General features: G+C 37.5%; 52 protein-coding genes and 2 pseudogenes (1 of these 54 running past the window's edge). 16 read left to right on the forward strand and 38 right to left on the reverse strand.

Annotated elements, in window-relative coordinates:
* The 16 genes and pseudogenes from AC6BKE_RS20885 to AC6BKE_RS20960 all read right to left on the reverse strand — a co-directional run.
* Window positions 1–775: the 5' portion of a DMT family transporter gene (locus tag AC6BKE_RS20885; RefSeq protein WP_036126914.1), read on the reverse strand. It extends 92 nt beyond the left edge of the window; only the first 775 of its 867 coding nucleotides appear in the window; the start codon lies at window positions 773–775; its stop codon lies beyond the left edge, outside the window.
* Window positions 776–989: 214 nt separating this feature from the next.
* The gene (locus tag AC6BKE_RS20890; protein WP_499857920.1) at window positions 990–1,925 is read right to left on the reverse strand and encodes an alpha/beta fold hydrolase; all 936 of its coding nucleotides are present in this window, start codon (window positions 1,923–1,925) and stop codon (window positions 990–992) included.
* Between the two features lie 166 nt (window positions 1,926–2,091).
* Entirely contained in the window at window positions 2,092–3,453 is a 1,362-nt protein-coding gene (locus AC6BKE_RS20895; RefSeq protein WP_340834488.1) for a sensor histidine kinase, read from the reverse strand.
* Window positions 3,450–4,124, reverse strand: a complete 675-nt coding sequence (locus AC6BKE_RS20900) for a response regulator transcription factor (RefSeq protein ID WP_340809828.1) — start codon at window positions 4,122–4,124, stop codon at window positions 3,450–3,452. Before AC6BKE_RS20900 ends, AC6BKE_RS20895 begins: the two co-directional genes overlap by 4 nt.
* Window positions 4,125–4,281: 157 nt before the next feature.
* Entirely contained in the window at window positions 4,282–5,070 is a 789-nt protein-coding gene (locus AC6BKE_RS20905) for a lipid II flippase Amj family protein (RefSeq protein ID WP_499858333.1), read from the reverse strand.
* A 630-nt stretch (window positions 5,071–5,700) separates the two neighbouring features.
* Window positions 5,701–6,681 (reverse strand): annotated as a pseudogene (locus tag AC6BKE_RS20910) (phosphatidylinositol-specific phospholipase C domain-containing protein); the annotation flags it as partial.
* 296 nt (window positions 6,682–6,977) lie between these two features.
* On the reverse strand, window positions 6,978–8,102 hold the full coding sequence (locus tag AC6BKE_RS20915; protein ID WP_499857922.1) for a ClyA family alpha-helical pore-forming toxin: 1,125 nt from the start codon (window positions 8,100–8,102) through the stop codon (window positions 6,978–6,980).
* 39 nt (window positions 8,103–8,141) lie between these two features.
* Complete coding sequence (gene hblD / locus AC6BKE_RS20920) at window positions 8,142–9,371, reverse strand: hemolysin BL lytic component L1 (protein WP_271910143.1); 1,230 nt, start codon at window positions 9,369–9,371, stop codon at window positions 8,142–8,144.
* A gap of 46 nt (window positions 9,372–9,417) precedes the next feature.
* Complete coding sequence (gene hblC, locus AC6BKE_RS20925) at window positions 9,418–10,731, reverse strand: hemolysin BL lytic component L2 (RefSeq protein WP_271910144.1); 1,314 nt, start codon at window positions 10,729–10,731, stop codon at window positions 9,418–9,420.
* A 703-nt stretch (window positions 10,732–11,434) separates the two neighbouring features.
* Window positions 11,435–12,700 carry an MFS transporter gene (locus AC6BKE_RS20930; RefSeq protein ID WP_499857924.1) on the reverse strand — a complete coding sequence of 422 codons (1,266 nt, stop codon included), beginning with the start codon at window positions 12,698–12,700 and terminating at the stop codon, window positions 11,435–11,437.
* Window positions 12,701–12,914: 214 nt separating this feature from the next.
* Window positions 12,915–14,102 (reverse strand): MFS transporter, encoded by a 1,188-nt coding sequence (locus AC6BKE_RS20935; protein WP_036126945.1) that lies wholly within the window; start codon window positions 14,100–14,102, stop codon window positions 12,915–12,917.
* 221 nt (window positions 14,103–14,323) lie between these two features.
* Window positions 14,324–15,193 carry a metal ABC transporter permease gene (locus AC6BKE_RS20940; RefSeq protein ID WP_089932599.1) on the reverse strand — a complete coding sequence of 290 codons (870 nt, stop codon included), beginning with the start codon at window positions 15,191–15,193 and terminating at the stop codon, window positions 14,324–14,326.
* Window positions 15,190–16,062, reverse strand: a complete 873-nt coding sequence (locus tag AC6BKE_RS20945) for a metal ABC transporter permease (RefSeq protein WP_036126949.1) — start codon at window positions 16,060–16,062, stop codon at window positions 15,190–15,192. The genes AC6BKE_RS20940 and AC6BKE_RS20945 overlap by 4 nt, the downstream gene beginning before the upstream one ends.
* A gap of 11 nt (window positions 16,063–16,073) precedes the next feature.
* Window positions 16,074–16,802: a metal ABC transporter ATP-binding protein gene (locus AC6BKE_RS20950; RefSeq protein ID WP_036126951.1), complete on the reverse strand. Its 729-nt coding sequence runs from the start codon at window positions 16,800–16,802 to the stop codon at window positions 16,074–16,076.
* Window positions 16,803–16,811: 9 nt separating this feature from the next.
* Window positions 16,812–17,726, reverse strand: a complete 915-nt coding sequence (locus tag AC6BKE_RS20955) for a metal ABC transporter solute-binding protein, Zn/Mn family (protein ID WP_036126954.1) — start codon at window positions 17,724–17,726, stop codon at window positions 16,812–16,814.
* 520 nt (window positions 17,727–18,246) lie between these two features.
* Window positions 18,247–18,855, reverse strand: coding sequence for a TetR/AcrR family transcriptional regulator (locus AC6BKE_RS20960; RefSeq protein ID WP_036126955.1), 609 nt, complete (start codon window positions 18,853–18,855; stop codon window positions 18,247–18,249).
* 162 nt (window positions 18,856–19,017) lie between these two features.
* Between AC6BKE_RS20960 and AC6BKE_RS20965 the strand changes: the two genes are divergently transcribed.
* Window positions 19,018–19,755, forward strand: a complete 738-nt coding sequence (locus AC6BKE_RS20965; RefSeq protein WP_036126957.1) for an SDR family NAD(P)-dependent oxidoreductase — start codon at window positions 19,018–19,020, stop codon at window positions 19,753–19,755.
* Between the two features lie 126 nt (window positions 19,756–19,881).
* Window positions 19,882–20,910, forward strand: coding sequence for an S-layer homology domain-containing protein (locus AC6BKE_RS20970; RefSeq protein ID WP_036126958.1), 1,029 nt, complete (start codon window positions 19,882–19,884; stop codon window positions 20,908–20,910).
* A gap of 22 nt (window positions 20,911–20,932) precedes the next feature.
* Here AC6BKE_RS20970 and AC6BKE_RS20975 read toward each other — a convergent pair whose 3' ends face one another.
* The 4 genes from AC6BKE_RS20975 to AC6BKE_RS20990 form a co-directional block, all read right to left on the reverse strand.
* The gene (locus AC6BKE_RS20975; protein ID WP_036126960.1) at window positions 20,933–21,832 is read right to left on the reverse strand and encodes a LysR family transcriptional regulator; all 900 of its coding nucleotides are present in this window, start codon (window positions 21,830–21,832) and stop codon (window positions 20,933–20,935) included.
* Window positions 21,833–22,315: 483 nt separating this feature from the next.
* The gene (locus AC6BKE_RS20980; protein WP_036126962.1) at window positions 22,316–22,855 is read right to left on the reverse strand and encodes a flavodoxin family protein; all 540 of its coding nucleotides are present in this window, start codon (window positions 22,853–22,855) and stop codon (window positions 22,316–22,318) included.
* A gap of 263 nt (window positions 22,856–23,118) precedes the next feature.
* Window positions 23,119–23,745 carry a nitroreductase family protein gene (locus AC6BKE_RS20985; protein WP_340809157.1) on the reverse strand — a complete coding sequence of 209 codons (627 nt, stop codon included), beginning with the start codon at window positions 23,743–23,745 and terminating at the stop codon, window positions 23,119–23,121.
* Window positions 23,746–23,771: 26 nt separating this feature from the next.
* Entirely contained in the window at window positions 23,772–24,176 is a 405-nt protein-coding gene (locus AC6BKE_RS20990; RefSeq protein WP_036126965.1) for an Ohr family peroxiredoxin, read from the reverse strand.
* Between the two features lie 150 nt (window positions 24,177–24,326).
* On the opposite strand from AC6BKE_RS20990, the gene AC6BKE_RS20995 reads away from it, so the two are divergent.
* The gene (locus tag AC6BKE_RS20995) at window positions 24,327–24,764 is read left to right on the forward strand and encodes a MarR family winged helix-turn-helix transcriptional regulator (RefSeq protein WP_445668810.1); all 438 of its coding nucleotides are present in this window, start codon (window positions 24,327–24,329) and stop codon (window positions 24,762–24,764) included.
* Between the two features lie 570 nt (window positions 24,765–25,334).
* A complete protein-coding gene (locus AC6BKE_RS21000) occupies window positions 25,335–25,778 on the forward strand; it encodes a hypothetical protein (protein WP_499857929.1) in 444 nt (147 codons plus the stop codon).
* 164 nt (window positions 25,779–25,942) lie between these two features.
* Here AC6BKE_RS21000 and ade read toward each other — a convergent pair whose 3' ends face one another.
* Window positions 25,943–27,688, reverse strand: coding sequence for an adenine deaminase (gene ade, locus AC6BKE_RS21005; RefSeq protein WP_058844558.1), 1,746 nt, complete (start codon window positions 27,686–27,688; stop codon window positions 25,943–25,945).
* 94 nt (window positions 27,689–27,782) lie between these two features.
* Window positions 27,783–28,205: a pyridoxamine 5'-phosphate oxidase family protein gene (locus AC6BKE_RS21010; RefSeq protein ID WP_499857931.1), complete on the reverse strand. Its 423-nt coding sequence runs from the start codon at window positions 28,203–28,205 to the stop codon at window positions 27,783–27,785.
* Between the two features lie 165 nt (window positions 28,206–28,370).
* Between AC6BKE_RS21010 and AC6BKE_RS21015 the strand changes: the two genes are divergently transcribed.
* The 3 genes from AC6BKE_RS21015 (at window position 28,371) to AC6BKE_RS21025 (ending at window position 30,023) form a co-directional block, all read left to right on the forward strand.
* Window positions 28,371–28,997 (forward strand): YczE/YyaS/YitT family protein, encoded by a 627-nt coding sequence (locus AC6BKE_RS21015; protein WP_036123571.1) that lies wholly within the window; start codon window positions 28,371–28,373, stop codon window positions 28,995–28,997.
* Between the two features lie 110 nt (window positions 28,998–29,107).
* Entirely contained in the window at window positions 29,108–29,431 is a 324-nt protein-coding gene (locus AC6BKE_RS21020) for a PadR family transcriptional regulator (protein WP_058844556.1), read from the forward strand.
* Entirely contained in the window at window positions 29,418–30,023 is a 606-nt protein-coding gene (locus AC6BKE_RS21025) for a DUF2812 domain-containing protein (RefSeq protein WP_271910150.1), read from the forward strand. Before AC6BKE_RS21020 ends, AC6BKE_RS21025 begins: the two co-directional genes overlap by 14 nt.
* A 48-nt stretch (window positions 30,024–30,071) precedes the next feature.
* On the opposite strand, the gene AC6BKE_RS21030 is transcribed toward AC6BKE_RS21025, so the two are convergent.
* Both AC6BKE_RS21030 and AC6BKE_RS21035 read right to left on the reverse strand, forming a co-directional pair.
* Window positions 30,072–30,707, reverse strand: a complete 636-nt coding sequence (locus AC6BKE_RS21030; RefSeq protein ID WP_101966757.1) for a 50S ribosomal protein L25/general stress protein Ctc — start codon at window positions 30,705–30,707, stop codon at window positions 30,072–30,074.
* Between the two features lie 147 nt (window positions 30,708–30,854).
* Window positions 30,855–31,559 carry a YjjG family noncanonical pyrimidine nucleotidase gene (locus AC6BKE_RS21035; protein ID WP_271910151.1) on the reverse strand — a complete coding sequence of 235 codons (705 nt, stop codon included), beginning with the start codon at window positions 31,557–31,559 and terminating at the stop codon, window positions 30,855–30,857.
* A gap of 274 nt (window positions 31,560–31,833) precedes the next feature.
* Between AC6BKE_RS21035 and yfkAB the strand changes: the two genes are divergently transcribed.
* The gene (yfkAB, locus tag AC6BKE_RS21040; protein ID WP_036123554.1) at window positions 31,834–32,946 is read left to right on the forward strand and encodes a radical SAM/CxCxxxxC motif protein YfkAB; all 1,113 of its coding nucleotides are present in this window, start codon (window positions 31,834–31,836) and stop codon (window positions 32,944–32,946) included.
* A 436-nt stretch (window positions 32,947–33,382) separates the two neighbouring features.
* Here the strand turns inward: yfkAB and AC6BKE_RS21045 are convergent, their stop codons facing one another.
* Both AC6BKE_RS21045 and AC6BKE_RS21050 read right to left on the reverse strand, forming a co-directional pair.
* Window positions 33,383–34,375: an LLM class flavin-dependent oxidoreductase gene (locus tag AC6BKE_RS21045; protein ID WP_036123551.1), complete on the reverse strand. Its 993-nt coding sequence runs from the start codon at window positions 34,373–34,375 to the stop codon at window positions 33,383–33,385.
* A gap of 75 nt (window positions 34,376–34,450) precedes the next feature.
* Window positions 34,451–34,876 (reverse strand): hypothetical protein, encoded by a 426-nt coding sequence (locus AC6BKE_RS21050; RefSeq protein ID WP_141903696.1) that lies wholly within the window; start codon window positions 34,874–34,876, stop codon window positions 34,451–34,453.
* Between the two features lie 215 nt (window positions 34,877–35,091).
* Here AC6BKE_RS21050 and AC6BKE_RS21055 point away from each other — a divergent pair, with 215 nt between their 5' ends.
* The 5 genes from AC6BKE_RS21055 (at window position 35,092) to AC6BKE_RS21075 (ending at window position 40,153) form a co-directional block, all read left to right on the forward strand.
* Window positions 35,092–35,859, forward strand: coding sequence for a sulfite exporter TauE/SafE family protein (locus tag AC6BKE_RS21055; protein WP_499857934.1), 768 nt, complete (start codon window positions 35,092–35,094; stop codon window positions 35,857–35,859).
* Between the two features lie 153 nt (window positions 35,860–36,012).
* Complete coding sequence (gene sigV, locus AC6BKE_RS21060; protein WP_036123541.1) at window positions 36,013–36,531, forward strand: RNA polymerase sigma factor SigV; 519 nt, start codon at window positions 36,013–36,015, stop codon at window positions 36,529–36,531.
* Entirely contained in the window at window positions 36,524–37,414 is an 891-nt protein-coding gene (gene rsiV / locus AC6BKE_RS21065) for an anti-sigma-V factor RsiV (protein WP_036123538.1), read from the forward strand. The genes sigV and rsiV overlap by 8 nt, the downstream gene beginning before the upstream one ends.
* 148 nt (window positions 37,415–37,562) lie before the next feature.
* Window positions 37,563–38,687 carry an endospore germination permease gene (locus tag AC6BKE_RS21070; RefSeq protein WP_036123536.1) on the forward strand — a complete coding sequence of 375 codons (1,125 nt, stop codon included), beginning with the start codon at window positions 37,563–37,565 and terminating at the stop codon, window positions 38,685–38,687.
* Window positions 38,687–40,153 carry a spore germination protein gene (locus AC6BKE_RS21075; RefSeq protein ID WP_499857936.1) on the forward strand — a complete coding sequence of 489 codons (1,467 nt, stop codon included), beginning with the start codon at window positions 38,687–38,689 and terminating at the stop codon, window positions 40,151–40,153. The genes AC6BKE_RS21070 and AC6BKE_RS21075 overlap by 1 nt, the downstream gene beginning before the upstream one ends.
* 55 nt (window positions 40,154–40,208) lie before the next feature.
* Here AC6BKE_RS21075 and AC6BKE_RS21080 read toward each other — a convergent pair whose 3' ends face one another.
* From AC6BKE_RS21080 to AC6BKE_RS21090, 3 genes are all read right to left on the reverse strand, one after another.
* Window positions 40,209–40,628, reverse strand: a complete 420-nt coding sequence (locus AC6BKE_RS21080; protein ID WP_036123529.1) for an SRPBCC family protein — start codon at window positions 40,626–40,628, stop codon at window positions 40,209–40,211.
* 238 nt (window positions 40,629–40,866) lie between these two features.
* The gene (locus AC6BKE_RS21085) at window positions 40,867–41,091 is read right to left on the reverse strand and encodes a PepSY domain-containing protein (RefSeq protein ID WP_036123527.1); all 225 of its coding nucleotides are present in this window, start codon (window positions 41,089–41,091) and stop codon (window positions 40,867–40,869) included.
* 121 nt (window positions 41,092–41,212) lie between these two features.
* Window positions 41,213–42,973 carry an ABC transporter ATP-binding protein gene (locus tag AC6BKE_RS21090; RefSeq protein ID WP_271910157.1) on the reverse strand — a complete coding sequence of 587 codons (1,761 nt, stop codon included), beginning with the start codon at window positions 42,971–42,973 and terminating at the stop codon, window positions 41,213–41,215.
* A 416-nt stretch (window positions 42,974–43,389) separates the two neighbouring features.
* Between AC6BKE_RS21090 and AC6BKE_RS21095 the strand changes: the two genes are divergently transcribed.
* Window positions 43,390–44,151: a TerC family protein gene (locus tag AC6BKE_RS21095; RefSeq protein WP_036123522.1), complete on the forward strand. Its 762-nt coding sequence runs from the start codon at window positions 43,390–43,392 to the stop codon at window positions 44,149–44,151.
* 201 nt (window positions 44,152–44,352) lie between these two features.
* Complete coding sequence (locus tag AC6BKE_RS21100) at window positions 44,353–44,862, forward strand: ferritin (protein WP_036123519.1); 510 nt, start codon at window positions 44,353–44,355, stop codon at window positions 44,860–44,862.
* 180 nt (window positions 44,863–45,042) lie between these two features.
* Here AC6BKE_RS21100 and AC6BKE_RS21105 read toward each other — a convergent pair whose 3' ends face one another.
* The 8 genes from AC6BKE_RS21105 to AC6BKE_RS21140 form a co-directional block, all read right to left on the reverse strand.
* Entirely contained in the window at window positions 45,043–46,224 is a 1,182-nt protein-coding gene (locus AC6BKE_RS21105; RefSeq protein WP_058844550.1) for an iron-containing alcohol dehydrogenase, read from the reverse strand.
* Between the two features lie 17 nt (window positions 46,225–46,241).
* Entirely contained in the window at window positions 46,242–47,087 is an 846-nt protein-coding gene (gene ahlS, locus AC6BKE_RS21110) for an AhlS family quorum-quenching N-acyl homoserine lactonase (protein ID WP_371327981.1), read from the reverse strand.
* Window positions 47,088–47,108: 21 nt separating this feature from the next.
* The gene (locus tag AC6BKE_RS21115) at window positions 47,109–48,530 is read right to left on the reverse strand and encodes an aldehyde dehydrogenase family protein (RefSeq protein ID WP_499857940.1); all 1,422 of its coding nucleotides are present in this window, start codon (window positions 48,528–48,530) and stop codon (window positions 47,109–47,111) included.
* 94 nt (window positions 48,531–48,624) lie between these two features.
* Window positions 48,625–49,632 (reverse strand): LacI family DNA-binding transcriptional regulator, encoded by a 1,008-nt coding sequence (locus AC6BKE_RS21120; RefSeq protein ID WP_231745076.1) that lies wholly within the window; start codon window positions 49,630–49,632, stop codon window positions 48,625–48,627.
* Window positions 49,633–49,703: 71 nt separating this feature from the next.
* Window positions 49,704–50,924 carry an RtcB family protein gene (locus AC6BKE_RS21125; protein WP_036128319.1) on the reverse strand — a complete coding sequence of 407 codons (1,221 nt, stop codon included), beginning with the start codon at window positions 50,922–50,924 and terminating at the stop codon, window positions 49,704–49,706.
* 490 nt (window positions 50,925–51,414) lie between these two features.
* Complete coding sequence (locus AC6BKE_RS21130; RefSeq protein WP_101966763.1) at window positions 51,415–53,265, reverse strand: dynamin family protein; 1,851 nt, start codon at window positions 53,263–53,265, stop codon at window positions 51,415–51,417.
* 287 nt (window positions 53,266–53,552) lie between these two features.
* Window positions 53,553–54,437, reverse strand: a complete 885-nt coding sequence (rbsK, locus tag AC6BKE_RS21135) for a ribokinase (RefSeq protein ID WP_271910164.1) — start codon at window positions 54,435–54,437, stop codon at window positions 53,553–53,555.
* Between the two features lie 244 nt (window positions 54,438–54,681).
* The gene (locus AC6BKE_RS21140; protein WP_271910166.1) at window positions 54,682–55,122 is read right to left on the reverse strand and encodes an Lrp/AsnC family transcriptional regulator; all 441 of its coding nucleotides are present in this window, start codon (window positions 55,120–55,122) and stop codon (window positions 54,682–54,684) included.
* Window positions 55,123–55,348: 226 nt separating this feature from the next.
* On the opposite strand from AC6BKE_RS21140, the gene AC6BKE_RS21145 reads away from it, so the two are divergent.
* A complete protein-coding gene (locus AC6BKE_RS21145; protein ID WP_101966764.1) occupies window positions 55,349–56,557 on the forward strand; it encodes an MFS transporter in 1,209 nt (402 codons plus the stop codon).
* A gap of 253 nt (window positions 56,558–56,810) precedes the next feature.
* On the opposite strand, the pseudogene tnpA reads toward AC6BKE_RS21145, so the two are convergent.
* Window positions 56,811–57,235 (reverse strand): annotated as a pseudogene (tnpA, locus tag AC6BKE_RS21150) (IS200/IS605 family transposase).
* Between the last annotated feature and the right edge of the window lie 436 nt (window positions 57,236–57,671).

Genomic DNA, 57,671 nt, shown 5'->3' on the forward strand with positions numbered 1-57,671 from the left:
CGTCTAATACTACCCAGCCTGTTAGCACCCCAAAAAAAGGTGCTAAAAATAAATAGGCACTTGTTTTTCCTGGATCACTATTTTGAAGAAGATAGTACCAGCCTGCAAATTGAATGATGGAAGAAAAAATACTAAGCCATAACAAAATCAATAATGACTGTGGATTGACAATAAAGTATGGTTGCTCTAACACGACACTTCCTAGCAAAAGGAGTAAGCCCCCAAACAGCATTTGATAGGCTGATAAAACCCATGTATCAAAGAACATTCCCCATTTTTTCACTAAAAGTGTTGCAATCGCCCAAAATACAGCGGATAAAAGTCCAAATAGAAGACCTATTTTCAATTCAACTTGTGCCCCCATTGTAATGATCACTCCGATTAAGCCAAGCACAACCCCGATCCACTGATAGAAACGATAGCGTACTTTGGTAAAAATGGTGGCAAATATGACAACGAGTAAAGGGTTTGTAAATGTTAAAATAGATGATTCACTTGCTGTAATGGTGCGTAGACTTAAAAAAATACACCCCATTACACCAGCCGTTTGAAATGCTCCGATGATGCATAGCTTGAGCCATTCTCTCTTTGAGGTCGGATGAGGTCTTTTGAAAATCATGACAACAATGACCATTAGAATCCCTGCCAGCATAAATCGAAGGGCAGCCAATAATAATGGTGATGAATACGGTAATCCTAATTTTACGATAGCAAACGATGAACCCATTAAAAAGGTTGTTACTACTAGTAAAGCAATAAATTGATAGTTTTTCATACAAGATACTCCTAACCTGTTTCATTAATCACTACTATCTGATTATAAACAGGAAGCTATTCAACGCTTATCGAAGTATGGATTACATCCATGTAAAAGAATGGGACAATTAGATTGCTACTTAAAGCGACTTCATTGGGGGAGGTATTTTATTTTCATGAATTTCAATAAAAAATCTTACCTCTAACAACAAAGAGGTAAGATGCTATAACTATCAGTTATCCATAAATTCTTTTAGGTTTTCAACAATTTCTTGTGATCTTGTATGGTGTAAGTAATGGTCACCGTCCAATGTGATTACTTTTCCATGAACTGAATTTTTGACTTGCTCTTCATGCAATGGTATCCAATTTTTTTCAATGCCTTCACTTTTCGCCTGAACAAATAACAAAAGAGGTAAATCTTTAGGGAAAGTTACGTTTTTGGCAGCTATAAAATTCATTTCTATATTTGTTAATTCATTGGAAGTGCTCGTATTATAAAAGTTTTTGTTTGTAATCATCCGTATTTGTTCTTTTGTGTCATCATCATACGGTAGGCCAGCATATGGATCATCTGAAAATTTTATAAGAACTCTAGCGATCCCGGTTTTTTTGAGAAGTTGTAACGACTTAATTGGGAATTTTGTATCCATACCGTCTTGAGTAGGCACACTGCTATCAATCCCGACAAATGCAGTCACCTCATTCGGATATTGATTGACATAATCAAGTCCATAAATACCTGCTATAGAGTGTCCCATGAGCATATAGCGGTCAATTTTCAACGCCTGTAAAGCTTCATGAATCTCACTCACTATGTTGTCGGTGCTTCGTTCTTTATCGGTATCATCACTTAAACCATAGCCAAAAGGCTCTATTGAAACGACTCTGTAATGAGGAGTTAGTTCTTCGATAAGTGGCTTAAAATCAAGTGTTGGTGCTGCTGTTCCGAAGCCTGGTAGTAGGACGATTGTTTCTGCCCCCTTCCCTTGGATGGTAACATTCATTTTTCCTTCATTCACAGTAATGAGCTGACCATAGTGTTCTATTTTCCCTTGCTCTATTTTGTTGCAAATAATGTTTACAATAAACACAATAGCAAGTAGCAGTACTATCGTTAAACGGATAACAGCTATTGTTTTAAGTAAGATTCGAAAAAATTTTTTCATTTTTATGCACGAGGTTCATCTTTGCTCGTGCTTTCCTCCCTTACAACCGTTATTCCAGCTAGCTTACTTAGCTGTTATTGATCAGTGTAAAGGACGAAGATGTCTACTATATGACGGTAATATGAACGCAATATGAACAACAAAAAAATTTCGCTATCTCACGCATTTACTGTGTCATAAGAGGCAATTGGATAATGATGGTCGTCCCTTGTCCAAGCTTACTCTCTACTTGAATGTCTCCTTGATGCAATGATACGATTTGCTTAACGATTGCGAGACCCATTCCACTCCCATCATATTTACGACTATGTGAACGATCCGCCTTAAAAAACCGCTCAAAAATACGCTTCTGATCCTCTAAAGAAATCCCAATGCCCGAATCACTTACTCGTACTATCACATGATGAGCGTCCTGCTTCATACTGACCTCAATCATACTACCTTCATTGGAAAATTTAATACTATTAGTAAGAAGATTGGTCCATACCTGATTTAATTGGTCATAATCAGCCATTATATGAACAGCCTGTAAATGAAGATTAAACTGGATGTTGCGAGCAGACCATTGCGGCTGAATGGCAATAATTACTCGCCTAATTTGCTCATCCAGACTAAACGTCGCACATTGCATTGGCTGTGTCTTCGACTCGAGCAAACTTAGCTTTAACAGGCTATCACTCATCTTAGACATTCGCTTTGCTTCCGACATGATAATATCAAGATAGCGACTTTTCTCCTCGTCTGTAATATCTACTTGCTTCAATGCTGCTGCATAGCCTGATATGGAAGTAAGTGGTGACTGAACCTCGTGTGAGACGTTCGATACAAACTCTCTCCGCATTTGCTCCAATTGCTGTAACCCCTCCGCCATGTCCTCAAAACTTTTGGCCAAGGTACCTAGCTCCCCTGATTGTTTAATATTTAACTCGACATTGAAATCTCCACCTGCAATATGCTTTGTTGCTGTTGTCAATTTTTTTATTGGCTTGACGAGAAACCTAGCAGCCACTATAAACACGACACTGCCAATAACAAGAGCATAAGTAGCAAAATTCAATATCAATTTTATAGCAAAGGAAGTAGAAGGGAGGGAGATGGGTTCGATAAACATCGCCTTAGTCCCCATTGCAGTTTGTAGTGGCATTCCTACAAAAATAGACGAAACACCACCCGGATTAACTTGAATGACTTCCCCATCCAGTACACTTTGAACTTGTGTCATTGTTACATTGGCCAGTGGAACACCCTTTTGCTCTCCGTAGGATTTGAACTGCCCCTTTTCTTCATAAATGCGGATATAGTAGGATTCAAGCTGATGCATTTCACGAATAAATTGTTCTGCTTCATTAAATGGCAATGTCTCAAATATATGGACAATGTCCTGACCAAAATTCACTAGGGGGATTTGTAAGTTTTCATTCAATTTATCTTCAAATACCCATGTTGCCATAAAAAAGGATATAGTTGTGCCACCAATTACGGCAACTAGAAATGTTAAAACGACACGCGTATATAATGATTGAATCATTCGTTAACCTCAAGTCGGTAGCCAAGACCTCGTACTGTCTCAATCTGAAATTCAGTTGTTGCAGTGAAGCGCTCGCGCAGACGCTTAATATGTACATCGATCGTTCGATTATCGCCAGCATAATCCATTCCCCAAATTTGATCGATCAGCTGCTCTCGTGTGTAGACCTGCCCAGGTGTTTCCGCAAGCTTATATAATAATTCAAACTCCTTTAGCGGCAGCGAAATAGACTCTGTTCCATTTTTAATTTTATAGGTCTGACGATCCAGCATGATTTGACCAAGTTGAATGATCTGTGAGTAGCCAATCCTGTAGCGCTTTAGAAGAGCCCTTACTCGTACCGTCAACTCTAGTGGGTCAAAAGGCTTTGTCAAATAATCATCTGTTCCGAGCTCAAAGCCCTTCACTTTTTCCCATGTTTCCCCCCTTGCTGTTAGCATCAGTAAGGGAAGCTCAGCATTTACTTTGCGCAGCTCCTTACATAATGTCCAGCCATCCATCGTCGGCATCATAATATCCAGCACAACAAGATCGACAGGCATTGAGTGATAGATGGCTAGAGCTTCTTTGCCATCCTCGGCCTCCATTGTTGTGAACCCGTCTTTGCGCAGAAAAAGGCAAACAAGTTCACGAATATTCGCATCATCATCCGCAACAAGTATAGTCGGCATACGTTCGTTCCCCTTTTCCAATGTATTATTCACATACATTATACTATATATCTGCTTCACTTCCCTTTTACCACACACTGTTATCAATAGCTGACGTCCCAAAAATAAAAAACCCCCTTCCTCTATACGAAAAAACGATAAAGGAAGAGGATTCTATTCAAGCAATCAGCTGTGCAAACCACGCTACATAATGGGCGCCAGGAATCAATAATAGCTGTGCCACAATCGTTCCTAAAAATCTAGAGAACATCATCATAACGGAAGCTTTTTTTAATTCAAGATAACTTCCTCTCTTATTGATAACATCATCGGCCAGTATGGATATTTTAGGATCAATAAATAGAATCAAAAGTATCGTCGCTATGCCATTGATTAATCCAGATGCCATAACCGCAGTAGTCTTTAGTTCTGGTACTAACAAAGTGGCATACAAAGCAGATAAAACGCCAATGGTATAAATCGCTGTTATGACAATATTGATAACAAATAATTTCATTGGTATATCCCGTAAGCTAATACCTTTTAAATAAGTAAAATGAGGTTTATGAATGTGCTTCATACCTCGTCTTACATATTCAAACGTAAAGCCCTTTTTCAATAAAGCGGGGATTGAGCCTCTTTCCTCTGCCAAATGGACGATAGCCCTTGAAAAAATAGCTATGAAGGTTGGGATTAGTAAGATCCCTAGTAATGTTCCAAGTGATGACGCTCCAATAATCAGTCGAAATTGGTTTTCTACATGTATCAAAGCCTGATCGGCTGGTGCTGTATCAACAAGACTTCCTGTAAATGGTTGCTGCATCATATTCGCCAGCCTCGACACCATGACCATCACATTAAAAAGAGATAAAGCCGATGCTAGTAATTTAACACGTGCCCCTGATAAACGTACGGCATAAGCAAGTGTTTCAATAGCATGAATGATTAAAATGAATAAAGCAATCATGATTAATTTATCTGTGATTAACTCCACTTCTATACCTACTCTTCGCTTTCCTACAATTTAACATTGTGACGCTTCTCCCACAAAATAGTTCCGATTGAAAAGATCTTACCCTAAAAAGATATGGGTAAGATCTAAAAAGCGCTTCTATACAATTGTGCTACGCTGCACTTCTAAACCAAATCACAGCTGGAACATTTATCTTTGTTCAAAGATGACGCCACTTAATTTTCTAGGTGGAGAAATCACCTTATAAGGGATAATGAACTTGTCCTTTTTGTCATGCACAGCGTGACATCAACGCTAGTAAGAGTGCAGGTCTAAGATTATACGCTTATAAATACTGTTCGTATGATAATCTTAACGAATTAGTTTCCACGTATAGGCTGACATTTTGTCATTGAAGTTATAAGACGTTAAATTGAATAATTGTGCTGAACCAGTTGTGTTTGCTATCGTTACACTATTCCCTGTAAAATTACTATGCTCATAGATAGTTATTTCTGTATAAGGTTTTAATAAAATGGATGACACTTGATCATTCCATTGAGAATGTGGAAGATAAGTCAAATCTATTCCCTCTCCATCTATATGCTCAAATAAGTGTGGCTCATCAGTTGGTAGATTGCGAAAATTAGAACGTATTATCTCTTCATGTAATTTCGGATTCCATCTATCACCTATATAGTCCATAATGATCCACCCAGCTTTTGTTTCAAGATTCTTTAGATGCTCTAATCTCACTTTAGCCGCAGTAATGCTGTTCAAGTAGGAAGCATAGTAATACGGACTACTCCAAGCCGTACCACCCGAAGACAAACTTGTGAAATTGATATGAATGTGATTTGGGTTATCTTTATTTAATGCTGTCTCTTTTAGCATACTATCAATTGCTGCTTTCTTTTCCTCATAGTTCACATTATATTTATCTTGTACCGTTATTTTCACATTACCATTTGTCATAGAAGTAAATGTTGCGTTATCTTTCCACGCAAAATTTTTATATCCACCAGTCATCGTACTACCAGAATATCTTCTTAAGAGTACGATTTTTCCACGAGAATCCCCTAAAGTTATATTCCCTTCTGTCTTCAAGAAAATAGAATCTCCAAAATACTTATTTTCAAAGGTTCTAGCAAATGACTCTTTTGCTCCTGGCATGGATTCATACTCTTCTTTTAGAGACATTATAATGGTTTCACTTGGATGACTTTTTAAAAATTCTTTGGCTTCATTAATAAATTGCTGGAGTGTTACATAAAGATAAACAGGTCCATGATGTAGAACAATTGTATTATCATCCGTTACACGTCCTCTGATGTCAAAAAATCTGACACCTTGATCCATTTGAAAGCGAAAGTCATTTTCTTGCGTTTTTGCCCATACGGATTTTATAGGATCCTCCAGTCTGAATGTACCACTATCATGGGTTCCTGGAATAGAAATTTCTGCTAATGCGCAAGAGTTAGGTATTTCTCTCATCCACTCTGATAAATTTAGATTATTTTGTTCGGAAGCTGCCAGAGAAGTTAAGTGGACACCACCTAAAGAAAAAAGCATTGTAAAGAAAAAACATATACTTGCGATTACTTTCTTACTTTTTAATATCACCATAAATACTATCTCCTTCTCTTTCACTCACTAAAAACTACCATTTATCCAATTTTAGTTGAGGTGAGTATGTCAGATCTAACAAAAGCATTCTATTATACTCCAATATCCAATGTTTTTAAAAAATGGATAAACAAGCTATAAAGAGTAGCTTCAAAAAACGTTTTTCCCAATCTACTTCTTTTAAAATACAAGTCTTATTAGATGAAATTAACAGGTGCATTGCATCGTTTTTTATATCATAAAAAACGATGCAATAGAAATTCATACCAATTATCCATAGCAAAAAGTAAAGTAATCTACTTTGAAGATTCTAGATTTAATTCTTTTATTCCCTCTTTTAATGTGACTGCATCTATTTTTAATGTTTTCCAGCTGTCTTTAGCTGCATTCAAGTTAGGAAGTAAAAATTTAAATTTATTTTGTTCGGCCTTGTCAGCTGCATTCTCAATATGTCTGAGTACTCCTGTATATTGAGAATCTAAGTCATTCCATTGTGCAGACATAAAAGTGAGAGCATTAATCGCATCATCAAGTGCATTATACATCTCACTAATACTATTATGCGCAACTCCAACTACGCGATTTAATGTTAATTTATAATCAACTGTCTGTTGTAATTGTTTTAATAACGGTTCTAATTGACTTAAATTCTCTTTTGCAATCCCCAACATAATACCGCCGGCAATTAGTGTAGGAATAGTAGGCACCGCTATTGTTATTATTCCATCAGATTCTAATTTTTTATAATAGTTTACTGATTCTAAAACTTCATTTAAGCGTTTTTGATCATCCTCAACTGCTGCCCCTTGGTTTTTTAAAATTGACTGTAAGAGCTCTTTGTTACTTCCAAATGCTCTGACATCTTTTCCAATATTGTCTCTTAATTCCGTTAACGCTTCTATTAATTGTTGTGCACATTTTTGATTTTCTTGAATTTCTTCTCGTAAATCTGTAATTCCTTCTATTAATGTTTCTCCATCATTTGCATTTATTGCATATACAATAACGTCATAATAATTTTCAAATTTAGTATCGTATTCAATAATCCCCGTCAATGTATCAATCAGCTGTTTTTTTACTTTCGTATCCCATGTAAGGGCGTGTGCTCTTGCATCCTTTTGGTCTTGTACAATTTTACCTGGTAAATCCTCGTATCCATTAATATTTATTCCTTCAAAGTTCACATCTGGATTTTTGATCAACATATACGAATAAGCATTCATAGATTTTGCGAAAAGCCCAGCCTTTTGCAAGGTTTCTCTCATTTTGACTTCATTTGCTGAAAGAGACGTATCATCATAGTTCGTTTGCTCCATTTTGCTTGTAGTTGCATAAGCGGTTACTGGTGATACTATAGAAGTGGATGTCAGGGTTAAAGCGGCTGATACAGCAAGTAGATTGTAAAGAAACTTATTATTCATTTTATATTCCTCCCTATATACTTTTTAAGTTTTTGTGCATTAGTCTTGTGTAAAAGCAATGTCTTTTGCAATAAATTCCGCATCTTTATGAATATCATTCCAACTTTGTTTAGCTGCTTTTAAATCATCAGGTATTAAAGAGAGCTTATGATCTTGCATTTGATCGATATTATCATATAAGTCTTTATAATTTGCCCCCATTGTATTCCATTGCTTTTGGATGTTTGTTAGAGACATGATTGCTTGATCCACTGTTTGATACAAATATGTCAACGTGTCTTTTGTGTTATTAAGTGCAATAACGGCTTGGTTAGCAAGATCAGCTTTCGTGCTTAATTCCCCTATTTTATGGGAAATTTCGTTATAGGCATTCATATGATTAGATGCCATAATACCGGATGCTGTCCCTAAACCAATACCAGCTGCACCGAGTGCTGTAAGGCCACCAACAACAACCGGCGTTGCTGTTCCACCAGTCACAACAATTACTACCCCTCCTGCAATCGTCCCAATAACTAAAATAGCTGCTCCCAATCCTCCTCCAATTGACCATGCCAATACATTGTTAAAATGGTCTTTCTGAGTGGAAGATAGCTGCTGAATTTCAGCATGAAGTTGTGGAATCAATGCTTCTTTTCCAGCTAATAAGGCTGTTAATCCACCCTTCCCATCTGGACCACCGACATTATTTTTAAAATCAATTGAATTTGTATAGAGTTTCGTTTTGAAATTTTCTAATATGTTAATTACTTCTGTCACTTCTTTTGAATTTGTATGAATTGAACTGATTAGATCACCAATGCCTTCTTTTAGCCCCTCCCTATCTTTTTTTTGGACAATGTCTATTAATGTGTCGTAATAATTATTAAATTGTTCATCGTAATTCACGATATTACGTGCTGTCTTTTGAATTTTTGGCTTCGCTGTATCTAACCAATAATTTGCATTGATTCGAGACAGATCCTGATTAAGGTGAATATTTTTGATTAATTCTCCCCCTTCTGACCCTAGATCAATATTGGAGAGATTTACATTCGGTTGCTTAATCATTGTTTTTGCGTACAAATCCATTACAAGAATATGAGATCCCGTTTCCGCTAACGCCTTCTTCAGTCCCTCAGGTCCTAATTCATAATTATCCTGTTTTTGAACGACCTCTTTTTGAGCGCTCCATTCTTGTGCAAACGCATGAATAGATGTACTATTATTAGCAGTTAAAAGCGTTGTCAATGCAGCCAAGGTTAACACCTTATACGAAAATTTCTTCATATTTTTTCCTCCCTACTTTTCGATAGGTTTTTACAAATTTTAAGCATCAAAATTTATTAACCTGTTCCTCAAGTTGATTGATTATATTTTTTAATCTTCTTAATGTATCTTGTTGAGACAGTTGATTTGCCGCATCAGTTGATAATTTTGTTATATTATTTTTTATTAGCTTCAAATCTGCTTTATAGCGTTTCAATAGGTCAATTTCTACATCTACTTGACTAGCAAATGTATGCAAATCATGCTGCATAAGAAGAAGCATGGATTGTTGTAAATCTGCTATTGTTAGTTTCTTTGTTAAATCATATAGTTTTTGATTTTGGATCTCTAAATCATCTAAATATGCTCTTTGTTCAGCCATTAGTTTGTTAACTTCAGCGAAGGTATTATATGTTTTTTTGATTTTTTCTGGGTCAATTGTTTTCATAAGGTCATACTCTTTTGATTTTGTAGCAGCGGCTGCAGCAATTTCAGCTTGTTTATCTTTCTCAATTTTTTCACGAGCCTCTTTTTTAGCTGCTTCAATCTCTAGAATAGATTTCCCCTGTTCTTTTGCTTCTTGCTCTGCTTTTTTCTCTGCTTCTAGAATAGCGTTGTTAATTTCCTTACCTTTGTTATAGGCTGCCACCGCTATTTGAGCTGCTGGTTCAATGATATCTTTCGAAAGACTATAAATCTCTTGGAAAATATTGAGTCCCTGTTCATTTAAAGCTCCTGGTATCAATGCGATTTGCTGTAAATCATTGTGAATTGATTTTTTTGTATTTAGTAATTCAGCCTTTAGCTTGTCTATTTTCCCTGTTCCCTCTGCGCTTAGTACCTCCTGCGCTTTTATCACATCAGTATCGAGATTTTTTAGTTTTTTATCAAGCTGTAATTTAAGATCTGTTAGCTCATTCATTTGGTATTGAACACTTTCTTCGTTTGTCAGAACCATTTCTTGAAGAACTTCCAATCTATCCAAAAAGCCTTCCTTATTTTCCTTAGTGTCTACAAATTCTTTTAATGTAGGATAATAGGCCTGAAATTTTGTTACAAAGCCTTTACTTTTTGAATTGAGTAAAATTAACTTTGGATAAAGTTCCACTGCCCACTCTTTCATATCTTGTTTTATTAGAAATTGCTCTGTATTTAAAGCTGGTACTTCCTCTAACTGTACATTAGGGTTCATCAAAGCTTTGTCTATATACATTTGAATCAATTTTGATTGTGCACCTAATTTTCTTAATGATGAGGACAGAGCCACGTTCTCTTCTTGCATTTCTACTTGCACTATAGGCGTTGCAAAAGAATGGATAGGACTCACTCCAGTAGCAACAATCGATGTTATTATCAACCCTGTAATTATTTTCTTTTTCATTGTTTGTACCTCCCTACATAGATTGCCACAATATTTTTATTACAATTTGTTCTACATTTGTACACCTCTAATCTACTATTGATATTAGGAAAGTTCTTAATAAGAATAGACATCCCTAATAACATAAATTTTAGAGAAAGACACATATTTTGGCAAAAAACAACATAATTAGGCTATTTAATGATGAAAATAGATTTTTATGTCGTTTATTTTTTTGAAAAACCACTAAAACAAACTAAATAAGTCTATATTTGTTACATTTTTCTAATAATGAGTGGATTTAGGGATCAATATTGACATATTTTTTACTAAAAAACTATATTTTGTATGAATAGATAAACTTAGAAATTCTAATTTTCCCGCTTATTTTATAGAGTTCACGCTATTCACATTTCAACTTCTTCCATTTTCACACTGGATAAAAACTTTTGTCCCCATAGAAAAACACCTTCACGTTGATTTGATAAGTTTATCAACGAAAGGTGTTTTTATTTGTCTTGTTAGATTTTTACTTTGAAAAATGAGAGGTACAGCTTTCGTCTGCTTTTTCACCATTAGCAGCCATTTTTTCTTATTAAAATACTATTTATCGAGAAAGAAAATAACTATAGGAAAAGGTTCACTTTTCTTTGAAGCAACTCTTTAAACTTTGAAACTATCCCCAAACAAGATTGTTTCGTAACCAATGTAGTATATACTATGCTCAAGCTCTTTTAGACCAAATCACTACGGGAATGAGCAGTAAAGACAATAGCCCTCCTGCTAAGGACAATGCCGCATAACTAGCATTCGCTACGACCATTCCTGATAGTGCACCACCAGATGCCCCCGCTAGTGCAACTAAAACATCCATTTTCCCTTGTGTTTTTGCACGTGTAGACGGCTCGGTCGCATCAACAATTTGTGCGGTACCACTAATTAAACCGAAGTTCCAGCCTAACCCCAGTAAAGAAAGTGCTACTATTAATAAAACCATCGAATCGCTTGGAGCGAATGCCGCTAATAAACCCGCTAGTAGCAAGGTAACACCGGCGGCGATACTCATGGCTGTTCGTCCAACTTTATCAACAAGAATACCTGTTACAAGCGATGGCAGATACATAGCCCCTACATGAAATCCAATAACAATGCCTACTTCCGATAATCCATGTCCATGATGTTTCATATGTACTGGTGTCATCGTCATGATTGCGACCATGACAATCTGTGTCAGAATCATCACCGTTGCCCCTACTGCTAGCCCTCTTTTATTGCCAGCTGTATGCAAGGATGGTGCTTTATTATCTTTGTTCATTTTTTGCTGATGTGCCTCAATGGCCTTAGCTATTTCTAAAGGATCAGGACGCAACATAATAAATAACACAAGCCCTGCGACAATAAAGGCAACCGCAGATAATAGAAAAGGACCTGCAAGAGCTGGAACACCAATGGATAGCGCCACTCTCCCCATCATTTCTACTAAATTCGGACCTAAAACAGCACCGAACGTTGTCATCAGCATAGTCGTACTAATCGCCGTGGCACGTTGCTTATCATTGGCTAAATCCGTCCCAGCATAGCGAGCCTGTAAATTCGCCGCAGTGCCAGCACCATAGATTAATAGAGAAGCGAACAAAACGATCACACTATTCATTATAGCGGCCAAAACGACACCTACAGCCCCTATTCCACCGACTATAAAACCTGTTGCTAAGCCTGTGCGACGACCATATCGCTGCGACAGTTTCCCTACAATGAAAGCTGCTCCTGCAGAGCCTAACGTAAATAATGCAGACGGTACACCTGCATAAGCATCTGTTCCTAGCATTTGTTGGGCTAACAGAGCACCTACTGTAATACCTGCTGCAAGCCCAGCCCCACCAAAAATTTGAGATAGACTGACAACGACCAACACACGCCTATATAAGGTTTTTAGTTTCTCTGGGGACGCTATATAGGATTCTATTGAATCTTGATCTTTTACAACCATTTTTCAACCTTCCTTCTCTAAATATAATGTATTCTCTATGTAAATATCCCTTTTAAAGTGCCATCATCTTCAAGGTATTCTATGCATACCAATCAAGATTAATTGAATCTATAAAATAAAGAAGGAACCGTCCTCATTTCATAGACAGTTCCTTTCATCTGCCACCACCCTTATATCGCTATAGGTATTGGTGTAGAGCATGGGTTACATTGAATTAATACGCATGCATAACCACTTTCTTCTTTTTAGAATAGAGTAAGAAAGTAGTTGTTAAACCTAAGCTAATAATCCCGAAAATAAGCCCCATGCCACTTAAACCGATTAAATCTAGCATCATCCCTGTAGATAAGAGCACGACTTGGAAGACGACCGAATCAATCATATTACGGAATGAGAAAAAACGTCCGTGGAACTGTTTCGGTACTTGTTTCTGGAAAATAACCATCGTTGTCGGGAAAAAACAGCCGACTGAAAAGCCAAAGACCCCAAATGCCACTAAAGCAAAAAAAGGAATTTCCGCCAGTAATAATAATAGCTCCATTGAGCCGATAATAAAGGCTAATGAAAAGAGCAGTGTACCCATGTGTACACGTTCAGCAATTATTTTTAAGCCTGCAGCACCTAACATAAAGCCAATGCCTTCGACTGTATATAGCAATCCTGAGATGGTTGTTGATTGATGGATTTCAGAAATTTTCATAATGACTAAATTGAAAGAGCCTAAAAATAATGTGGGAATTAACATTAAGACGAGTGTCATCAGGACGACCGGATGCTCCTTCACCATAGGCCATACTTCTTTAAAGTTTCCTTTATCTTTGTGTGTCAGTGTTGCATTTGTCGTTTCATCTAATTGCAGTAAGCTTGTAATAACAAACATGATCACATAGACAATAAATGAAATAATATATAGCCATTTTAAGTCAAAGAAGCTTAACATAAACCCTGCTGCGGCTGTGCCAACAATTCTTGAAATGGTTCTGGCATTCATTTGCCAAGCATTAAGCGTAATTAAATCTTGTTCCTTCGCAATCATTGGAATAATCGATTGCAAGGCAGGCATATAAAACGCGGCGGCTATTTGCAACGTAATTAAAAAAAGAATCATCCAAATAACCGAATTGGTATAAAGTGCGATAAACATAAATAAAACACTAATGATTCGTCCGATACTTGCCATTTGGACAACCGTTTTTTTCTTCGATTGGTCAATGATGCGTCCTGCCATTGGACCGACGACCAAGCCTGCTAAAATACCACAGGAAATAATTAATGATTTGTGAAAGTCTGAAGGTACTACCTCTTGCATAAAGGCTAGATTTCCAATAATGCCTGCCCATAGGCCAAGTCCGACGACAAATTCACCTAATAAAATAATCCATACGTTTCGATTTCTCCACATGCTGTTCTCCTTGTTGTTTCTTCAATAAAATTTATCGTAACAAACTATTAAATATTCGTACATAAAAATATAGAAAAATTTGTTAGAATCTAAGCCTTCTCTTTCTAGCATTTCTTAATGAGTATACTATTTTTCCTAACTGAAATACTCATCCAAAAGTTTGAACTTCCATCTATAAAGAAAAAACACCGTTTGATGAGCGCATCAAACGGTGTTTTTCGTTAAGACATTTCTAGCTTATGGACAAGTGCTTTTTTTCTACGTTCGATTATTTTTTGGCTGATGAACGTCACAATAAATATTAACCCTACCGTTGTCGCCATCATACCAGCTATAGAAGTATCCCAAAACTTCGCTAAATAATAGCCGATAACAGAAGCAGCAGCACCAAAGAGCATACTATAGACAAACATTTGCTTAATCGTCTTACTAATTAAATAGGAAGTGGCGGCTGGTCCAATCAACATGGCCACTACTAAAATGGCCCCTACACTATCAAATGCCGCAACAGTTGTGAACGAAATGGATGTCATAAAGCCATAATGAAGAAATACAACAGGAATCCCAATAGTAGCCGCATACACAGGATCAAAAGTGGCAAGCTTCATTTCTTTAAAGAATAATAGCAAGAAGGCAATATTAATTACTAGGACGAGTAACAACATCCACACGGCCTTAGGCATCGCTAGCCCAAGCAGTGTCCATTTATCCCAAGGTACAAAAGCAATTTCCCCCATTAGAACATGTTCAACGTCTAAATGGACATTGCCGGCATATAAGGTGATCAGAAGGACACCTGCCGCAAACAAGGAGGTAAAGACCACCCCTATTGCGGCATCTTCTTGAATGCCAGAAGAATGCAATAATTGCACAAGGTAGGCTGTTAAAATTCCTGCAAACGCAGCGCCTACAAGCATCCAAAAGCCATTTAATGTCTGGGTAACAAGATAGGCCATCACAATACCAAAGAGCACCGTATGACTGATGGCATCTGCGATCATGGACATTCTACGCAAGATGAGGAAGACACCTGCAATCCCACATGTCACACCAACTAATAATCCTGTGAATACAACCCAAAATTCGATCATCCTACATCACCCTGCTTTCGAAATTGCATTTTTCTACGATATTTACTAATTTGACCTGCAGGACTAATAAAATACGATATAAAGAATATTCCTGCTGCTACTAAGACGATAATCGGACCAGTCGATAACCCTGTTCGAATCGCACTAATAAAAGTTCCTGTTATGCCAGCAATTCCGCCAATCGCGGCACTCAAAATAAGCATCGTGCTTAATTTTTGTGTCCATAGCTTGGCACTTGCAGCAGGAATAATTAATAAAGCAGACATTAATATGACGCCGACAGCTTGTATACCTGTGACAATTGTCATCACAATTAAAACTGTTAAGGTTGCCTTTAAAGCCTCAATCGGTAAGCCAATCCCTTTTGCATATACAGGATCAAAGATGAGTAGCTTCCATTCCTTATAGAGTAAGAGGCTAACCATTATAATAATGGTTGCACTAATAAACAGCCACATTAAATCCGCTTTGGTCATCGTCGCTGCCTTGCCAAAAATAAAATTATTCAGACCGCTTTGATTACCAAGTGGACTACGGTTGACAACTGTTAAAAATACTACACCAACACCAAAAAATACAGTGAGGACTAAACCAATGGCAGCGTCAGCCTTCATTTTTGAAAACGATACAATCCATTGTATACAATACACAGATAATGCAGATGTGATGCCCGCTCCTAGCATTAAAACCGGCAATTCCTTTTGACCTGTTAGCAGGAATGCGAGCGCAATACCTGGTAATGCTGCATGTGCCGCAGCGTCACCAACTAAGCTTTGTTTTTGCAAGAAGGAGAAGGTGCCTGTTATACCAGCTGCAATGCCCAATAGCATTGTTCCACTAAGTACCCACAATAAATTACCACTTAACATTGTGTCCCTCCTTACGCATGCTGCATCATGAATAGTTTACCACCATACGTTTTTTGTAATTGTTCTGGTGTAAAAACATCTTCTGTTGCACCTGATGCTAAAATCGTTTTGTTTAATAGAATCGTATAATCAAAGTATTCTTTGACGGTTTGAAGATCATGATGGACGACAAAAATACTTTTTCCCTGTGCCTTTAAATCTTTTAAAATATCAATAATGGTTTTTTCAGTCGCAGCATCTACACCTGCAAATGGTTCATCTAAAAAATAAATATCTGCATTTTGAGCAAGTGCTCTAGCTAGGAATACACGCTGCTGCTGACCTCCTGACAATTGTCCGATGGAGCGCTCTGCAAAATCCAGCATCCCAACGCTTGCTAACGCTTGTCGCGCAACAATTTTATCTTGCTTGGATGGTCTTTTAAATAAACCCGTATGGCCATAACGCCCCATGAGCACTACATCCAGCGCATTTGTAGGAAAATCCCAATCCACAGCATTACGCTGAGGGACATAGCCAACAACTAAACTTTTCGGCTCAAACACCTTCCCTAAAATTTCAACCTTTCCTACTTTATTAGGAAGTTGATTTAAAATGGCCTTTAAAAAGGTTGATTTCCCTGCACCATTCGGACCAATAATGGCCGCTAGATGACCTTTAGGTACCGTCACACAGGCATTCTCTAATACTGTTTTTTTATCATATGCTACTGATAGATTTTCTACTGTTAATGCATCCATACCATTCACCTACTTTAATGCATCGACGATTGTGTCGATGTTATGTTGATACATACCAATATATGTACCTTCCGTTGTTCCTTCAGCACCCATGGCATCTGAGAATAATTCCCCACCGATGACAATGTCGTGACCTTTTTCTTTAGCCCCTTCAATAACAGCCTTCATCGCTTTATCGGATACACTCGATTCTATAAAGAGAGCTTTAATCTTATTTTCTACTAAAAAATCAACCATTTCCTGAACATCCTTAACACCATACTCTGAATCTGTACTAAGCCCTTGTAAACCACGTACTTCAAACCCTTGGCTTCTACCAAAATAATTGAACGCATCATGAGCAGTTACTAAGATTCGTTGCTGTTGTGGTATTTCGTTCACACGGTTTTGAGCATAGCTTTGTAAATCATCCAGCTTCTTTAGATAAGATGCTTCATTCGTTTGAAAATCATCTTTAAATTCAGGGTATTCTTCCTGAAGTTGTGTACTGATTGCTTTGACAACACCTTTCCATAGCTCAATATCAAACCATATATGCGGATCATGTAGCATCGAATCATCGTCACTTGCAAGGAGCTGCTTTTCATCTAATGTCTCGCCCACTGCTAAAACCGTTTTGTCCTTCGCCATTTGTTCAAAAATATCGAGCATTTGGCCTTCTAAATGTAAGCCATTGTAAAAAATGACTTCTGCTTTATCCAATTTCGATAAATCACTTTGTGTCGCCTTGTATAAATGGGGATCTACCCCTGGGCCCATCAATGCTGATACTTGTAAATGATCGCCACTAATTTCTTTGATTGCATCCGCTATTTGTCCAGTTGTTGCGACAACAATGCCTTCTTTCTTTCCCTCTGTTTCAGTTGAACAACCGAATAATAGAAGGGAGAGTGATAGTACCATTACACCTAACCATTGTTTCATTTTTTTACCTCATCTTTCTCTTTTTTAGTGATTGCTTGAAAAATAGCTAATATGTACGAAGTAGCGAGTTAGCGGACAAGCCATACCTTTCCTGTCATGCCCGCCTTTTAGCAACTGCTGTCGTTCACATCACCCATTTTTCTCATACAATCGCTTAATTTATATTCATTTTCCTAATAAGCTGGCGCCAGCTCATCCAGAAAAGTATTAACACTATGCCTGCCCCTACAGAATCTGTGAGTTTCCATAGTATTGCCAGAAGGATTAAAATGACCATTGGAAAAATTGTCAGTTTGATATCACCTAAATCTTTCATACACACACTCTTCTTTCTCTGTAGATATTTTGTTTCCCTTAGGAAAAATATATGCTTAAAGCAAAAATAATTCAACCCTTTTATGAAAATTTCTTTTAAAAAATTTTTTTCATTAAGAAAATATAATTTCGCCCAAACAAAAAAATCTCTAATTATTTCATTAGAGATTTTTTATAAAAATGCAAAATATATTATACAAACCTTTCACTCTTCTTTTTCCAGTGGCTTCCCTATAAATTCAAATGCATAAATATGAGTTTTAGTTAGTTCGATAATATCCTTAATTAAAGCCTCTTCCGATTTTTCATAACCACTTGCAATCCATTGCATCATCAATCCATAAAAACCGTATGAAGTATAATGCTTGAACATGTCCATATTGACTGGCTGCTGATTGATCGTTTCAAATTTAAATTGCTCTTGATATATTTTTGTAATGGTTAGGGGCATACGTGTATGCAATCCAGGAATTGTATCTTCAACATTCAGCAGCTCGAAAAATAGTCGATGCTTGTAAATATAATGAATAATATTAAAGGACGGTGCTTTCAATTTCGTCGTATACACCTTTTCCCCATATAAATAAGGTTCACCTACTGCGACTTCCAGACCATTCAACATCTGTTCGAGCAAATTTTCCGCTAACTCAAATTTATCTTGAAAATGCACATAAAAAGTACTACGGTTATAGCCAGCTCGTTCCACAATATCCTTCACTGTCAAGGCTTGAAACCCATGCTTTTTAATTAATTCGACAAACGCCTCATAAAAATGACGACGGGTTCTTTCCTGTCTTTGTGTCCATTTTGGCAATTTTACTTCCTCCCTTTTAGACATTTCGGGCAAATATGTCTACTAGTTAGACACTTGCTACGACATTAATGATTGTTTCCAATTTCAAGCGTTTTACAATAAAAGTACACCGTCATTTACGCAGTGTGCAAGAAAAAATTATAATTTAAGGGAGTGTCATATATGGGGAAATTACAAGATAAAGTCGCAATCATTACAGGTGGTGCTTCTGGTATTGGTGCCGCAACCGCTCAATTATTTGTAGCAGAAGGCGCAAAAGTAGTACTTGTGGACTTAAACGAGGAAAAAGGCCAAGCCTTTGCTGCCGAATTACAGGCAGCTGGTGCAAAGGCTATATTTATCAAAGCAAATGTAACAGACGAAAATGAAGTAGCAGCTATTTATCAAACAACAATTGAGACATTTGGCAAAATCGATGTCCTTTTTAATAATGCTGGAATTGGTCGTGTCACACCAACTGAGGAGCTTCCTTATGCGGAATGGCGTCAAACTGTCAATGTAGATTTAGATGGTGTATTTTTAATGGCGCAGGCTGCCATTAAAGAAATGCTGAAAGTGAATAGCGGTACAATCGTTAATACGGCTTCGATGTATGGTTGGGTTGGCTCACCAGGATCAGCCGCCTATAATGCAGCAAAAGGGGGCGTTATTAATTTAACGCGTTCATTAGCATTGGAGTTTGCTACTCGTGGTATTCGTGTCAATGCCCTATGCCCGGGTTTTATTGATACACCGATTATTCCAGAAGAAAGCAAGGAGCCACTACGTCAAGTAACACCTATGCAACGCTTAGGACAACCAGAGGAAATGGCAAAAGCTGTTTTATTCATGGCTTGTGATGATTCAACCTTTATGACAGGTAACACATTAACTATAGATGGTGGCTACACAGCCCAATAATTACATCGTAAATAATCGCTTCCCCACAAGGGACAGCGATTATTTTTTGTGCTAGAAAAATTTGCAGTTTTTATCCATTTCCTGCAAACTATTACTAAAGCGAGCAAGAAAGGATGAAAACGACGAATGAAAAAATTAGTATGTACCTTATTATTTTCCATTCTGATTGTTGCCAGTGCAGGCAATGTACAAGCTTCTGGCTTTCGAGATGTATCAGAGGATCATTATGCCTATGAAGCGATTGTATGGGCAGAAGAGTATGATATTGTCAACGGCTTTACAGATGGTACATTTAAACCAAATGCCACGATTACTGAACAGCAGTTGGCCAAATTGCTAGCTAATTTTTATGAGCTTGAATCACCCATCGATGAGTTAAAGAAACAGACCCCTACGGCAAACTGGTCGGATGAATTTTATAACCAACTCGCTAGCTATGGTGTACCTTTAAATGGTTATTTTGATAACCGAATTCGAGCGGCTACTGTGAAGCGCGGTGTCGTGGCACAAGCAATTGCTCATTTAGCTAGCGGGAAGAAAGGGTTAGATCAATCTATTCAATTTTTACTTGATACCTATATTTCTTCAGGGCAAAATCCACAGTATGAAGATCGAAATTTACAGAAGTTTTATGGCGTAATGAACAATATGACACGTGCACAAGTTGTCACGATGCTCTATCGCATGGATGAACGAAATTTTTATGAAATTTCAGCGGACGCACAGTCCATTCATGATAATGCCAACAATGTATCTTTAAGTACAAGAGCGAAAAATGCTCAAAACCAGCTCGATAAATCATTACAGCAAAATACCCCTAGTAAGAGTGCCTGGGAAGGCGTTTATACGTATTATTATAAATGGGGAAAAGGAACAAATGATTTTAATCGCCGCGATGCCATCATTTCCAATGCCACAAACAACAGCTTTTCTCTTGCTTTAACGGCGAATGATGGCACCGCTTCAGGTAGTGTCAATGGTACCGCCACAATCACAAGCAGTACAAAAGCCATCATGAATAAATCCTCTAATGGCAATCGTTGTGTCGTCGAGGTAGAGCGTTTATCTAATAACGCCCTGAAAGTGTCCGAGATTGATTGCCGTGCAGAGCGTAATGAAAGCACTAATTTCTCTGGTACATTAAAGAAGCAATAGCTTGCAACAGAGTCTGATTCATTCAGGCTCTTTTTTCATTGCCAAATGCTTCATAGCTAAGCTTGGCTATAGCAATAAAATCCTGTAAATAGGCATGCATATGCTTATCTTTATGCCATGCAATATCTGTATAAATGGGCGCTAGGTCGATTGAGGACGGTAGCTCCACTAAATTTCCACTTTCCAACTCTTTTTCTACAACCATTTTAGGCAAAAACGTGATACCTAAGCCTGCCATCACACATTGCTTTATCGCCTCAATACTGGCAAACTCAATCATTTGTGAAGGCAAGACACCTTCTTGCTGTAGCTGTGCTTCTAAATGGTTCCGATAAGAGCAACCCGTTTCTGTTAACAGCATAGTTTCAATTGATAGTTGTTGAGCAGATAAAGGCTGCCTGATTTCTTTAGAGGCACTGACAAAAACAAGCTGTTCTTGAATCAATCGTTCTCGCTGTAGCATGGCGGTTTCCTGATATGTATCTGTTATAAATGCAACGTCGAGTTTGCCTTCTTGTAATAATTCCTTCGCAATGTCTGTCGTATGCACTGGCTTAAAAATGATTTTCACATGCGGGTGCGCCTGTTGAAATTGTTGTAAAATAGTTGGCAGTCGATAGACACATTGGCTCTCCTGTGCCCCCACTTTTAAGACAACTTGCGCCTGTTCATTGGACATCGCTTTTTTCATATCATGATCTAGCTCTAGCATTTTTTTTGCATACTGTTGGAGATGTTTCCCCTCCTCTGTCAGGACAATGCGTTTTCCTAGCCGCTCAAAAAGAATAACACCCAATTCTTGTTCTAATGTTTTAATTTGGGCTGTAATACTGGACTGGGCATAGTCGAGACGCTGTGCTGTCTGGGTAAAGCTTAATGTTTCAGATGCCGTTAAAAACGTTTGGAGCTGCTTCATATCCATTCACTTAATCCCCTTCATTCGGATTTTCCGATAGATTTTACCGAAACATTCATAAAAATCGATAGTAAAATTCAGTTTACACTAGTTAGTAGTTGAAAGAAAGAAGTTGCGTCTCATGATTCATCGCAAATTCTGGACAACAAAGCAATGTCGAATAATGAACAGATATCATGTTAGCAGGTGTACCACACGACAATTTATATAGCCAAGGATTTAACATTGAACCTATCTATGATTTACGTCACGACGTTATGACTTTCTGATGCTCGAGAGAATTTTAAAAAACATGGTAATCGATTTTGCCAAACCGAGCGACAACAAAAGAACCTTTAATCAAATAAAAAGAAACGGATTTGGAAGCTACATATCGTCCAAATCCGTTTTTAAATCGCGGGAGAAAATTTTGTTCTATTCTTTATATGTCTTTAACATAAGAGCATAAATGATCTTTTTTAGTAGCTAACATACATCAGAAACAAAATGCTATTGTAATTCTTTTCGAAGACATTCAGCTGCAGACAACGCTGTTAAATCTTGAAGGATATCTCCTGGTTTGTTTCCTTCTCCTAAAATATACCCTTCAAAGGTTGTGCCAATAAAGTCAAAGATATGTTGAAACTGCTGAATCATTGGTAAACCTTTCATATAAGGTTGATCTCCACCAACTGCAATTACATAGGCTTTTTTAGAAGACATCATCGCTTTGAAATTGGGATAATTTGGGTCCCTTAAAGTTTGGGACCACCGATCAATAAAGTTTTTCATCGCCCCTGTCATGCTATACCAATAAATAGGGGTCGAAAAAACAAGAATATCATGCGGGAGTATACGATCTATGATGGTGTTATAATCATCGTTTACTTCGGAAAATCCCCCCTCTGCATGCCGCTTATCTATTATTGGTTGAATGACATAATCCTTTAGATAAACTTCTTCAACATTTAAGCCTTGCGTGATTAATTTTGTCAGTGTCTCTACATTCCCATTCGGACGATTTCCACCGTAAATAACTGCTATTGACATATTGATTATCCCCTCTTCCTTAAAATTCCCTACTATTGTTTCCGAATGCTTATATCTTATTATGATTTTACAAATCGATAAAGATGATTATTTCGATAAAATAGATCGAAAAAATTGATTATAAAGAGGTTGCTAAATGGAAAAGAAACAAGTATTACTTTCAAGCACGCTAAAAGGAGAGCTTTCACCCTCCCCTTTTAAAGTCAAATCATATTATGAAGCCTTTGTTTTGGCTATTTTTTAATGTGAGTCGTTCTCTAACATTATTTATTGAACCTTACAATGTGATCAATTGAAAGACGTGAAGAGCCATAAGCTGGTGCAGCTGCTTCACCAATTGCTAATAATAGTATAGGTACTTCATTCGCAGGTAATTCCATGTACTCAGCAAATTTAGCTTTATCAAACCCACCCATTGGAACTGTATCATAACCCATTTCTTTCGCCAATAGCATTATTTGCATAGAAACTAAGCCAGCATCAAAGTGTACGATATTTTCTAATGTTTTTGCCGAAGCTGAGCCATACATTGTTAATGCGTCTTGAGCAAGCTTATTGGCAATTTCTTCTGGCATATAGCCTAATTCCACATTTTTTGCATAGATTTCCTTTGCATTTAAATACATTTCAGTATCACCAATGACAGCAATAATAGCAGAGGCTGTTTCGATTTGCTCTTGATTAAACGAAAAGAAATTAATATTCTTTTGAATTTCCCTATCATCAATGACAATAAATCGCCATGGTTGCATGTTACTTGAAGAAGGCGCTGAAGTAGCATCTTGCAACAGTTGCACTATTGTTTCACGAGAAATTTTAGTATTAGCATTGTATTTACGAACTGATTTTCGCTCCTGCATAATTTGTTTTAATGGTGTAGTTGATAACATGTCATTTCCCTCTTTTTCAAAAAAATTTAAACTGCTTTAATTATTACATTGATATTTCCCATCGTTGCCTTTGAATATGGGCACACTGTATGTGTTAACTCTAATAATTCCTGTGCTTCTTCCAATGCTAATCCTTCAATATGTCCTTCGATGTCAACAGCAAGCACATAGTCAAAAGTAGCTTGTTCCATTAATTTGACTGTTACTTTAATTGTTGATGCGTTGTTTAGTTTTTTTTGGCGTTTAATTAAATCTAATGCACTATTAAAGCAGGCACTATAACCTGCCGCAAATAATTGCTCTGGGTTTGTCACATTAGCTAATTTTGAGCCTGGTGGTGCAATTTTTAAAGAGAGTGATTGATCCTCTGCATATGATGTGCCACTACGCCCACCATCATTAATCATTGTAGTTGAGTATAATTCTTTCATAACCGAAAACCCCATATCTATATTAGTATTTTAAATTGTACACAATTTAATTTTTACAAATCGAATTGTACACAATTTAATTGCGTTTGACAAGTAGGAACTTTATTTTTAATATAAATGTAATGAGAAGAACTTTAAGAGGGGATTTTTATGCCTAATCATTTAGATAATCAACTGTGCTTTCTTTTGTATGCCACATCAAAGGAAATCATTCGACAATACACATTATTATTAAAGCCATACGATCTAACTTATACAGGTTATATCTCTTTATTAGCCTTGGAGGAAAACGAACAAATAACAGTGAAAGAATTGGGACAACGTTTATTTTTAGATTCAGGTACATTAACACCGTTGCTCAAAAAGTTAGAGGCGAAGGGCTATATTTGTCGTGAGCGTTCCAAGGATGACGAACGACAAATGCAAATTTATTTATCAAAAGAAGGCAGTAATGTCCGTTGTATGCTACCAGAAGTGTCACGACAAGTAATGCAACAATCAAATATCTCAGAGCAGCAATTTATACAACTGAAAAATGTTCTTCAAGATATTATGCACAACGACTGGACAATGAAAGATAAAAAATAAAGTAATGAATATTGTAACCCTAAAACTTTTGATTCATGCTATAGCGGCGGTATCACGTAACAATAATTTTATATAATCAACATAAAGAACCGTATTTGGAATTTGCTTATCTTCCAAATACGGCTCTTCAAACCTAGGCATTTTATCAGATGCCATTAACAATTTATAAAATCACCACTTAACTACCATTTCCCGCAATCCCCTTTTTTTAAGAATTTATCTCTGTGCCAATTACACAAACAAATCCAATAAAAATCCTATTAGAATACCTTCCAGAGCTACATTACTCCCTATCATTATAAAATCAAAAACTAAGTACACCTAATCTAATTGGTGTTGAAGCAATCATATATTTCGTCATTACCTTATTCCTTCATTTAACTATTTTTAGTGTGCAAAATTCAGATCCTGCCACCTACAATCAGAAGCTTAAAATATATTCTAAGACAATTATTTTTTATCGAAAAACAATATTTTTTTATCCTTTATCAACTATTTTATTATTGACATTTTAAATTTCAAATTATAAAATGACCAAAACCTTATATATAAATATGGAAGGGTGATTTGATGAACTATGAGGATTTGATACAGCAAAAAGGTTTTGTTTTTTTAGATAATATAGTAGAGCCTGGTACGAATTCATTGAGAATTTCTATTAAAAGAGCTTCTATCAGTTCTAAAAGCGATGAGGTAAATGTTGGTGAATATACATTATATGATGTCAACCCAATTGAAATTGATAAGACATTACCAGTGATACATATAGAATTTGATTCGTATGTAGCCTATTCTGTTTTCGATGAGTCATTTCATTTTGTAAATTCAGAAGATAAATTTATTGGTCATTCAGTACGTTTATTCTCAAAGTCTACCTATTTAGATTTTGTAAGTAATGGAACAATTGCTCAGGAAATATACTCCTACAAAGACCTAATTCACTACCAAATTGTTTGTCTTGACCATATAATAGATATTGTTTCTTTCGATAAACCTAGTGTTTTAAAAGAATAATAGATCCTAAAACAGTCAATGAAATATGTTGTCTGTTTTTTATTTTTATCAAAAAGATTACTAAATATATAATTATCGGAAGTATAAAAGATGTCTCAGAGCTACTTAGATCAACACGAAATACAAAAACGACCTAAAGCTTTAAGCTATTAGGTCGTTTTCGTCTATGCTTCTACAGAGATGTGCTGGAAGGTTGTCACATCAAATAATCCTGTATCTGTTAGTTTTAGTGCAGGAATGACTGGTAATGCCACAAAAGAAAACGTCAGTAGAAAATGGAAATCTAATGTTGGGTTGAGCGTCTTTAATGCACTATGCAAGCCTGCTAGCTGTTCCTTTGCTTGCTGAGCAGGGGCATCTGTCATCAAGCCGCCAATGGTTAATGGCATCTCCGCTAGAATTTTGCCATCTGCTACAATCACAAAGCCCCCTTGGATTTCTTGAATACGTGCAAGCGCAAGTATCATATCCTCATCGTTTGTCCCTACGACAAGGGCATTATGTGAATCATGTGCTACGGTTGTGGCTACTGCCCCTTTTTGTAAACCAAAGCCTTTGACAATGCCTAGGCCTGTTGTGTGTAAATGATGGTGTCGTTCAATTACGGCCAATTTCAGTAAATCTTGTTCTACAGATGGTTCAAAAACGCCTTCTTTCACAGGTACATCCATTACTACATGATTGGTAATGAGCTGATTTGGAACAATCTCCATAACATTAGCCTTCGTACCCTTTGTGAAAGCTAGTTGTAGCCTATCCTTTGTAATGGCTGGTAAATGCACTGATTGGTGGATATGAGCAGGAACAATTAGCTCTTGACGACTTGTCAGCATTTCTCCATTTTCAGCAACCTTTCGACCATTTTTCCATACAGCCTTTGCCTGCATCGTCGACAAATCCTCGACTAACACAAAATCTGCCTTATAGCCTGGGGCAAGTACCCCTCGATCAAATAAACGATAGCATTCTGCTGTGTTCACAGTTGCTAACTGGATTGCCTGTAATGGTGTCATCCCTTCGGCTATTGCCATAGCTATATCATAATTGATGCTACCTTCATCGATTAACTCATCCACATATTTATCGTCTGTACAAAAACCAAAGCGACGAGCATTATGTGGCTGAACAGCCGGTAATAAATCACGTAAATTTTTAGCTGCTGAGCCTTCTCGAATCAGTACATACATCCCTTGCTCTACACGATCAATGGCTTCTTCGGCTGTCACACATTCATGATCTGTCAGTATGCCTGCAGCGCGATAGCCTGTAATTTGTTCGCTCTGTAAGCCAGCACAATGCCCATCGATTACTAGGTTTGCTTGCTGTGATAATAAAATTTTCTGAAGCATGCCCTCTTCCCCATTTAATACGGCTGGAAAATCCATGACTTCTGCCAAGCCACGAACTTGTTCATGTTTTAGAAATGACGCCAAATCCTGAGCTGTTAGTGTTGCACCTGCATTTTCAAACTGTGTACCAGGTACGCTTGATGGCAGCATCACAAAAATATCCATATCCGCTTTTTGTGCATCATCGAGCATAAATTGGATGCCTTCCGCTCCTGCGACATTGGCGATTTCATGTGGATCTGTGATGACTGTGGTAATACCATGAGGTAGTAAAACTCGACTAAATTCCCCCGGCGTTAGCATGGAAGATTCTATATGTATATGACCATCAATTAATCCAGGAATGACGTAGCTTCCTGCTGCATCCTGTTCCTCTTTTGCCTGAAATTTGTGGTTGTGATCCAGTGCCACAATCGTACCATTGTTCACAACAATGTCTGCCTTTTTCCACGTTAACGTATAAACATCGGCCACTTGAGCATTTCTCAGTATGAAATCTGCCTCTAATTTCCCTTGAGATGATAAGATATTTTGCGTTAACTTCTGTAATTTTGTTGTCATAGCCTATACTCCTTTTTCTTTTAAGAACTATCATGCCTGAAAAATACCGATCATTGCAAGTATTTATAGTAGTACAGTAAAAAACGACCATCCATCAATGGTCGTTCGAAAATTCTAGCTCTTTTGGTGGTTGCCCCTTTTTATTCATCAAGCGCATGCGAATAGGTTCAATTTTCAAGGTCACCATTTCGTCCTGATTACCAACGAAGATACCCGTAAAAAATTCAGCTAGTTTATTTTTTAACCCCTCTTCATGGACTTCCGTAAGCTGGCCCTCTATTTCAACATACGTATCCCCAAAGCCTTCATTTTCATAGCCATATAAAATATGGGTATAGGGATTTTTACGAAGTTCTGCCATTTTCTCTGAATGTTTATTCGTTACCGTATATAATACAAAGTCCTCATGTTGAAACGTCATGTAACGAGAGTACGGTTTTCCATTTTCTACAGTCGCCATCGTTCCAATCTTTTCTCGATTTAAAACTTCTAAAATTTCATCACGTACAGAAGTCATTTCATCCCATCCTTTCATCTACATATCTATTTTGCCCTCTCCTCAAAAAGCTAAACCGCCTTTTTTTGAAAAATGTGAAATGACAATTTTCGGCCATATTGAAAATTTATTTGTTATACTAATTGGATGGATAATAGGAATTTTCGGATAAATGAGGGTTAAAAAATGAAACAAGCTTTCTTTACGCGCTGTTTGTTTTTCATAACAGGCATTATCGTGCTATCTTTTGGCATCACATTAACAATTAAAGGGCAGCTTTTTGGCGTTGGCTCTTGGGATGTACTACATATTGGCTTAACAAAAACAGTGGGTTTAACAATCGGCACTTGGTCCATTATATTGGGACTTGCCATTTTAGCATTTGATATGCTGATCACAAAAAAATTTCCATTACCAGGGACCTTTATTGATATGTTTTTAGCAGGCATTTTTATTGATATATTTAATTATTGGTTGCCAGATATCGATGGATTTTGGATGCAACTTGTCTCCTATCTTACAGGGTTAGTTTTATTAGGCTGGGGTTGCGGTATGTATATGGTAGCCAATTTGGGAATCGGTCCACGTGATACGTTAATGTTAATGATGGTCCATAAGCTTGGCTGGAGTGTTACACGTTCTCGTACAACAATGGAAGTGACTGTCGCTGTTATTGGCTTTTTACTAGGCGGTCCTATTGGAATTGGTACAGTCATTATGGCATTTGGGCTTGGACCCATTGTACAATTTGCCTTAACCTATAATGAAAAATTATTTATGAGATGGACTGGCGTGAAAAGCGCTGTCGTATAAGCTTACAAGACAATGCAAAAATGCATTGTCTTTTTTTATACAGTTGCAATATACAGTCCAACTATATATAATCAAACTATATAGTTAAACTGTATAGTTGAGGTGACCTAATGAAAAAACATAAATTACTGCCTTTATCAGAAACCATGCATTATATTTTACTTGCTCTACGTGAACCGTTACATGGCTATGCCATGATGCAAAAAATCGAGGAAATGAGTGCTGGCAGTGTGAGAATTGCTGCTGGCACCATGTATGGGGCAATAGAAAATTTGTTGAAATATCATTGGATTACTCCTGTTGCAACTGAGGATTCTAGACGCAAGGTGTATCAAACAACCGCTGAAGGGCTAAATATATTAGCTGCCGAGCAACAGCGATTGCAACGAATTTTATCTTTATATGAGGGAGCTGATGAACATGATAAAGTTTAAAATCTTTTTTGATATTGAAAAGGAAGAACAATGGTTAAATCAAATGTTATCCCAAGGCTTAGTTTGCACAAACATAAACTCAGCAGGCTTTTATACATTTAAACATACTACAGATCTTGAACAAGTTATCCGAATTGATTATCAGCAAGATCTTCGAAAAAAAGAGCAACCCAACTATAAGCAATTACATGAGGATTTTGGGTGGCGCCCTTTAAAAGAAAAGTCGTATGATGGAACCTACTATTGGTTAAAAAGAAAAGATGGCAACGATGAATTATTTTCGGATAATGATTCGTATATTGCTAAATATAAACGTTTAATGCAGCATGCAAGCCATTGGGCGTTACTCTCTTTTCTTTTGTTAATGATTTTGTATGCCAATGATGGCTTCGATTCCTTTTTCAGTATAAAAGCTGCCTATTATACACCTGGCTTATGGGAGAAAGAAGGTTTAGCATTCCTTTTGGCTTTTTTATTTGAAACACCCTTTGCCCTTATGCGCTTTATTCCACCTTGGCTATTTTTAGCAATATGTGGGATGTATGTAGTCGTTTATTATCGTTATCGGAAATCTATACAGCAGCTGTTATAGAAAATACCAAGGAGCCACTTACGTAGCGTAAAATGGCTCCTCTTTCCTCTATGCTTCTGGTTCAGCACCGTTTTGTCCTGTTGCTTCTATCACTTCTGGTGTACCATCCACAGTATCTTCTTCTTGTACATTTTCAGCAGGTGGTGGTGTAATTGTTGCTAATGTGAAGTCATCCTCTTGTAAAATTTCAAACGAAAACTGCTGACGAATATCTCCTACATAAAGAGACGTGCCAATCGCTACATTCGTAACATCAATTTCTATAGTTTCTGGAATCTCGGTTGGCTTCACTTTGATGCGTACCTCACGATTTGGCTGTAGCAGGAAACCGCCATCCGCAACACCGACAGCATGACCAGTCACTGTTACTGGAATGTCCACTTCTAGCTCCTCTGACATATTGATGGACTTAAAATCAACGTGTTTAACATTGCCCTTTAATGCACAACGTTGTACTTCTGTTAATACAGCATTAATTCGTTTTCCTTCTACATCTAGTTGAAAAACACTTTTCGTACCATGTGCTGCTAACATTTTTGCAAAGGTTCTAGCATCTAACGTAATAGCTGTTGATTCCATTTGAAAGCCGTAGACAACACCAGGAATGTCCCCATTTTGTCGAAGCTGTGTTAATGAAGATTGTCGTCCTTTTTGACGTTTACTGGCAGTTAAAACCATATTCATCGAATATTTCCCCTTTCATGGAAACTAGTCTCATAAAAGGTTTTGCCTTTTCTGTTGTATTTTATACCTACATTGTTTGATGAAAAAACGGATGATAAACTAAAAAACACCTCCTTTGTCCAGATAGCAAAGGAAGTGCCGTATTTCTTAATACAGAGCTATTTTTTTATTTAATAACCCATGTAATTCATGCAATTTTTTAATTTCATAATGCGGTTCAATGTCGCTCGTGTTTTCAACATTATGGATGTTAAACCAGCATGTATCGATCCCTGATAGTAAACCACCTTTTATGTCTGACGTCAAAGAATCACCGATAATAAGCGTTTTAGCTTTATCAAAATGATCAATCCGTTCAAATACATAATCAAAAAAGGCTGGCATCGGCTTTTGATAGCCCGTTTGCTCCGAAATAAAGATACCCTTAAAATATTGTGCTAAATTGGCATCCACTAATCGTTTATTTTGTGTCATCGTGATGCCATTTGACACAACATATAAATGATGACTTTCGGCTAATTGAGCAATGACTTCATAAGCCCCATCCACATAATGATGTGCCTCCTGTAAATATTTTTGGAACAGCGATTCAAAGTAGACGCCATCAACCTCTATCCCAAATTCTTTTAAAGCAATTGCAAATCGTGTATTATGTAGTGTATTTTTTGTTACTTCCCCACGCTCAAAAGCTCGCCACATCGTCTCATTTATCTCCTTGTAACGGGCAATCATCTCTGGCGTAGTAGCTATGTTTTCCTCTTTAAACATGCGGTCCAGCGCCGCATTTTCAGCTAAATCAAAATCTAGTAACGTATCATCCACGTCAAACAATAGTGTCTCATATTTCGTCATATCTGTTCCCACTTTCTTCGATGCATTGTGACTATTTACTCTCTACCATGATAACGTTTTTTATAAGAAATAACAGTAAAATGTCCTATAACAGAATATTAGGACATCAATGCGCTTTAACTCTTCAATTGCTAGCCAAATGGAACGGTGAACATTTTCCTATATTGGGAAAAAATGTTCGTCTAGTCCTAAAATAGTCCATTCGGTAATTTCATATTTGAAATTTTCGATGAATATGAGACAATAGAATGCTAGAAAGGAAGATGTACGAAAGATGACGACCTTACAAAAAATAACACCTGTCTTTGATCCATGGGAAGCGTATTTAGATGTGGAACAGCATGGACAAATGACACTATCAAATATTGAATTTACAACTACTAATCTTTGCAACATGCGCTGCGCTCACTGTGCAGTAGGCTATACATTACAAAATAAAGACCCTGAGGCACTACCTATAAACTTAATTTTACAGCGCTTAGACGAGATACCTCATTTAAAAACACTCAGCATTACAGGTGGAGAACCGATGATGAGTAAAAAGTCTGTTCAAAACTATGTATTGCCGCTTTTAAAATACGCACACGAACGAGGCGTACGCACACAAATCAACTCCAACTTAACATTAGAGCCAGCTCGTTATGTATTGATTGCCCCTTATCTAGATGTCCTTCATATTTCTCATAACTGGGGAACGATTGATGAATTTGTAGAAACCGGCTTTGCCATGATGGAGCGCAAACCAACTTATGACCAACGTGCAGCTTTATTCCAACGCATGATTGATAATGCTAAAATGCTAGCTGAGCATGGTGTTATGGTATCTGCTGAAACGATGTTAAATAAAAAAACATTGCCTTATTTAGAGCATATCCATCATCAAATCATTGAGGAAATGAAGTGTGCGAGACATGAGGTACACCCAATGTACCCATCAGACTTCGCAAGTGCACTTAGTTCTTTATCATTAGAAGAAACGCGTGAAGCCATTCACCATCTACTTGATATTCGTGATGAAAATACATGGATGCTATTTGGCACACTCCCATTCTACCCTTGCAGTAGGAATGAAGAGGATCAAAAGTTGCTGCACCGTCTGCGCACAGCGAAGAATGTCACAATGCGAAATGACCCAGACGGTCGTTCTCGATTAAACATCAATATTTTCACAGGCGATGTGATCGTTACAGATTTTGGTGATACACCAGCACTTGGCAATATTGTGCATGACGAGCTACCAGCCATTTTTGATAAATGGATGACAACTGACTTAGCAAAATCACTCAACTGCCACTGTCCAGCAGTCAAATGCTTAGGGCCAAATGTTCTTGTGAAAAATATGTATTATCAAGATGCCGCATTTGTGAGTGGCTCTGCTCGCGTATAAATGTTTTCCAGTAAGTAACTTTAAATAGATAACCTCCATATTGACCAAAGTTTGATCCAAGAAGAGTTTCACTAAATTGCTTATTTACTTAATTTATATTTTTTATAATTTGTTCAACAAGGTATAAAAAATAATGAATGGTCTATACTATTAAAGATTTCACTTCAAATCCAATGACTGGGAGGGTTAACCCGATGAGTGCGATTGATCGATAACTCAGAAGGACCATCAAAGCTGAGTAAAGTACAGTTTTCTTAGGAATATCTTAAGATCCTATACGGAAGCGAGGCAGTGTGTCATGGAGAAAAAAATGTAGTGGTAATCAGACCCGGAAATTTATTTCCGGGTTTTTCTATGTTGTGTGCAAGCCAATGGTCAATAAAAAATCACCTCGACGACTACATACACGAGGTGATTTTATCAAGCTTTATTCGTTCTATATTAATTCCTTTGCCAGGAATTTGTAGGTATTCAAACGACTTTCTAGTTCATATTGATTACAATTCAGCATGACTTCATCGAAACCATACTTCTCTTGCTCAGCGATTAAAAATGCAGCAATGTCTTTTGGTGTCCCAACAAGATTCGCCTTACGGTTATTGTCAATTGTCATTTTATCCATTTCCGACAACGGATAATCCTTTGCTTCTTCTGGTGACATCGTTTGAATGATTTGCCCCTTCATCAGTTGAAGACGAGAGATATCAATTGGTTTTGCCAAATATTCCGCTTCTTCTAAAGTTGGTGCAACCGTTGCTGCATATGTCACAATAATTTGTGGCTTTTCCATATAATAAGAAGGCGTAAAATAGGATTTATAGGCATCAAAAATATCCTTCGACATATTGCCAGTGAAGAATTGTGCATATGAATAGCCTACTCCAAGCTGTCCAGCCTGCATAGCACTTTGTCCACTCGATCCTAGTAACCAAGCCTCTGGTAATGAAATATGAGCAGGGGCTGCGATGACTTGATCATAGACATGCTCACCTGTTTTTTGATTATTCATCAGCTTTAAAACGATTTCGAGCTTATCATACTGTTCCGTGAAGCGTTGACGTCTTCCCTCTGCTAATGCATAAATAGCGGCATGGTCGCCACCTGGCGCTCTACCCACACCAAAATCAATCCGATTCGGTGCTAAACCAGATAATGTCTTAAATACCTCTGCTAGCTTATAAGGCGAATAATGCATCATCATAACGCCACCTGTGCCAATGCGAAGACGTTTTGTTTTCGCGGCTAAAAAAGCGGCAGTCACTTCAGGAGCTGAACTTGCTAGTGACTGACTATTGTGATGTTCAGCTAGCCACATACGATGATAGCCAAGTTCTTCACCTAGTAGTGCCAGTTGTTCTGTACGTTGGAAGGCTTCCTCTGCAGAATGACCTTTTGGAATGGGCATTTGATCTAACATACTTAATCTCATTTAAAACATCCTCTCTGTCTCTAAGCTCCCCCTTTTACTGTAATACAGTTTGGATGATTTACAAAATAAAAAACCTTACTCATAAGCTAGTTGTTTCTTTTCCCATGTTTGATAGACCATGCCGACTAGCTTTTGTTGTTGCTGCTGGTTCAATACTACATCTTTAAATTTCATCGCCTGAAGTGAGAATTGCTGCGTTTGTTCGTTGACAACAAATTGTAAGATAGCATGTCCTTTTACACCTTGAAACGTAATATCACCCGATAATTCAACAACCTGCTCCCCTGTTTTTGCTTGATAATAACGCCAGTACGGTTCAAAAAAAGCATAATTAAACGCATTTCGAACTGTGACATCTGAAAAATTCTCCAAATAGCCTTCTTTTACGGTATCAATATAATCATGGTCTGTTATATCTTTTTTTGCATTAAAGACATATCCTACAAGCACTCCCATAAAAACCACACAGAGAAATACGCGTAGATGATTCCCTAAACTCATGTCATCACGTCCCCTTTACGTAAAAACACCATCATTTACATAATACATCAAAATAATGACTTCAAGTAGAAATTATTTGAACAATGTAGCAATTACATTCATTTTCTATAAAACCTCTCCATGTACTTAAGCCCAAAAATAATCGATAGTATATTTACAGCTTATCTTCAGTTCGCTACTATCAGATTATTATGATAGAAAAGAGATGACCTGTTGTGCCTTTTGAATTAGATGTAAATATTTTAATGATCTTACTTCTTTTTGGTTTTTTAGCAGCATTTATTGATTCAGTGGTGGGAGGCGGTGGCCTTATTTCTTTACCAGCTCTTATGTTTGTTGGTCTTCCACCCTCTGCTGCAGTAGCAACAAATAAATTAGCAGGTACGATGGGATCACTGACTAGCACAGTGACATTTTATCGCTCTGGCAAGCTAGATATTAAAGCCGTCTATAAGTTATTCCCCTTTGTCTTTTTCGGCTCTATGTTAGGTGCTTGGATTGTCCACTTAATGGACCCCAGTGTTCTCAAGCCACTAATGCTGATAATGCTTGCAGTAGTGGCTATTTACACCATTTTCAAAAAGGACTGGGGAAGTATATCGAGCTATAAAACATTAACACCAAAACGTTATCTCATTTTTGTTATGGTGATCACACTAGTTGGATTTTATGATGGCTTTTTAGGTCCTGGAACAGGCTCATTTTTACTTTTTGCTTTTCTTATGGTTGGTTTTGACTTTTTACAATCAGCAGGAAATGCAAAATTTTTAAATTTTGGCAGTAATATAGCTGCCCTTCTTATGTTTATATACTTAGGACAAATAAATTATGCTTATGGTCTACCGATGGGACTTGCACAAATTGCAGGTGCTATTGTTGGCTCTAAATTTGCGATTAAACGCGGCAGTGGCTATGTACGTAAATTATTTATCGTTGTGACCATTCTATTACTCTTGAAAAATACATATGACTATTTTTCATAATCAGCATTATGCTTATGTATGCCGATACTATTGAAGGATAAAACTTATCTCAATCGAGGTAAGTTTTTTTCTTGGATTAAACTTTTTCCCTCTACTCGCACGTCTAGATAGTGTATACAATTTGACAATGTTAAAAAAGGAGCTTCTTTGGACATGAAAACAAGAAATGCATTTCAACATGAAGAGGTGTTTGTCCAATTCATTCGTGAACAAAAAGAGCGTTTTTATATGCTCGCGTATAGCTATACAAAAAATGAACAGGACGCACTAGATGTTGTACAGGACAGTATCCAAAAAGCCATGCTCTCATTAGATCGACTTGAAAATGTGACCTATATGAAAAGCTGGTTTTACAAAATAGTTGTCCGTACGGCCATTGATTTTTTGCGTAAGCATAAACGCTTACAAGTAACAGATGATGATACATTACAATATTTAACGCCAGCTCAAGAGGATGTTTATGAGAATGTAGACTTGGAGCATGCGTTGGATGAGCTCCCACAAATGTATCGTGAGGTTGTCATTCTCCATTATTTTGAGGATTTAAAGCTCGCTGACGTAGCGAACATCCTTGATATTAAGTTGAGTACAGCCAAATCGCGTCTTTATAAAGCGTTAAAACTATTGAAAATACAATTGGAAGATGTGAAGGGAGAAACTGCACATGGATAAAAAATTACAAAAATTAGAAAAACAATATATGGAGGTTCCTATTCCAAAGGAGCTAGACTTTGTGGTTGAAAGTGCACTAAAACAAGGTCGAAAAAAGAAAAAAAATCGCACACCACAATGGCTACTTGGATCAGCGGCTGCGGCTATGCTGTTTACAGCTAGTTTAAATGTTAGCCCTGCAATGGCACGAACACTTTCTGAAATACCTGTTGTTGGTAGTGTGGTGAAAGTATTAACTTGGACTGAATATGAGGTGGCAGAAGATAATTATGATGCCAACATTCAAGTTCCTTCCATTGAAAATTTAGAGAATCAAGAGCTTGCCAATGCTTTAAATGAAAAATATCGTGCAGAGGGGAAAGCCCTTTATGATAATTTTATTGCTGAGGTTGGAGATTTAAAAGCTAGTGGTGGTGGACATTTAGGTGTTGATAGCGGCTTTGAAATCAAAACAGATAATGACCAAATTTTATCGATTGGCCGTTATGTGGTGAATACGGTTGCTTCCTCTTCAACGGTCATGCAATACGATACAATCGACAAGCAAAATGAAATTTTAATTACACTACCAATGCTCTTTAAAGATCAACAATATGTTGAGACAATTAGTGAAAATATTAAGGAACAAATGCGTACACAAATTGCAGAATCTAATCAAGAAAAAATTTACTGGGTGAAAGGCGCAGGCCTTCCAGATGAAGAATTAATGGAAGCATTTACAACCATTAAACCAGATCAACCATTCTATATTTCAGATCAAGGGAAACTAGTGATTTCCTTCGATAAATACGAAGTAGCACCAGGCTATATGGGAGTTGTAGAATTTGAAATCCCAACAGATGTGCTAAAAGGAGATCTAGTTAGTACGAAATATATTCACTAATTGAGCTTACTATTCATAGGACGAGGTATTTGACGATTGAATCATCAAATACCTCGTTTTTTCATGAGGTCATGCCATTTTTTGCTTATAAAAATGACTTTTTTTGTCTAAGCTAGTATGTATCAATCAATGTTAGAGGGTTTTCATCATGAAAGGTGTAGGATCAATCAGTATTTTACATGTCATCTTCCTATCTATGACTGTTATTGGCTTAAAAAATCATGTAACGATTATTCCCCCGCTGTTAGATGTAGCCAAAAGAGATGGTTGGCTATCGGTTTTACTTGCTGGAGGAGTCATTTTCTTTTGGCTATTTCTATTAGTATATATTCAATCGAAGTCTAAACAGGAACCCATTCGAGACTGGTTAAACGAAAAAATCGGAAACATTGGCTCTTCTATTGTCATTTATACAATTGTCATTTTTATAATGATTATTACAGCTTTTACGATGGTTGAAACCTTGCAATGGGTTAACACAACATTTTTACCGCAAACGCCCGTTATCATCCTATTATTTATCTATACCATTTTGTGTATTCTTCTGGTGACGACGAGCTTGCAGACAATTGTGATTTTAAATGTCTTTGTGTTATTCGGAGTTGTGGTGTTTGGCTTTTTTGTTGCCTTTACCAACCTACAAGTAAAAGACTATGATTTATTACGACCGTTTTTTGAACATGGTTTCCAGCCCGTTTTTCGAGGCATGATTTTCCCAGCATCAGGGTTCATAGAGCTTTTAATGCTACTATTTTTACAACATCAATTTAAAGAACGAATTCGGTGGTATCACTTTGTCATTATGCTATCGATCTTAGTGGGACTCACATTAGGGCCATTAATTGGAGCCATTACCGAATTTGGACCAAGTGAAGCGGCTAAACAACGCTATCCTGCCTATGAAGAATGGGGTTTAGTGACAATCGGGCGCTATATTGAACATCTAGACTTTTTCTCTATTTACCAATGGCTAACAGGGACCTTTATTCGCGTTAGCTTCCTTTTGTATATCGTGGCAGATTTATTAAAAATGACCGGCAATCCGAAGCGAATATGGCAAATGCTTGCTCCTCCCTTCTTTATACTTTGCTTGCCACTCATTATGTTAAATGAAAATTTATTTTTAAAGGTAAAAGGAAATTATATCCTAACTTCTACGTTTATCTTTTTCTTTGCCCTGTCAATTTTTTTCGTAATCGTAGCTTTCTTGTCGGATAAATCTTCTAAAAAGGGGAAAACTGAAAAACAAGACATGAAAAGTGGTGAATCGTAATGCCTCAGCACGAGCAGGCGCTAGATCTTAGTACGCTCAGAAAATTATTTCAAAAATCGGCAGATATTCAATTTCAAGAATACACCTTTAATCAGCAAAAAGTACATTTCATTACATGTGATGCGATGATTGATCAACAAATGCTCAATGAAGTGATTATTGAACGTATTCAATATTTATTTGACCATTTGGATGAGGTCCCCCTTGAAGAGAATATTGCTAGGCATCTTCATATTCCGAGTATTCAAAAAATGGAAGACAAGGAACAGCTAATTACATTTGTTTATAGTGGTTTCCTGTTGCTGTATTTTGATGAAGATAATCTTTTATATGCTAGTAATATTGCGCATAAACCTAATCGTCAACCTGAAGAAACGCGCATGGAGGTTCTTGTTAAAGGACCGAGGGATAATTTCATTGAAGATATTCGCGTCAATATCGCACTGTTACGAAAACGATTGCCAACCAATTCCTTTTGTGTAGAAAAAATGGAGCTTGGGAAACGTTCAAAAACAACGGTTGCTATACTTTATTTTGATGATATTGTGGATATGGATATTTTACATGGGATTAAAAAGCAGCTAGCAGCCGTAGATACAGATATTGTATTTAGTGGTGATTTATTGATGGAACGGGTCAATAAAAATTCTAAGCTTTTTCCAAAGTTTGATTACACAGGGCGACCTGATTATGCCGTTCAAGCCTTAGCAAGAGGTCGATTTATAATTTTTGTTGATGGTGTTGCCTATGCTGTCGTTACACCAGTCAATCTGTTTTTATTACTTAAATCGGCTGAGGATAATGAATATCCTATTATCTTCAGTTCCCTCGAACGATTATTAAGGATATCAGGTATTTTAATCGGCTTACTACTGCCTGCATTTTGGCTAGCTTTAACGACCTATCATCAAAATCAATTACCGTTACAGCTACTCGCAACCGTTGTGCAGGCTAAATCGGGCTTACCGCTCCCCTCTTCGCTTGAAATGCTCTTGATGTTGCTAATGTTTGAATTGTTTCGTGAGGCAGGCTTACGTCTACCCTCTGTTATTGGTGGGACCATCAGTGTGGTAGGCGGATTAATTATCGGAGATGCTGCCATTCGAGCAGGGGTAACAAGTCCTGAAATGATTGTTGTGATTGCTATTTCTACTATTGCCTCTTTTACATTGGTCAATCAATCGCTTGTTACATCCGTTAGTATTTTAAGGATTGCCTTTATTTTTGCCAGTGCCTTTTTTGGACTGTTTGGCTTCTTTGTTTCATTATATTTAACACTCCTTTACCAATGTAATATTCGCATTTATGGCTACTCCTACATGAATCTGGCAACAGATTTAAATTGGGCTACCATTAAAAAATCCATCTTTCGTTTATCACCTAAGGGTTATACAGAGCGTAACAAAGCACTTGCTCCTCAGGATTATACACGAACATCAAAAGGTCACGAAAACAAAGAGTCCTAAAAACAAAGCAAATAGCATCCCTTCAAAAATGGTAGGGATGCTATTCTTTGTACACTCAAATAGTTTGTGCCCTTTCTTTGATACTGTCTAGCACGCTTTCCCAATGACGTTTCATTTCTTCTCGTACAGTCTGATCAGAAAGATGCTCTTGATGAAAGCTAATCGTCGTTTTATGTCGTTCTTTAGGTAGAATACGGATTTGTACAGTGGATGGTCTTGACCACGCTTCTTTTTGCCACGTAAGTCGAAGCTGCTCTAATGGTTTAACAATCCTGATTTCCCCTGTCCCTGTCCTTGAATGGTATTTATGCCCAGCTTCAAAAATAATCGTAGTACCTTCTCCTAACCAGGAATGTACTCCTTCTGCCGTCGTAATAAGCGCCCATGCTTGCTCCTGTGAAATTGGAAATGTCCTTCTAACCCCTACTTGAAAGCCTACACTTTTTGTTTGACCAATGATTTGTTGGTTATCCATTACTTCACCTCATCTATTTCATCATTTTTACTAGTGATTGTTCTATTCGATTTTTTTGCGTATTATTCCTTTCACCATTCAAAAATTTTGCTAACCTATCTAATCCCGCTTCAACATTACTAATTATTTCTATACTAAGTGTGCTTTTAATCAACGAGCTGAGGCCTTTTCATGATCAATAAAAAAACCCAAGCTCAAAATCATTTGAGTACTTGAGCTATGCTTATTAAAACAAGAATTAGTCGTAATCATTCTCTTCTTCTATTTTTCGAATGACACCTGTCTTTGCATTTACTTCAACTTCATAAATCTTATTTTGAGCAGTCAAAATAAATATTTCATAGACCAAAGTCCCGTTTTCCATATCCATGCCATAATGTATGATTTGACCTGGTACTCTTTGTACAGCAATTTGCATGGCTTGTTGAAGAGATATCCTTTGATTATTTGATGGCATAACCATTCAATCATCCTCCCCTTGTTACATAAACCTATACTATGCATGTATGTGTTTTTATGACAATGCTTGAGAATATGTGTCAAATAGAAAAGGGAGATTGTTTTAAAACAATCTCCCCATTTCTCTACGTTAGTTCAACAAAATCTTGTTGTTTGTTTTGTTCCGATTGTCCCTTACGAAATTGAATATGATGAAGCTTCGCAAAAAGTCCATTTTGAGCCACTAGCTCATCATATGTACCATCTTCTTCAATACCGTTCGATGTCACAACTAGCACGCGGTCTGCATTCCGAATAGTTGCCAATCGGTGAGCAATAACTAATGTTGTGCGATTTTCAGCTAGCTCTGTTAACGATTGCTGGATAATCATTTCTGTTTCTGTATCTAATGCAGAAGTTGCCTCGTCTAAAATTAAGATCGGTGGGTTTTTCAGGAACATACGAGCAATTGCTAATCGTTGCTTTTGACCCCCTGATAATTTCAAGCCACGTTCACCAATTTGCGTGTCGTAGCCATCTGGCAGCTCTGCAATAAATGATTGTAAATGGGCCTTTTTCGCTGCCTCTCGAATTTCTGCTTCACTTGCGTCTAATTTTCCGTAGGCAATGTTTTCACGAATCGTCCCTGTAAATAAAAAGACATCCTGCTGTACGATACCAATTTGAGCACGTAATGAAGCCTGCGTCATATTGCGAATATCAATACCATCTATCGTAATAGCACCTTCTGTCACCTCGTAAAATCGAGGAATTAACGAACAAATCGTTGTTTTACCCGCACCTGATTGTCCAACAAAGGCAATGGTTTGTCCAGCTTTTACATCAAATGATAGATCACGTAAAACCTGTTTCGATGCATCATAATTAAAATGAACATTGTTGAATGCGATATCACCTGCTAAGTGCTTGATAACCTTGGCATCCTCACGATCTTGAATTTCTGGCTCCTGCTCAATTAATTCACGGAAGCGCTTAAAGCCAGCCATCCCTTTAGGATAAAGCTCTAATAATGCACTAATTTTATCAATTGGTTTAATCAAAACATTCGTATATAAGACAAAGCTTACTAGTTCACCGTAAGAAAGCTTTCCATTAAAGCTTAACCAAGCACCGACAACAAGTACCACTAATGTTAAAAGGCGTGTCATCATGTAGATACTGGAGTGTGTTCCTGCCATTATTTTATAGGCATATAATTTTGCCGCACGGAAAAATCCATTCTGTTCTTTAAATCGGCTAATTTCAAAAGCTTCATTAGTAAAGGATTTTACGACGCGCACACCGGATACACTGTCCTCCACACGTCCATTGACATCAGCAATTTTTCCGTACATCGTTTTCCATGCATTATTCATTTTGACATTACTAAAGGTCACTAGCCATGTTAAAAACGGCACCATAATCACTGCAATCAAAGCGAGCGTTGGGTTCACATTAAACATAATAGCAAAGGCCCCAATAAAGGTCATAATCGCTATAAATAAATCCTCTGGCCCGTGATGAGCAAACTCCCCTATATCAAATAAATCGTTAGTAATACGACTCATAATATGACCTGTTTTTGTATTATCAAAGAAACGGAATGATTGTCTTTGTACATGTGTAAATAATTCCTGTCGCATATCTGTTTCAATATTAATGCCAAGTTTATGGCCTAAATAGTTGACGATAAAGTTCAAAAAAGTACTAATGGCATATACAAGCAGCAATAACACACTCACTTTTACAATCATGCCCCAATCCCCTGATGGCAACAGTTCATCGATAAACCACTGTACAGCTAACGGAAAGGCAAGCTCTAAAATGGCTACAATAATAGCACTCGAAAAATCGATGACAAACAATCGTTTATGTGGCTTGTAATAGGAAAAAAATTTTCTATACATGTTTGTCTCCTTTCTAAGTTGTAAAAATTTCGCCTATCTTTTAATAGTACCATTTGTGCAATGGTAACGGAAAAGTATTTTTTCCCCATAGCAGTATATTTTTATTTACTTTCATTTTGTCACATGCTATTATAAAAGTAAGAATTGAATAGCTTTTGACTTTATTGTCAAAGGGGAGTAGCTAGCAGATGCGATCGATGCATCTGATTTCACATTCGTCATTACATGGTATCTTACCATCGGGTGTGTTGGCATTTTTTGTCACACAGAATTTATTCTGTGGAATGAACAGTTAATTGCTTAGCAAGACCTTTGCCTGTTTTTTAGGCAGAGGTCTTTTTCTTTTGCTTAAAATAGGGAAAGAATAAGTTAGCAAGCCATTCATTTCTGTTCAACAATTAAAGGAGGAAATACATTTGGAGGCAATTATTTTAGAATACGCATGGGTACTTGTCGTATTAATCGTACTAGAAGGTTTGTTAGCTGCTGACAATGCTGTCGTAATGGCTGTTATGGTTAAGCATTTACCAAAAGCTCAACAACAAAAAGCTTTATTATATGGATTAGTTGGGGCATTTATTTTCCGCTTTGCCGCACTATTCCTTATTACAACACTCGTTAATTTCTGGCAAATTCAGGCAATTGGTGCTGCTTATTTATTGTTTATGTCAATAAAGCATATTTATGATTCCCGGAAAGCCTCGCAAAACTCCGAGGAAGTACAAGAGCCTAAAAAGAAATCTGGCTTCTGGATGACGGTTGTAAAAGTAGAGCTTGCTGATATTGCATTCGCAGTAGACTCTATTTTAGCAGCGGTAGCGATTGCTGTCACACTACCACATATCGGTGATTTTGATATCGGTGGCATTAATGCAGGTCAGTTTGCTGTTATGTTCTTAGGTGGTATTATTGGTGTGATCATGATGCGTTTCGCAGCTCGTTGGTTTGTGAAAGTTCTTGATAAATTCCCATCGCTTGAAACAGCTGCCTTTCTAATTGTTGGTTGGGTTGGTGTGAAACTAGCTGTGTTAACACTGGCACATGAGAAATTAGGCGTGATTCCACATGAATTCCCGCACTCGACTATTTGGAAAGCAATTTTCTGGATTGTTTTAGTTGCTATCGCACTTGGTGGCTACTTAATCGGTGTCAAAAACCAAAAGAAACAAGAACAATAAGACAAAAAACATCGCTTCGATTCATGTCGAGGCGATGTTTTCGTATTTCCTTCAAAGGAAAACGTACAAATTTTCTAATTGAGAACTAATATCAATTAACTTTTGCACAATTTGCCTCGAAAATTAAATTTTTTGTATGTAACCCCCTTTACACTGTATACTAGTAAAGAAGTCATTTACTGCAAAAGGAGGAAAACTTTTATGTTATCTGAAAAATTACACACAGCTCTTAACGAACAAATGAATTTTGAATTTTACTCTGCCCATGCTTATATGGCAATGGCAGCCTATTGCACAGACCAAGATTATGATGGCTTCGCTAACTTCTTTTTAGTCCAAGCCGAAGAAGAACGCTTCCATGCCATGAAATTTTATAATTTCTTAAGTGATATGGGCTATCGTGCAACAATACAAGGCTTTGAAAGCCCAGGTAATCATTTTGATTCGATTTTAGACGCCTTTAAAACAGCTCTATCGCACGAAAAAGAAGTAACACGACGCATTTACAATTTATCAGACATTGCTTTAGATGAACGTGAGCATGCGACTATGGCATTCTTAAAATGGTTTATCGATGAGCAGGTAGAGGAAGAATCAACATTCGATACATTAATCCGCAAAATTGAGCGTATTGAAAATGACTCCAATGCTATCTTTATGCTAGATGCAGAATTAGCTTCGCGTACATTTACACCTGATGCTGAAGCATAAAACATAGTTTTTTTTTAAATCATGAATCATTAGCTAAGAAATGACAAAAGCTACGAAGTTTCATCATAGAAGCTTCGTAGCTTAATTTTTGTACTACAGCTAATTCTGTAGGTGATCGTAATAAAAATCATAATCTGCATAAAAAAGAAACGTCAAAAATCAACGTTTCTCTTTTCTTAATTATGATTGTTTAGGCTCTCGAACTTCTCCATCAAATGCAGCTCGATAAATAGCATAGATATCTTCTCGTTCTAGTAGCATCGGGCTTCGTGCTAAAATTCTTGTTTGTTTCGTTGCATCATCCGTTAATTGTTCTAAGGCTTGTTCTGGTATATTAAATCCTTTTAATGTGGAAGGAATATTAACATCTTGAACGAGTTTTTGTAATGCGTCGACGCATTTATAGGAAGCCTCTTCTTGCGATAAATAGGCAGATGCTATACCCATTGCATCTAAAATATCTTTCAGACGTTTTTCACAGCTTTGACGAATATAGCCCATAACATATGGCAATAGCACTGCATTGGAATCACCATGTGCAATATGGAATTGGCCGCCAAGTGGATAGGCTAACGCATGGACACCAGCTACACCAGCATTGAAGAATGCCAAGCCTGCTAAATAGCTGCCATAGCTCATATCTGTTCGAGCCTGCTTATCTTGCCCCTCATGGACAGCCGTTCGAATCGAATGACTAATTAATCGAATAGCTTGCAGGGCAAGGGCATCTGTTACCTCGTTCGCATTCACTGATACATAAGCTTCAATGGCATGTGTGAGGGCATCCACACCTGTAGCAGCCGTTACCTTTGGTGGTAAAGAAATCGTTAAAGCTGGATCTACAATTGCTACATCTGCTAATAAATAATCATGTGTTACGACATCCTTCGTTGTGTCGAGTGATAGCACAGAGATATTCGTTACCTCTGAGCCTGTCCCAGAAGTAGTTGGAATTAAGATTTTGGGCAGCCCTTTATTGTCCAATGTTTTTGTCCCTGTTAGGTTTAAATAATCTGCGACTTGTCCCTCATGTGTTGCTAATACAGCAGCGAGCTTTGCTAAGTCTAATGCACTTCCCCCACCTACACCAATGACTAAATCGAACTGATGATTTCGAGTAAAATCTACAAGTTTTTCGCCAATGGCAAGCGGTGGCTCTGGTGCAATTTCCGTATAAATAGTGGTTGTATACCCCTTTTCAATTAAAGGTTTTTCAACATGATCTGTTAACCCTATTTCTTTTAATAATGGATCTGTCACAATCAAAATATTGCGCGCGTTCAATTTCTCTACCTCTATCAGGAGCTGACTTAAGCTTCCCCAGCCGGTATAGCTTGTAGGTGTAAAGGTTAATTTATGCATGGCTTCTCTACTCCTATCTATTCATAATAACCTTCTGTTGATTTTCTAAATGATTTAAATTGGACAGGATCATGGCCAAACCATACTTGTGAATTCGTTTCATTTGCTAATCTTCGAATCCGTTCAACCGTCGCATTATAGCCTACAGAGTCATAGATAATGCCTGGTGGCTTAACGGGAGGACCAAAGCTTTCAGCCGTATAAATAGCATCCGAGGCTAAAATGATGCCTCCTGTATCGGGCATCTGTATATGCAAACCGAGCATACCCCAAGCATGGCCACTACCAAAATTCAATACTTGGATTCCTTCTGCTAGCTTCACTTGATCCTCGCCACGCTTAATTAGGCGCCATTGTAGATTGTTTTTAATCCACATATCAATGTCACCCCAAACATACGCACCGTCTTTGACGTTTCGTGCATAGGTTTGTAATGTACCGTTAAATTCGTCTTCTTGCACAATAATTGTTGCATTTGTGAACAATTCTAAGCAGCCTGCATGGTCGAGATGCAAATGGGATGCGACAACATATTTGATGTCCTCTGGACGAACGTTTAATTCTTCTAAGCGATGATGCAAATAGCATTCTTCTGGCATATTAATAGGAAATGCCTTTTGCGTAAATTCACCCCAACGGCCATCTGGCCCCATAGAATTTGGATTACACGCTGTATCAAAGAGAATTTTACCCTCTGGATGGTCAATCAGCACTGTATAAACAGGGAATTCCACAAATTCATTTGGTTGGTTTGGATGATCGATCGTTGCTGGATTATGCATGGCAATCATATAGTTTTTATCCATTCGCATCGTACCATTGTCCATTACATACAATTTTGGGTGTTGTTTGATCATTTTCATGTTTCCCATCTCCATTCGTGATTATTGGTTATTCCAAATTACTAGCTTCATTTCCGTCATTTCCTCTATTGCATATTTAATGCCCTCACGACCTGTGCCACTTTCCTTCACACCACCGTATGGCATATGATCTACACGATACGTCGGAACATCATTAATAATGACACCGCCAACCTGTAATGATTTCGTGGCTTGGAAAGCAATCTCAATAGAAGGTGTAAAAATCCCTGCCTGTAAGCCATAATGGGAATCATTGATAGCTACTATCGCATCCTCTATCGATGAGACTGTATTCACCGTAACGACAGGTGCAAAGATTTCCTCACAGGACACACGGCTTTGTGGTTGAGCATTATATAAAACAGTAGGTAATAAAATGTGATTCTCAATGCGACCACCAGTTATAATCTGTGCCCCTTCCGCAACTGCCTCTTCAATCCATTGATAGGCTCGCTGTTGTTCAGCTCGTGAAATCATCGTCGCTAAATCCGTCTTGCTGTCCAGTGGATCACCCATTATTAGCTGTTCTATTTTTACTTTCAGCAGCGATAAAAATTCGTGAATCATACTCTCCATAACATAAATACGCTGCAATGAAATACACACTTGACCTTGATTTGAAAAAGCTCCCATCACAATGCGATCCATTATACGGTCGAGTTGGACTCCTTCATCAATAATAACGCCTGCATTCGAGCCTAATTCTAATGTTACTTTTTTCAAACCAGCTCGATTACGTAAGGAAATGCCTACTGCAGGGCTTCCCGTAAACGTTATCATTTTAACGTATGGATGTGCTAAAAACATATCCCCTACTAATTTGCCTTGTCCAGTTACAAGATTAAATGCTCCTGCTGGTAAATTGGTTTGGGCTAATAACTTGGCTAAAAAATGAGCAGATAATGCTGTTTGTGTGGCAGGCTTCAACACAATGGTATTGCCTGCCGCTAACGCTGGCCCTACTTTATGGGCTACTAGATTTTGCGGAAAGTTAAATGGCGTAATCGCTGCCACTACACCTATTGGTTCCCGTAATGTATAGGCAAAACGCCCCTCTCCATTTTTCGAGGCATCCATCGGAATCATCTCACCCGTAAGTCGCTTCGCTTCTTCAGCCGCAAATTTATAGGTTTCAATGGTGCGATCAATTTCTGCATAGGCATACTTTAACGGCTTCGCTGATTCCAATGAAATAATGCTTGCTGCTTCTTCCCGATGTTCCGCAAACAGCGTGGCTAAATGTTCCAATATCTCCGCGCGTTGAAAAGCGGTTAAAGCAGCCATTTGAGGAGCTGTAGCCTGCGCACTTTCAATGGCCTCCTGTACATCCTGTTCAGTAGCCATCGCAAATTGTGCAATCACTTCCTGTGAGTAAGGAGCTTGCACCTCCATCCAGTCAGCGGTCATCTTCCATTCCCCGTTGATCCATAAGCCCTTTTTCAAAACTTGTGTCACTCCTTTCTTTATGGTTACGTATTCATTTCAGAAAATAAAGAAATGAATACGTAACCATTTTGGTGTAAAAAACAAACTGACATTACATCAGTTCATTTTTACACGTTGTATTTCTTGGGAAAAGTTTAACAGACTCTGTTTGCTGGATGCAAGTACTTTTTTTTTCCATGATCTCAAATAATTTTTCGATGGCCATAAAACCAAGGTTTTCCTCTGTGGTTAAACCAACTGTTGTTAAAGCAATAGAATGATGTTTACTCAGCTCGACATTATCAATACCTATGACATTAAAATCCTTCGGAACCTGAAAGCCTCTTTCCAAACAAAGATTTAATATTTCAATAGCGATAGCATCTGTAGCTGCGCAAATAGCTGTTGGTCTACTAGCGAGTTGTAAAAGTTCCTCAAAGGCACGTTCAATATCCTTTTTATTAGTATTCGTTAAAAAAGTAGGCACGGCTTTGGCCTCTATCCCATGTTCCTTTAAGGCCCGTTCAAATCCCTGATAGCGCCCATAAAAAGTACTCATTTGATGGGGCCCACCTATCCAGCATAAGGATTGATGCCCTAACGATAAAACATGATTGGCTGCAAGATAACCAGCATGCACATTATCAATCTCTACAAAATGTCTATTTTCTTGATGCTTACGATTAAACATAATAAACGGGATGCCTAGTTTTTCTAGTTTAAAAAACAAATCATCTTGGTACAGCATAGAAGATAAAATGATCGCGTCTGCTTTTGTTTCCAAAACCGCATTATAAATTGAATGTAAATTATCCTCTGTTCCAAAATAGACATTGACTTTATAGCCACGTGCATTAACATAATTCACGATTGCTGTTGTTGTATCAACAAAAAAAGGGTTGTGTAACGGCCCCGAAATCAATGTTATAATGCCTGTTTTTTTCTGAACAAGCGATCTTGCTATATCATTTGGCACATAGTTTAGTTCCTCAATCGCCTTCATTACTTTTTCAATTGTTTTTGGCTTTACCAGCTCTGGCGTATTCAACACCCTAGACACGGTTGTTTGTGAGACACCAGCATGCTTTGCCACATCTTTTGAAGATACCAAAAAAACCACCCATTTCATCATTGTAAAGCTATATTATACCATTTATAGCATAATGGTAATAGGGAAGACCAATTATTGGTTTAGCCCTTTCGTTCATAGGGCTTAGCTGCTTCACTCGCTTTAAAATTGTAGACGGGTTGAATAACTTTTACAATATCCACTGTTTCCCCAATAGCAGCTGTAATTTCTGCCATTGGCTTATAGGCCATTGGTGCCTCATCCAATGTTTCTTCGTTAACAGATGTTGTCCAAACCCCTTTCATCGTGTCTTTAAAATCTTCCATATTCAACGCTTTTTTAGCCGCTCGACGTGAGAACATGCGCCCTGCTCCATGCGGTGCTGAATAATTCCATTCTGCATTGCCCTTCCCAATACAAATAAGAGAACCGTCTCGCATATTCATAGGGATGACAAGCTTTTCTCCTTTATTAGCACGAACAGCCCCCTTACGAAGGGTCATTGTTTCTGTCTCAATATAGTTATGGATCGTATCAAAGGTATCTACAAAATGCCAATCCATCTGTTTAGCAATCGTTTCTGCAATCGTCCAACGATTCATACGTGCAAACTGCTGTGCAATCTTCATATCGTGAATATAGTCATGGAAAGCTTCACCTTCTAAATAGGCTAAATCTTTCGGAACTGGCGGGTGTTGTTCCTTATAGGCTTGAATCATCGTTTGAATCTCCTGTTCCCGTCCTTGCTGCTTAAGCTCTACTATCTTTTCAGTCAAATCTTGTCGACGTAAATTTTCATAAGCTCTCTTTTGATGCCAATTGGCAACCTTTGCCCCTACATAGCGTGAACCTGTATGAATCAATAAATAGTAGTGATTGTCTTCATCCTTTGCCAATTCAATGAAATGATTGCCTCCACCAAGTGTCCCTAATGATAGATTGGTATAGTCATCTTTCAAGCCGCTTGCTCGAAATTGTTTACCTTCAAACTCTAAAAAATGTCGATTGGGTGATACTTCTTGATGAATGTCCTGCCCACTTGGTATATGTGTTCGAATAATGGTATCGAGCTTTTCATAATCCACTGTCGATACATTTAATTGAGCGACTAATACACCACAGCCTACATCTACACCGACAAGATTTGGTACAACACGACCCTGTAATTGAATGGTTGTGCCAATAACACAACCTTTCCCCGCATGATAATCTGGCATAATCCGTACCTTAGTACCTGCCATGAAAGCCTGATCTGTCAGCTCTTGAATTTGCTCGATGGCAGTTTGCAATGCTGTTTGTGCATAAATTTTGGCCTCTGTGTAACGACCTTTAATGTCAATCATGTCTATCCCTCCTTCCTATTTATACGTAAAAATGGAATGAAATGTTTCGTAGTGTTGAAAAACAAAACCATCCATAGCATTTTTGTGAAGGGTGAAAATGGGTTTCCGTTGCAGGCTACTTACTTTCCACTCCATAAAAATGTTTCTTTTTAGCAAAGGTTTTCAAATAAAGTGAAGGGTATTCACTACTCTTTATGGAGGGGTGTTATCATTCATCATTTTTCCATATTGAAAATAAGAGACTATCCTTTCTCTAATCATACAAATAATGGGCTATTTTGTTTACTAGGGCTTGGATAAAAGATAAGAAACAGATACTTTTACACATGGTGAGTGAAGCGGCTCATCGAACGCTTCCTGAAAAGGACGCAAGCAGAACGGCCATCAATCCCTCGCCTTTCAAAATGGCTGCTGCTGCCGTTGACATCACCTGTTCTCAACAACATGAAACGTTCTAAAAGATTATACTTTTAGAACGTTTTGCAAAGGCTTATTCTTCATACTGAATAGCTAATTTCTTTGGTATTTCTGGTATATCGTTTGATTTTACATCTTCTTCTTTTAACGTAAGCCTTTGTAGTGCGTACTTTTCTTGCACATCAAAAGGTATTGCAATACTTTCCATTTTATTATGCATTTGACTTCGTGCAAGTAAGCCTTTGTTGGATAAATCAATAGCTAGAATAGCCTGAACAGTTTCCTCTAGCATTTCAAGATCCTTCGTTTTCAGCGGCATTTGCTCGTTCATTAAAAATGGTTGAAGCTGCTCTTTAATATAACCCTGCGCTTCAATTAAGCAAGAAAATTCGTTTAACTTTTCAGCATAACGCTTTAATTGGCGCTTCTCTTTTGCACGTTGTTGATTTAATTCTTGTACTTTTTGTTCAATACGATGCATGCGCTCTTTCACTAAATCCACTAAATAGGCTTGTATACCTTGCATCATTTGTAATACAGTGGCTTCCGCTTGCTGTACTTTGTCATATTGAGCGACACAATCCAATTGCTGCTCATTTAATTTTTGAACTCGCTCTTTGAAAAATTCATTTTGTGTATGCTGACCAAAAATAGCTTTCATAAGCCCTTTGCCATGAATTTTTTTATGCTGCGCATCCAAGCGCTCATATTCACGGGAATATTCACTATGCATGTTGCGATATTCCCGTAACATTTGTTGGTAATACACAGCCATTTCAGTAAACTCTTCCACCTTATCATCCTGTAAATAATCATGTAGCGAGATCGTTTGTAACAGCTGATATAATGTTTGAACTTGTTTAAATGTATTCGCTACCTGCTCGTATTCTTGCTCATATTCTTTAACAATTGCTAAATCCCGTTGATAGCGAGAAAATTCATATTGGGTATCGCCTGCATATTTCTCAATATTCTCTACAGCAGATTGAAAAGGATCACGTTGTGGAATTACAGTTAATTCGAAGCGGAATCGTTCAAGCCATTGCAAGAAGCGGATTAAGATGGCGTAGGTTTTTTTATCACTATTTTCAGCCACACGATGGATGTGGGCAATTAAATGATCGTACTGGCTTTTTTGCCAAAGCTCCTGGTTGTCCGTTTGTTTGGCTTCTAGTGCATCGGTTGCTGAAACCGCTACAAAATCACTCATTAAATGACCAATACGTTGTTGTTCTGAGCTCATAAATGCTGTAGCATGCTCATCGATATCAATGCCATTGATGACACATAAAGGTTCTACCCCTTTATTTTTTAATGCATCTATCAATAATAGTTCGGCATCAATCGCCATAGAACCCGCACGCAGCACCCAGAAAATTTCATCGACACGGTTCATAAGCGCTTCTGAGAAATAAGCCATTTCGCCTCCACCTGCTTCTAATGAGACAGAATCGATAATAGTTACCGATTTTAATAAATCATTTTTCAAATAGACTTCAAGATAATCTAAATGTTCCCGTAAAATCTGAGAGGCAAACGTATCACCAGTTGTCAGTAGCTCTAGTTTACTCATATCAAATATAGCTACAACGCCATCTAAAAAATAGGCTTTAATCTCTTCTTGTTCACCATAGCGTATAAATGTATTTACACCTGTTGGATGCTGATCATCAACTGATAATATTTCACGTCCAAGAAGCCCATTGACAAGTGTCGTTTTGCCCACTCTCTCTTTTCCGACTACTAAGATCATCGTTTGGTTATTGGCATCTTGAATAATCCGATTTAAATGTTTCGCTGTATCTTTCACATATGTATTTTGCACAATGATGCCATACAAATGTCGCAGGTGATCAACAAATTGTGGCAAAATATTATTCGCTGAGGTTGTATATTCGATTGGCGTGTTGTCAATGTTCGTCATCCTCAAAACCTCTTTTCGTATGTATCTATAAAACTATTATAAAGGAAACCATGGCTTTTCTAATACATGGATTGATGAAAAGAGGACAATGTACTTATGTGATTATATAGTAAATAGGAATTCATCCTTATACTTATTCGATGTCTGCTCCATATATGAGCGGTTACTCGGACTAAAGGGAACAGCGTACCCCTCTGAATTCTACTAATTTTAATAGAAGCATGAGGTATTATCATTTTTATTTACCTCTGTTTTTCTATTGCAATGACCTTTCTCCTAAATGAAGTCTATTCCTCTACTCCAGCCATCCGAGCGTAAACAGCGCCAAGTGTTGGCATGCCGCCTTGTGCACCAAATTTTTCTACAGACAAGGAAGCAGCAATATTGGCGAAGTATACGGCCTCATCCAACGATTGTCCCTCTACTAAAGCATAGGCTAATGCCCCATTAAACGTATCTCCTGCTCCAGTTGTATCCACAGCTGTCGTCATATAGCCTGGTACATGGATTGGATAGGAGCCATCGAAATAACATGCACCATCACTACCTCGTGTCAAAATTATTTTATTAGGATACTTTTCTAAAAGTTGCTCGAACGGCTCATTAAAAATTTCAGCACATTCTGTTTCATTTGGCGTTAAATAGCTAATATCCTCCATCCACTGCACATCAAAATTGGCTGCTGGTGCAGGATTTAATAGGACAGAAACACCTGCTTCTTTACATAATTGAATGGCGTAGGCTGTCGTCTCTTTTGGGATTTCAAGCTGTATGATTACCATTTGACTTTTTTGTATCAATTCCTTAGAAGCTTCAAGGTGAGATGGGGATAACGCATAGTTTGCTCCAGGTACAACAACGATTCGATTATCGTCATTGTAAAGAAGAATATTGGCAATGCCTGTAGGAGAAGAAGTACTAGTTACAATCGCATCTGTCTGAATCTGCTCCTGCTGTAAAGTGGCTTGTAATGCCTTACCAAAATAATCCTCACCTACACAGCCAATCATTGCCACTTCACTGCCAAGACGAGCTGCCGCAACTGCTTGATTAGCCCCTTTTCCTCCAGGGACCGTTTGAAATGCATTGCCCAGAATGGTTTCCCCTTGTTTTGGAAAAGTATCCATGTGTACAACTAAATCCATATTTAAACTTCCGATCACTGTAATCATCAATTTCACTACCTTTCTTCTTTTTGATTAGCAAAAAAAGCTGAAATGAACACAATATTGTATTCATTTCAGTAGCTAATTTTATAGTAATATATTTGCAAAAACCGAAAAATCATCTAGATACTTTTCTAATATATCCAATGAAATCACTTGATAAGCAGAAACAGCAGTAATTTGAAATCCTGCATGTTCATTAAGTTTTCTATTGGAGCACCCTGGAAAAATTGAAAAGCCTCTCTACTTGTTACTCAACACTTAAATTTGGTATCAATGACTTGTTTTCAATAGGTGATGATAAGGAAATCAATGTAGTGGAATCGCCATACTTCATACTATCATTTTCAAATAATTCAAGTTCCTTTGTTGATTCAACTACTACTTTAATCAAATAATTGTATTCTCCGCTAATTCGGTGACACTCTACTACTTGTGAGGCCTGCTTACAATAATCAACGAAATTATTGCACTTTGTAGTCCGGAAAAGGACAAACGCAACAGTGGTTTTCCCAACTTTTTCATTCGAAACTATAGCTCTGTAGCTCTTAATCACTTCTTGTTCTTCTAGTCTTTTTACCCTCTCTGTTATTGCTGGTTGAGATAATCCTATTAGTTTTCCAAGGGAAGTCATTGACAACCGAGCATCTGATTGTAAACGCATTAGTATATCTGCATCAATACTATCCATTTAAGCACCCCTTCATTTATACGATACTGACATTTCACAATTAATAGCTATCCTATTGTAAGGTGTCTATGCCTCCTACATTATTATATTATACTTCAAATGCAATATCATCAAAATACATTAATTTTATAGCTAAATACATAATAATACCTTTATTATCAAATGTAAAATCAAAAATGACATTAGTATAATTAATTCTATCAACTAATCAGGAGGTCTTTTATAAATGAATAATAATGATTTAACTAAACAAAATGAAAAATCTGTTGCAATACCTTCAGAACGTCTCCCTTGGGCCGGTTTAATTGCACTAGCTATGGCAGGGTTCATATGTATCCTTACCGAAACTATACCAGCTGGTTTATTAATACAGATAAGTGAAGGACTCGCTGTGTCCGAATCTCTTGCAGGTCAACTTATTACAGCTTATGCTCTTGGCTCACTAATTGCAGCTATTCCTATAACCACTGCAACACAAGGGTGGCATAGGAAACCCTTGCTGCTTTTATGTATTATTGGGTTCCTTGTATTTAATACTATTACAGCCCTTTCTTCTAGTTTTACCTTAACTATAATAGCTCGATTCTTTGCGGGTGTAACGGCAGGCGTCCTGTGGGGAATGAGCGCGGGATATGCACGACTTATGGCGCCAGAGTTACTTAAGGGAAGGGCAATGGCAGTGGCCATGATTGGTACTCCTCTTGCATTAGCTTTTGGTGTTCCTGCTGGGGCATTTCTCGGTTCCCTTGTTGGCTGGAGATCTGTTTTCGGAATAATGTCACTCTTAGCAGTATTATTGATTTTATGGATTATCTGGAAAATCCCTGACTTTCCTGGGCAAACATCTGAAAAGCGAATGACCCTGCTCAAGGTTTTCATTACCCCTGGGGTTCGTCCGATTTTATTTGTTGTATTAGTTTGGATACTTTCTCATAACATACTTTATACTTATATCGGACCATACCTCTCCGAAGCAGGTCTTGCGCAACGAGTTGATTTGGTTTTACTCGTTTTCGGTATTGCATCTTTAGTTGGAATTTGGGCTATTGGTATATTCATTGAGCGTATACTACGTACTTTAGTGTTAATGAGTCTAGCCGGATTTGGATTGGCATCATTATTATTAGGTATCGGAATTAGTCACCCTACTATCATTTACATTGCTGTAGCTTTATGGGGTTTAACTTTTGGAGGAGCAGCAACACTTACGCAAACAGCAATAGCAGATAATGCTAAAAAAGGTGCAGATATTGCCCAATCAATGCTAGTTACTGTTTGGAACCTCGCTATCGGTGGAGGGAGTGCAATTGGAGCAATCCTGATGGAATCATTTGATGTAGTATCTTTTCCATGGGTAATGTTTATCCTCATTCTTCTTGGATTTCTAGTAGCGTTTCGCGCAAATGTTTCTGGGTTTCCTCAAACAAAACAATGATTAAATCAGGATATTCCTTGAAACACATAGCCATTTCGTTGCGGCTTTATTTCAAACATCTTATCTTTTTTTGTAAACACTGCAACTTTATTTCAAAGCTATATTGTATTGCTATTTAATAAAATCAGAACCACCAGTCCAACTGGTGGTTTGCTCTTCTCGTGAAACGCTTGGATACTGGCCCATGTCTAAAGACACTCTGAAAGGTCCGCCAACCGCACCCCATTTTCAAGCTACCACTAAAGTGGTCTTATTATTTTCGTTTGTTTGCTTTTATTTCTTCTCCTGTAAAAGGATCGATGAATTCTTTCATGGTCATTTGATCCTCAAGAATATCCTCTTGTAATTGATTTTTTATATATTCCTGAATGATTTTATTTCCATATTTGTATTTCAGGCTCGCATGTCGATCGAATATCATTAAACTACTTTTCCCTTTCAAATATCCCACAAACGATGAAACACTTAGTTTGGGTGAAATACTCACCAACATATGAATATGATCAGGGCAGGCTGTTGCTTCTATAATTTCTACTCCTTTTTTTCACATAACTGGCGTAAAATTTTACCTATGTCTGCTTTGATTTGTCCATAAATAATCTGCCTTCTATATTTTGGCGCAAAGACAATGTGATACTTACAATTCCATGTTGCGTGTGCTAAACTTTTATTATCCATTTGGATCTCCTTTCGTACGAAGTCGGTTGACCAGACCTGAATTCATTGTACGATTGGGGTTTTTTTCTTGTCCATAGCTAGAAGTTCTTTAGAACCCCTCGCATAGCAAGGGGTTTTCAAAAGATACAATAAAACAGCTTCGATTTCTCGGAGACTGTTCAGACTGTCGACAAAAGGAAGCGAGAAGTTCATACTCGCTTCCTTTTGTCATTTTTCATTATGTTTAAAAATGGTCATTCACTACATAATAAACATACTCTTTAAGCATAAAAATTCTTTTAAGCTGCCTGCCATGTTTAACATAAACCATCTCACCTGTAGTAGCGTTCCTTCATTTGTCCATATGTTAAATTTTCAAGAGATAGTTGATATAAGAGGGTTTGCGGTAAGCCTTTTTCAAATACGAAAATGAACAGCTAACAAAACCTAGAAAATA

This window comes from Lysinibacillus sp. COL-1 (assembly GCF_059814265.1).

What these genes read in the sequence shown, in the direction of transcription:
- AC6BKE_RS20890 (WP_499857920.1), bottom strand. Translation starts at nt 1,925, where the DNA reads ATGAAAAAATTTTTTCGAATCTTACTTAAAACAATAGCTGTTATCCGT.
- AC6BKE_RS20895 (WP_340834488.1), bottom strand. Translation starts at nt 3,453, where the DNA reads ATGATTCAATCATTATATACGCGTGTCGTTTTAACATTTCTAGTTGCC.
- AC6BKE_RS20900 (WP_340809828.1), bottom strand. Translation starts at nt 4,124, where the DNA reads ATGCCGACTATACTTGTTGCGGATGATGATGCGAATATTCGTGAACTT.
- AC6BKE_RS20905 (WP_499858333.1), bottom strand. Translation starts at nt 5,070, where the DNA reads ATGATTGCTTTATTCATTTTAATCATTCATGCTATTGAAACACTTGCT.
- AC6BKE_RS20915 (WP_499857922.1), bottom strand. Translation starts at nt 8,102, where the DNA reads ATGAATAATAAGTTTCTTTACAATCTACTTGCTGTATCAGCCGCTTTA.
- hblD (WP_271910143.1), bottom strand. Translation starts at nt 9,371, where the DNA reads ATGAAGAAATTTTCGTATAAGGTGTTAACCTTGGCTGCATTGACAACG.
- hblC (WP_271910144.1), bottom strand. Translation starts at nt 10,731, where the DNA reads ATGAAAAAGAAAATAATTACAGGGTTGATAATAACATCGATTGTTGCT.
- AC6BKE_RS20930 (WP_499857924.1), bottom strand. Translation starts at nt 12,700, where the DNA reads ATGGTTGTAAAAGATCAAGATTCAATAGAATCCTATATAGCGTCCCCA.
- AC6BKE_RS20935 (WP_036126945.1), bottom strand. Translation starts at nt 14,102, where the DNA reads ATGTGGAGAAATCGAAACGTATGGATTATTTTATTAGGTGAATTTGTC.
- AC6BKE_RS20940 (WP_089932599.1), bottom strand. Translation starts at nt 15,193, where the DNA reads ATGATCGAATTTTGGGTTGTATTCACAGGATTATTAGTTGGTGTGACA.
- AC6BKE_RS20945 (WP_036126949.1), bottom strand. Translation starts at nt 16,062, where the DNA reads ATGTTAAGTGGTAATTTATTGTGGGTACTTAGTGGAACAATGCTATTG.
- AC6BKE_RS20950 (WP_036126951.1), bottom strand. Translation starts at nt 16,802, where the DNA reads ATGGATGCATTAACAGTAGAAAATCTATCAGTAGCATATGATAAAAAA.
- AC6BKE_RS20955 (WP_036126954.1), bottom strand. Translation starts at nt 17,726, where the DNA reads ATGAAACAATGGTTAGGTGTAATGGTACTATCACTCTCCCTTCTATTA.
- AC6BKE_RS20965 (WP_036126957.1), top strand. Translation starts at nt 19,018, where the DNA reads ATGGGGAAATTACAAGATAAAGTCGCAATCATTACAGGTGGTGCTTCT.
- AC6BKE_RS20970 (WP_036126958.1), top strand. Translation starts at nt 19,882, where the DNA reads ATGAAAAAATTAGTATGTACCTTATTATTTTCCATTCTGATTGTTGCC.
- AC6BKE_RS20975 (WP_036126960.1), bottom strand. Translation starts at nt 21,832, where the DNA reads ATGGATATGAAGCAGCTCCAAACGTTTTTAACGGCATCTGAAACATTA.
- AC6BKE_RS20980 (WP_036126962.1), bottom strand. Translation starts at nt 22,855, where the DNA reads ATGTCAATAGCAGTTATTTACGGTGGAAATCGTCCGAATGGGAATGTA.
- AC6BKE_RS20985 (WP_340809157.1), bottom strand. Translation starts at nt 23,745, where the DNA reads ATGTTATCAACTACACCATTAAAACAAATTATGCAGGAGCGAAAATCA.
- AC6BKE_RS20990 (WP_036126965.1), bottom strand. Translation starts at nt 24,176, where the DNA reads ATGAAAGAATTATACTCAACTACAATGATTAATGATGGTGGGCGTAGT.
- AC6BKE_RS20995 (WP_445668810.1), top strand. Translation starts at nt 24,327, where the DNA reads ATGCCTAATCATTTAGATAATCAACTGTGCTTTCTTTTGTATGCCACA.
- AC6BKE_RS21000 (WP_499857929.1), top strand. Translation starts at nt 25,335, where the DNA reads ATGAACTATGAGGATTTGATACAGCAAAAAGGTTTTGTTTTTTTAGAT.
- ade (WP_058844558.1), bottom strand. Translation starts at nt 27,688, where the DNA reads ATGACAACAAAATTACAGAAGTTAACGCAAAATATCTTATCATCTCAA.
- AC6BKE_RS21010 (WP_499857931.1), bottom strand. Translation starts at nt 28,205, where the DNA reads ATGACTTCTGTACGTGATGAAATTTTAGAAGTTTTAAATCGAGAAAAG.
- AC6BKE_RS21015 (WP_036123571.1), top strand. Translation starts at nt 28,371, where the DNA reads ATGAAACAAGCTTTCTTTACGCGCTGTTTGTTTTTCATAACAGGCATT.
- AC6BKE_RS21020 (WP_058844556.1), top strand. Translation starts at nt 29,108, where the DNA reads ATGAAAAAACATAAATTACTGCCTTTATCAGAAACCATGCATTATATT.
- AC6BKE_RS21025 (WP_271910150.1), top strand. Translation starts at nt 29,418, where the DNA reads ATGATAAAGTTTAAAATCTTTTTTGATATTGAAAAGGAAGAACAATGG.
- AC6BKE_RS21030 (WP_101966757.1), bottom strand. Translation starts at nt 30,707, where the DNA reads ATGAATATGGTTTTAACTGCCAGTAAACGTCAAAAAGGACGACAATCT.
- AC6BKE_RS21035 (WP_271910151.1), bottom strand. Translation starts at nt 31,559, where the DNA reads ATGACGAAATATGAGACACTATTGTTTGACGTGGATGATACGTTACTA.
- yfkAB (WP_036123554.1), top strand. Translation starts at nt 31,834, where the DNA reads ATGACGACCTTACAAAAAATAACACCTGTCTTTGATCCATGGGAAGCG.
- AC6BKE_RS21045 (WP_036123551.1), bottom strand. Translation starts at nt 34,375, where the DNA reads ATGAGATTAAGTATGTTAGATCAAATGCCCATTCCAAAAGGTCATTCT.
- AC6BKE_RS21050 (WP_141903696.1), bottom strand. Translation starts at nt 34,876, where the DNA reads ATGAGTTTAGGGAATCATCTACGCGTATTTCTCTGTGTGGTTTTTATG.
- sigV (WP_036123541.1), top strand. Translation starts at nt 36,013, where the DNA reads ATGAAAACAAGAAATGCATTTCAACATGAAGAGGTGTTTGTCCAATTC.
- rsiV (WP_036123538.1), top strand. Translation starts at nt 36,524, where the DNA reads ATGGATAAAAAATTACAAAAATTAGAAAAACAATATATGGAGGTTCCT.
- AC6BKE_RS21070 (WP_036123536.1), top strand. Translation starts at nt 37,563, where the DNA reads ATGAAAGGTGTAGGATCAATCAGTATTTTACATGTCATCTTCCTATCT.
- AC6BKE_RS21075 (WP_499857936.1), top strand. Translation starts at nt 38,687, where the DNA reads ATGCCTCAGCACGAGCAGGCGCTAGATCTTAGTACGCTCAGAAAATTA.
- AC6BKE_RS21080 (WP_036123529.1), bottom strand. Translation starts at nt 40,628, where the DNA reads ATGGATAACCAACAAATCATTGGTCAAACAAAAAGTGTAGGCTTTCAA.
- AC6BKE_RS21085 (WP_036123527.1), bottom strand. Translation starts at nt 41,091, where the DNA reads ATGGTTATGCCATCAAATAATCAAAGGATATCTCTTCAACAAGCCATG.
- AC6BKE_RS21090 (WP_271910157.1), bottom strand. Translation starts at nt 42,973, where the DNA reads ATGTATAGAAAATTTTTTTCCTATTACAAGCCACATAAACGATTGTTT.
- AC6BKE_RS21100 (WP_036123519.1), top strand. Translation starts at nt 44,353, where the DNA reads ATGTTATCTGAAAAATTACACACAGCTCTTAACGAACAAATGAATTTT.
- AC6BKE_RS21105 (WP_058844550.1), bottom strand. Translation starts at nt 46,224, where the DNA reads ATGCATAAATTAACCTTTACACCTACAAGCTATACCGGCTGGGGAAGC.
- ahlS (WP_371327981.1), bottom strand. Translation starts at nt 47,087, where the DNA reads ATGAAAATGATCAAACAACACCCAAAATTGTATGTAATGGACAATGGT.
- AC6BKE_RS21125 (WP_036128319.1), bottom strand. Translation starts at nt 50,924, where the DNA reads ATGATTGACATTAAAGGTCGTTACACAGAGGCCAAAATTTATGCACAA.
- AC6BKE_RS21130 (WP_101966763.1), bottom strand. Translation starts at nt 53,265, where the DNA reads ATGACGAACATTGACAACACGCCAATCGAATATACAACCTCAGCGAAT.
- rbsK (WP_271910164.1), bottom strand. Translation starts at nt 54,437, where the DNA reads ATGATTACAGTGATCGGAAGTTTAAATATGGATTTAGTTGTACACATG.
- AC6BKE_RS21140 (WP_271910166.1), bottom strand. Translation starts at nt 55,122, where the DNA reads ATGGATAGTATTGATGCAGATATACTAATGCGTTTACAATCAGATGCT.
- AC6BKE_RS21145 (WP_101966764.1), top strand. Translation starts at nt 55,349, where the DNA reads ATGAATAATAATGATTTAACTAAACAAAATGAAAAATCTGTTGCAATA.